This window comes from Micromonospora sp. NPDC049151 (genome assembly GCF_040648395.1).
GTDB lineage: Bacteria > Actinomycetota > Actinomycetes > Mycobacteriales > Micromonosporaceae > Micromonospora.
Map to the genome: position 1 here is coordinate 70468 of NZ_JBEZDP010000006.1, position 57398 is coordinate 127865.

Genomic DNA, 57398 nt, shown 5'->3' on the forward strand with positions numbered 1-57398 from the left:
TGCGGGGCTCCGCTCCGCTGCACTCCTCGCGCTCACCGGGCCCACCGTTCGTTCGCGACTGCGGGGCTCCGCTCCGCTGCACTCCTCGCGCTCACCGGGCCCACCGTTCGTTCGCGACTGCGGGGCTCCGCTCCGCTGCACTCCTCGCGCTCACCGGTCCACCTCGATCTCCAGGCCCGAGGTCAACGGGGTGACCTCGTCGTACGTCCGATTCTGCTCGCGTTCCTGCTCGGCCTGCTCGTACGCGGTGACCAGGTCGGCGTACCCGGGCACGGCGGCCAGCAGCTCGGTGTGGGTGCCGCGCGCCACCACCCGGCCCTGCTCCACGTAGATCACCTCGTCGGCGAGGGCGATGGTGGCCCGGCGGTACGCCACCACCAGGATGGACGCCGGGGCGCCGCCGTCGGCCGGTGCGCGCAGACCGGCCAGGATGGCCGCCTCGACCCGTGGGTCGACGGCGCTCGTGGCGTCGTCGAGCACCAGCAGCCGGGGTCGCCCGGCGAGCGCCCGGGCCAGCGTCAGCCGTTGGCGCTGCCCGCCGGACAGCGACGTGCCCCGCTCGCCGACCATGGTGTCCAGCCCGTCCGGCAGCGCCGCCACGAAGCCGTCCGCCTCGGCCAGCCGCAGCGCCGCCCACACCTCGTCGTCGCCGATGCCGGCCCGGTCCAGCGCGATGTTGGCCCGGACCGTGTCGTCGAAGACGAACGGCACCTGCGCCACGAGCGCCACCGTCTCGGCCAGCGACGCGGCGGTCAGCTCCCGCACGTCCACGCCGTCCAGCATGACCCGCCCGGCGCCCGGGTCGACCAGGCGCACGGCCAGCGAGGTGATCGTGGACTTGCCCGCGCCGGTGGGGCCGACCAGGGCGACCGTCTTCCCGGCCGGCACGGTGAACGTCACCTCGCCGAGCACCTGGGCGCCGGGCAGGTGCGCCTCGGCCGGCTCGTACGCGAAGTGCACGTCGTCGAAGGCGAGGGTGGCCGGCTCCCGGGTGGACCGGTCGAGCGTCCTCGTGCCGTACGGCATCTCGCCGGTCGCGTCCAGCACCCGGCGGACCCGGTCCCATCCCGCGACGCTGCGCGGCAGCTCGGCCAGCACCCAGCCGATGGCACGGACCGGGAAGGCCAGCACGGTGAACAGGAACGCGACGCTGACCAGCTCGGTCACCGTGAGCGCGCCCTGCCGCAGCCGCAGCGCGCCGACCACCAGGACGGCGAGCGTGCCGAGGCTGGGCAGCGTCTCCAGCATCGGGTCGAACACGCCCCGCAGCCGGCCGACCGAGATCAGCGCGTCGCGCAGCTCGCCGGCGCGGGAGGCGAAGCGGGCCGTCTCCTGTGCCTCGCGGCCCATCGTCTTGACCACCAGAGCGCCGTCGAAGCTCTCGTGCGCGATGCCGCTGACCTCGGCCCGCAGCCGCTGCGCCCGGGCCTGGCGGGGTGCCATCCGGCGGGAGTAGACCACGTTGAGCGCGAACAGCGCGGGGAACACCGCGAGGCCGACCAGAGCCAGCGCCCAGTCGGTGAAGAACAGCGAGACCACCGCGCCGACGAGCATCACCAGCGTGCCGACCGCGAACGGCAGCGGCGCGATCGGGTACCAGGCCGCCTCCACGTCGGAGTTGGCGTTCGAGAGCAGCGTGCCGGTGGAGTTGCGGTGGTGCCAGGAAAGCGGCAGTTCCAGGTAGCGGCGGGTGACCCGGCGGCGGTAGGCGGCCTGGAGCCGGTACTGCATGTAGCCGGCGCCGAGGCGGCGGCCGAAGATGCCGACGACCCGCAGCACGCTGATGCCGAACAGCGCGGCGGCGGCGAGCGCCAGCCCTCCGCCGGCCACCTCGCCGCGCTCCACGGCCGGCACGACCACCTCGCCGACCACCGCGCCGACGACGTACGCGCTGGCGATCACCAGGAGGCCGAACAGCACGCTGCCGCTGACCGCGACCGCGAAGATCCGCGGCTGTTCCCGGATGGCCCGGCCGAGCACCCGTAGCCCTCTGCCGAGCACGTCCCGACTTGTCCCGCTCGCCACGCTGTCCCCCGCCGTAAGCCGCAGTTTTCTCCCCCATCCTTACCGTTCCCCGGCGCTCACGCCGACCCGGCCGGGATATGTCCGCCGTCACGTTCGCACGGAGCTGGGCGGACACCGGCCGGATCGATCGCGCGGCGGGGTCCGGCCGGGCGTGGCGCGCCGATCGGCCGGGACGGGCCTACGATCAGGGGATGCCGCGGTACGCCCGAACGGAGCGCGAGGCGCTCGCCGACCTGATGCTCGAACTGGGACCGGACGCGCCGACCGTCAACGAGGGGTGGACCACCCGTGACCTGGCGGCACACCTGCTGGTGCGGGAGCGCCGGCCGGACGCGGCCGGCGGGATCCTGTTGCCGCCGCTGCGTGGCTACGGCGAGTCGGTGCGCCGGCGGATCGCCGCCGGGCCGTACGCCGACCTGATCGCCCGGGTACGCCGCCCCCCGGTGTGGAGCCCGGTGAGCAATCCCCTCACCGACGAGCTCGCCAACGGGATGGAGTTCTTCATCCACCACGAGGACGTGCGACGGGCCCGGCCCGGCTGGCACCCGCGCGAGCTGCCGGCCGGGCAGCAGGCGGTGCTGTGGAAGCGGGCGTCCCTGCTGGCCCGGATGGCGCTGCGGCGGTTCCCGGCCGAGGTCCTGGTGCAGGCGCCGGGGCACGGCGAACTGCGGGCCGGCGGTGGCGGCGAACGGCTGCGGGTGGTGGGCGCGCCGGGTGAGCTGGTGCTGTTCCTCACCGGGCGGCAGCGGGTGGCCCGGGTGCAGGTGGACGGCCCGGCCGAGAGCGCCGAGCGTCTGCGTACCGCCGAACTGGGCCTGTGACCGACGAGCGGTGACCGCTCGCCCGCCGGCTGTCGGAGGTGGACGCCGGGAGATCGACGACTGTCACCGCGACGCCGCGCCCCGGGCCACCGGCGACCGGTTCCGCGCCGCCCGGCCGGCACGCCTGAGCCGGTTCCAGCAGGCGGGACCGGCGGCTACGCGGCCGATCAGGGCTAGCCGCTGGCCGGGTGCAGGCAATACCCTTCGGTAACCGCAGACCGACGTGACCCCCGTCACGTCCCTCCACCCCTGAAGGCGGCTACAGCGATGGCTCTCGATGTACCGTACCGTTCCGTACCGGACATGTTCCTCAAGCGCGTGGCGGACTCCCCCGACCGGCACGCCTTCGCCCACCCCGCACCCGACGACTCGGGCCCGGTCTGGCTGACGTGGGAGCAGGTCGGGCAGCGCGCCAAGGCGATAGCCGCCGGGCTGCACGGGCTCGGTGTCGGCCTGGAGAACCCGGTGGCGATTCTGGCCAACACGCGCCTGGACTGGGTGCTCGCCGACTTCGGCATCATGTGCGCCGGTGGTGCCACCACCACCGTCTACCCCACCACCGAGCCCGAGGACGCGGTCTACATCATCGCCGACTCCGGCTCGAAGGTGCTGTTCGCGGAGAACGAGGCGCAGGCGGCGAAGATCGCCGGGGCGGATCTTCCCGCGTTGACCCACGTGGTGCTCTTCGACGGCACCCCCGACCCGGCGGCGGCCGTCCCGCAGCTCACCCTGGCCGAGCTGGAGGAGCGCGGCGCCGCGGCGCTGAGCGCCGAGCCGGACCTGATCGACACGCTCGTCGCCGGCATCGGCCCGGACCACCTGGCCACGCTCATCTACACGTCGGGCACCACCGGCCGCCCGAAGGGCGTGGAGCTGCTGCACGGCGGCTGGTGCTGGGAGGGCGTGGCGCAGGCAGACCTGGGCCTGCTGCGCGTCGACGACCTGCAATACCTGTGGCTGCCGCTGTCGCACTCGTTCGGCAAGACGCTGCTCTGCGGCGCCACCCACGTCGGCCTGCCCACCTACGTCGACGGCCGGGTGGACAAGCTCGTCGACCTGCTCGGCGTGGTGCAGCCGACGCTCATGTGCGGTGCGCCCCGGGTCTTCGAGAAGGTCTACAACAAGGCGGTCACCACCGCGCAGGGCGCCGGTGGCGCCAAGGCCAAGATCTTCGCCTGGGGCGTCGGGGTGGGCAAGGAGAAGGTCGCGCTGGAGCAGGCCGGCAAGCCGGTCCCGGCCGGGCTGCGGATGAAGTACGCGCTCGCCGAGAAGCTCGTGTTCAGCAAGCTCCAGGCACGGCTCGGCGGCCGGATGCGGGTGCTGGTCTCCGGCGCGGCGCCGCTGAGCAAGGAGATCGCCACCTTCTTCGCCGCCGCCAACCTGCCCATCTCCGAGGGCTACGGGCTGACCGAGACCAGCGCCGGCGCGTTCGTGAACCCGCCCGACGGGCTGAAGATCGGCAGCGTGGGCCGGGCCATGGGCGACCTGGAGTGCCGGATCGACACCGACGGTGAGGTCCTGCTGCGCGGCAAGCCGGTCATGCGCGGCTACCACAACCTGCCGGAGGAGACCGCCGCCGCGTTCACCGATGACGGCTTCTTCCGCACCGGCGACATCGGCACGCTCGACGCCGACGGCTACCTGCGCATCACCGACCGGAAGAAGGACCTGGTCAAGACGTCCGGCGGCAAGTACGTCGCGCCGTCGCACATCGAGGGCATGTTCAAGGCGGTGTGCCCGTACACCTCGCAGGCGGTGGTGATCGGGCAGGCCCGCAACTACTGCACCATGCTCGTCACGCTCGACCCGGACGCGATCAAGGGCTGGGCCGCCGGCACCCCGCTCGATGGCAGCGACTACACCACGATCGTCACCTCGCCGCAGGCGCGGGAGATGGTCGAGGGCTACGTCGCCGAGCTGAACGGCAGGCTCAACCGCTGGGAGACGATCAAGAAGGTGACGATCCTTCCCCGCGACCTCACCATCGAGGACGGCGAGGTCACGCCGTCGCTGAAGATCAAGCGCCGCAGTGTGGAGACGAACTTCGCCTCCGAGATCGACAAGATGTACGAGGGGACGCTCGCCGAGCTGTAGTCCGCACCGCGCCGGCCGTGCCCCACCGTCCCGGGGCACGGCCGCGTGCGTTCTCAGAGGTGCCCCTCCCGCCACCGGCTCTGCTCGGCCTCGGCGGCGATCTGCTCCTCCAGCGCGAGCCGGCGTACCCGGCGCCGGCGGTCGTCCTCCCCCCGGGTCTCCCAGGCGACGCCGGCGCAGGTGAGCACCGCCAGCGCGGCGAGCGCGTTCAGCTCGTGGAGCCGGGCGACGGCCGGGACGGCCGCGGCGAGCACCAGCACCGTCACCAGCAGCGGCGTCCGTGCCCGGCGCTCCGCCAGCCACCAGCACCCGGCGAGGCTGAGCAGGTAGATCCCGACGCCGCCGAACAGGACCCCGGCCCAGAGGACCCCCAGCTCCGGACCCCACGCGGGCGTCGTCGGTGAGGCGGCCTCGGCCAGCAGATCCTTGAGGCCGAGGGCGAAGAAGATGATCCCGGCGACCATCGGCAGGTGCAGGAACGTGTAGACGGTGCGGGCCAGCCGCAGCCGTGCGGCGGGGTCCCGGGCCTGGTGCAGGGCCTGTTCCAGCGCGAACCTCAGCGTGTCGAAGTACGCCCACCACAGCGCCGCCACGATCACCACGCCGAGCAACGCGGCGACCGCCACCGGGCCGGTGAGCGGCAGCCCGCGCTTCGGGCCGAGCCCGAGCGCGATGAGCGACTCGCCGAGCGCGACGAGCACGATCAGCGCGTGCCGCTCCGCCCAGTGCCCGGCCGAGATCACCACCCACCACTGGCGGGCGAGGATCGCCCCGGCGATGTACTCGACGAGCAGCGCCAGGGTCCAGAGCGCCAGTTGCAGCCCCACCGCGAACCGCCCGTGCGCCAGCCGGCCGGGCAGGGTGCCGGCGACGACCAGCAGCACCGTGGCCACTGTCGGGGCCAGGAAGCGTATCCGCAGTCCCCGGCGCCGGGCCGGGTCGGCGCGGTCGGCCCAGGCGAAGACGGTGAGCTGGGCGGTCCGGATCACGAAGTAGCACGCGGCGAAGACGAGCGGCCCGGGCAGCCAGCCCTCGCGGTTGGTGGCGAACGCGCTGGGTGTGCTGAGCACGAGCAGGAACGTCGCCGCCACGGTGACGACGCCGACCAGCGGCAGCATCCCCTGGTCGGCGCGGAACGCGTTGCCCATCCGGGCGAAGCCGGTCCAGGACCACCAGAGCAGCGCCAGCACCAGCAGGAACCGGTAGAGGTTGACCGGCGTGAACACCGACGCGGTGAGCGTGGTGACGCTCAGGAACGCGAAGACGAAGACCAGGTCGTAGAAGAGCTCCACCCAGGTGGTCCGGGAACCCGGCGCGCTGCGCCGCACCGCCAGCGACCACCGGACCGCGTCCCCGTCTCCCACCCGGGCAGTGTGCGGGCACCGGCCCGCCCTCAGCCGGGGTTCGAGCGGATCACCACCGGATCGGGCGGGCGGTCAGGCGATGACGCTGGGTTCCCGCCACTGCGGGCGGCTGGTCCGGTCCAGGTCGTAGCGGACCGCGGCGAGCCGCCCGACCGCCTCCACCAGCTCGGCGGCGGGAAGCGTGAAGGGCAGCCGCAGGAAGCGCTCCAGCGTCCCGTCCAGGCCGAACCGGGGTCCGGGCGCCAGTCGTACGCCGACCTCCTCGGCCGCGCGGGCCAGCGCGCTGGAGATGGGACCGTCCAGCTCGGCCCAGAGCGTGACGCCGCCGCCGGGCACCCGCACCCGCCAGTCGGGCAGCCGGTCGGCGAGCGCCGCGACCAGGGCGTCCCGCTGTGTGACGAGCTGGGCCCGGCGGGCGGCCACGATGGCCGGCGCCTCGGTGAGCAGGTGCACTGCGACGAGCTGGTCGAGCACCGGGCTGGCCATGTCCACCCCGACCCGGGCCGCGGCCAGCCGCTGCACCTGGGGCGCGGAGGCGCGTACCCACCCGATCCGCAGCCCACCCCAGTAGGGCTTGCTCATGCCGCCGATGCTGATCACCCGGGAGTGCCTGTCGAAGACCGCCACCGGGGGCGGCAGCGTGGTGTCGTCGAGCGGCAGGTCGACGAAGGACTCGTCGACCACCAGGTCGGTGCCGGCCGCGTGGGCCGTCCCGACCAGCCGCTCGCGCAGGTCGGCCGCCATCAGGTGGCCGGTCGGGTTCTGGAACTCGGGAATCACGTACGCGAGCTTCGGCCGGGTCTGCCGCAGGCTGCCGAGCAGCAGTTCGGCGTCCCAGCCCTCGTCGGACAGGCCGTGCGTGGCGATCCTGGCCCGCCGGGCGGAGAGCGCGGCGAGCGCGTTGGGGTAGGTGGGCGACTCGACGAGCACCGCGCCGCCGGGCGACAGGGCCAGCCGCAGCACCAGGTCCAGCGCGTGCTGGGTGCCGTTGGTGACCATGATCTGCTCCGGGCTGGTGGGCAGGCCACGTTCGGTGTACCCGCGCGCCACCGCCTCGCGCAGCTCGATGATGCCGGTCGGGTGGTAGCCGGCGCCGCTGAGGTAGCGGGGCAGGTCCTCGGCCGCGGCCCGGGCGGCGGGGACGAGCTGCGGGGGCGCGGACAGCGCGGCCACCCCGAGGTCGATCATGTCGCGGTCGTCGAGCGGCGTCCACAGCCCGGTGCTGGCCACCCGGTGCCCGCCGGGCAGCATGGTCCAGCTGCCCGCGCCCCGGCGGCTGGCCAGGTGGCCGCTCTCCCGCAGTTCCCGGTACGCGGCGGTGACAGTGGTCCGGCTGATCCGCAGCGCCTCGGCCAGTTCCCGCTCGGCCGGCAGGCGTACCCCGAGGGGGAGGCGCCCGTCGGCGAGCAACCCGCGGACGGCGCCGGCGAGCGCGGCGTAGTCGGGGCTGCGCCGACGGCCTGGCAGTGCGTGCCACTGACCGAGGAGTCGCGCCAATTGGACGCCGCGCACCTGGCTGGTCATGGCCACACCCCCGAAATTGGCACCCTCGACAACCACGATTGGCACCTAGGGTGGCATGCATGGCACAGCTTGGCAATCTCCGGCACCGGCCGGTACGACGGCTCGCCCAGCTCTACGCCGGACTGGTCCTCTACGGCCTGAGCATGGCGCTGATGATCCGCTCCGAGCTGGGACTGGACCCGTGGGACGTGTTCCACCAGGGACTCGCCCGGCAGACCGGCCTGTCCTTCGGGACCGTCACCATCGCGGTCGGCGCCCTCGTGCTCGTCCTCTGGATCCCGCTGCGGCAGCGACCCGGCCTCGGCACGGTCAGCAACGTCGTGGTGATCGGCCTGGTCGTCGACGCCGCCCTGGCCGTGCTGCCGGCCGGCGACGGCCTGCCGGCCCGCGTCGCGCTGCTCGTCGCCGGGATCGTCGCCAACGGCGCCGCCACCGGGCTCTACCTGGGCGCCGGGCTCGGCCCCGGCCCACGCGACGGGCTGATGACCGGCTTCGTCGCCCGCCACCCCCGCTTCTCGGTCCGGCTGGTCCGCACCGTCATCGAGGTCACCGTGCTGGCGCTCGGCTGGCTGCTCGGCGGCACCGTCGGTCTCGGCACCGTGGCGTACGCGCTGACCATCGGCCCGCTGGCCCAGTTCTTCATCCCGGTCTTCGCGCTGCCGCCACGCCCGGCGGCCGGTGCTTACGCTACGTGATCATCACCGGGCCGACCGCCACGGTCCGGGACGCCGCGCAACGCGTTGAGCTGCGGCGACACACAAGCGGGAAACCAGGTGTTTCCTCCGCCGTCGCGGCCGGGCATCATTCCTGCATGGGGGAGAACGGATGGCGTTGGAGCGACGCCTGGATCTTCGTCGCGCTTGTCATCGCCAGTGGCGCCGGCCGGCACCGGCGGGCCGCCGCGACACGCAGGCCGGAGGGTGTCCGCCTGGCCGACGTCCTCTCCACCGCCGACCACCTCAACCAGGCCATCCCCGAACGGCACGAGGTGGAGGGCGCGGTCCGGCGGCTGGTCGGCGCGGGTCTGGTCAGCGTCGCCGACGGCTGGTTCCGGGTCACCGCCGACGGTGAGCGGCTCTGGCGCACCCGCCCCAGCGCCGGGCTCGGCACCACAGTGGACACGGTGCAGGGCGTGCTGACCCGGCGGCACCCGCCCGCCGAGAGCGAGTGGCACCTCGACGAGAACGACCACGCCGCCGCCGTGCAGGAGTACGTGGTCCGGTCGATCCCGATGCCGCGCCGCTCCCCCGAGGGGCACCCCGGCCGGCAGTGACCCGCCTCAGCGCACCGGGTGCCCGGCGCCGCGCAGCGCGTCCTTGACCTCGCCGACGGTGAGTTCGCCGAAGTGGAAGACGCTCGCCGCGAGCACCGCGTCCGCACCCGCGCCGACGGCCGGCGGGAAGTGGGCCACCTCGCCCGCGCCGCCGCTGGCGATCACCGGCACGTCGACCACCTCGCGGACCGCCTGGATCAGCGGCAGGTCGAACCCGGCCTTGGTGCCGTCGGCGTCCATCGAGTTGAGCAGGATCTCGCCCGCGCCCAGCTCGGCGCCGCGCGCCGCCCACTCGACCGCGTCCAGGCCGGTGCCCCGCCGTCCGCCGTGCGTGGTCACCTCGAAGCCGCTCGGCGTCGTGCCGTGCGGTGCGCGGCGCACGTCCAGCGAGAGCACCAGCACCTGCCGGCCGAACCGGTCGGCGATCTCGGCGATCAACTCCGGCCGGGCGATGGCGGCGGTGTTCACGCCGACCTTGTCCGCCCCGGCGCGCAGCAGCGTGTCGACGTCGGCGACCCGGCGGACACCACCGCCCACGGTGAGCGGGATGAAGACCGACTCGGCGGTGCGCCGCACCACGTCGAGCATGGTCCCCCGGTCGCTGGACGAGGCGGTGACGTCGAGGAAGGTCAGCTCGTCCGCGCCGGCCCGGTCGTAGGCCGCCGCCAGCTCCACCGGGTCGCCGGCGTCGCGCAGGTCGAGGAAGTTGACCCCCTTGACCACGCGCCCGGCGTCCACGTCCAGACACGGGATGACCCGTACCGCCACCGTCATGCCCCGAGCCTAACGAACGCGCGGGCGGTGGTGACCCGCCGGTGAGGCCGGTCACCACCGCCCGCTGCGGTGTGTGCGTTCGCGCCGGTCAGAGACGGACCAGCATCTTGCCGAGGTTCTCGCCGCGCAGCAGGCCGAGGAACGCCTCGGGGGCCTGCTCGATGCCGTCGACGATCGTCTCGTCGTACGACAGCCGGCCCTCGCGCAGCCAGCCCGCCACCTCCCGCACGAACTGCTCTCGCAGGTGACCGTGGTCACTGACGAGGAAGCCGCGGAGCGTCAGCCGCTTGCCGATCACCAGCGCCAGGTTGCGCGGCGCGGCGGGCGGCTCGGTGGCGTTGTACTGCGCGATCATGCCGCAGATGGCGGCCCGGCCGTGCGGGTTCATCGCCCCGATCGCCGCCTCCAGGTGCTCGCCGCCGACGTTGTCGAAGTACACGTCGACGCCGTCCGGGGCGGCGGCCTTGAGCTGCTTGGACACCGGCCCGTCGTGGTAGTCGAAGGCGGCGTCGAAGCCGAGCGCGGTGAGCCGCTCGACCTTCGCCGCCGAACCGGCGCTGCCGATCACCCGGCCGGCGCCGCGCAGCTTCGCGATCTGGCCGACCATGCTGCCCACCGCACCGGCCGCGCCGGAGACGAACACGGTCTCCCCCGGCTTCATCGCGGCCACGTCGAGCAGCCCGGCGTACGCGGTCAGCCCGGTCATGCCGAGCACGCTCAGGTGCGCGGTGACCGGCGCCAGGTCGGGATCGACAGCGCGTACGCCCTTGGCGTCCACGAGCGCGTACTCGCGCCAGCCGAGCCCGTGCAGCACCGTGTCACCGGGCTTGACGCCCCCGGCCTCACCGGACACGACCTCACCGATCGCGCCGCCGTCCAGTGGGGCGTCGAGCGCGAACGGCGGCACGTACGACTTGACGTCGTTCATCCGCCCGCGCATGTACGGGTCGACGGACATGAACCGGTTGCGGACCACCACCTGTCCCGGGCCCGGCGTCGGCACCTCGGTGGTGACCAGCCGGAAGTTCTCCGCGGTCGGCCAGCCGTCCGGCCGGGACGCCAGGTGGATCTCCCTGTTGACGCTCGCCTCGCTCACCAGACCTCCTCGGTTCGCACCGCGGGGCTCCGCTGCGCCGCGCTCCTCGTGCTCACCGGGCCTCGCGGACCGTGCGCGTCACCTCGACGTTGCCACGGGTCGCGTTGGAGTAGGGGCAGACCTGGTGGGCCGCGTCGACCAGCTGCTCGGCGGCCGCGCGCTCGACCGCGGGCAGGTCCACCACGAGCGTCACGGCGAGGCCGTAACCGCCGCTGCCGTTTGGGCCGATGCCCACCTCGGCCTCGACGACCGAGCCGGAGACGTCCGCCTTGGCCTGGCGGGCCACCACGCGCAGCGCGGAGTGGAAGCAGGCCGCGTAGCCGGCCGCGAAGAGCTGCTCCGGGTTGGCCGCGCCGCCGGCGCCGCCCATCTCCTTCGGTACGGCGAGGTCCAGCTCGACCGTGCCGTCGGAGGTCCGGACGTGACCGTCGCGGCCGTCGCCGGTGGCGCGGGCGGAGGCGGTGTAGAGCACCTGCATGTCACTGCTCCTTCTGTCGGTGGATCGTCTCGGTGACCCGGGTGAGGATGCCGTGGAGGAAGACCAGCTCGTCCTCGGTGAGCCCGGTGGCGGCGGCCACCCGCCGCGGCACGTCACCCATCCGCTCCCGCAGGGCCCGGCCCCGGTCGGTGAGGCCCACCTCGACCCGGCGCTCGTCCGCCGCCGATCGGGTACGCACCACCAGACCGGCCGCCTCCAGCCGCTTGAGCAGCGGGGAGAGGGTGCCGGAGTCGAGCCGGAGCTGACCGCCGAGCTCGGAGACCGTGGGGGCGCCGTCGTCGCGCTCCCAGAGCACCAGCAGCACCAGGTACTGCGGGTAGGTCAGGCCGTGCTCGTCGAGGATGGGCCGGTAGACGTCGGTCAGGGCGCGCGACGCCGCGTAGAGCGCGAAGCACACCTGCCGGCGCAGCACCAGATCATCGGTCACACCCAGAACGGTAGCGGGCAATCAAGTTGTGCACAACTTATCTGGGTGTGGGGCGGCGCGGCGCCGGTCACCCGGGCACCGGTCAGCGCTCCGGCAGGTACGCCTCCAGCTCGACCTCGACCAGGAGATCCGGGTCGATCAGCCCGGCCACCACCACCATCGTGGCCACCGGGCGCACCGGGCCGAACACCGCGTTGTGCGCCCGGCCCACCTCGTCGGCGTAGAGCCGGTCCGTGACGTACATCCGGGTCCGCACCACGTCCGCCGGCCCGGCGCCGACCTCGGCCAGCGCGTCCAGACCGATCCGGATCGCCTGCGCGGTCTGCGCCGCCGCGTCACCGGCGTGCGCCACCCGGCCGTCCACTGTGGAGGTGCAGCCGGCGGTGATCGCCAGCGCGCCGGCCCGCACCACCCGGGAGTAGCCGTACAGCGCCTCCCACGGGCCGCCCGAACCGAGCCGGGTCACCACCCCTGCGTCGGCGGGCGGCTCGGTCGTCACGCGCCGGCCCGCAGCGTCGCCAGCGCCTCGGCGACGGTGAACGCGCCCGCGTAGAGCGCCTTGCCGGCGATCACGCCCTCCACGCCCACCGGCTCCAGCGTGGCCAGCGCCCGCAGGTCGTCCAGCGTGGACACGCCGCCGGAGGCGATCACCGGCGCGTCGGTGCGGGCGCACACCTCGCGCAGCAGGTCCAGGTTCGGCCCGCGCATGGTGCCGTCCTTGGTGATGTCGGTGACCACGTACCGCGCCGCGCCCGCGGCGTCGAGCCGGGCCAGCACCTCGTACAGGTCACCGCCGTCGCGGGTCCAGCCGCGCGCCGACAGGGTACGGCCGCGCACGTCCAGCCCGATCGCCACCCGGTCGCCGTACTCGCCGCAGATCCGGTCGCACCACTGCGGGTCCTCCAGCGCGGCGGTGCCGATGTTGACCCGGGCCGCCCCGGTGCCCAGCGCCGCCCGCAGCGACTCGTCGTCGCGGATGCCGCCGGACAGCTCCACCTTCACGTCCAGCTTGCCGACCACCTCGGCGAGCAGCGCGGCGTTGGAGCCCCGCCCGAACGCGGCGTCCAGGTCGACCAGGTGGATCCACTCCGCACCGTCGGACTGCCAGGCCAGAGCCGCGTCCAGCGGGTCGCCGTACGCGGTCTCGCTACCGGCGGCGCCCTGCACGAGCCGGACGGCCTGGCCGTCGGCGACGTCCACGGCGGGCAACAGGGTGAGGCTCAACGCTTCTCTCCTCGGGTCCTCAACGACGGTCCAGCGCGATCACCACGATCGCGGGCAGGACCAGCAACAACAACACGACCAGCACCAGCCGCAGCGCGAGGTCGTCCACCAGACTCCAGATGGCGACCACCGCGGTCGCGGTGAGCACCAGGATCGTCGCCCGCTCGCGGCGGGTGTGCCGGCGCAGCCGGCCGGTACGCCCGCGCCGCAGCGACGGCGTCAGGCGGCGTACCAGAGAACGACGCCGCTCCCGGCGTGCCACCCGGCGGGCGCGGACGGCGCGCGCCCGCTCCTGCTCGGCCTCGCGCTCCGCGCGGCGGCGGGCCCGCTCCTTGCTCACGCCGACGCCCGCGTGCCCGCCAGCGGGCCGGTCACAACGTGCCGAGCCAGTTGCGCAGCAGCGCGGCCCCGGCGTCGGCCGACTTCTCCGGGTGGAACTGCGCGGCCGAGAGCGGCCCCCGCTCCACCGCCGCGACGAAGTCCGCGCCGTGGTGCGCGGTCGTCACCGTCGCGCCCGCCTCGGCCAGCGCCGCCGGGTCGGTCACCCCGTAGGAGTGGACGAAGTAGAACCGGGTGTCCTCCGGCAGGCCGGCGAACAGCGCCGAGCCGGCCGGCGGCCGCACGGTGTTCCAGCCCATGTGCGGCAGCCGCCGCGCGGGCAGCCGGGTCACGCCCCCGGGCAGCAGCCCGAGCCCCTTGGTGACCACGCCGTGCTCCTCGCCGTGCCCGAAGAGGATCTGCATGCCGACGCAGATGCCCAGGACCGGCCGCCCGGCGGCGACCCGGTCGGCGATGACCGGCCCGGCGCCCAGCGCCTCGATCCCCGCCATGCACGCGGCGAACGCGCCGACGCCCGGCACCACCAGGCCGTCGGCCGACGCGGCGGCGTCCAGGTCGTCGGTGACTGTCACGTCGGCGCCGGCCCGCGCCACCGCGCGCTCGGCCGAACGCAGGTTGCCCGAGCCGTAGTCGAGCACCACCACCCGTGCCATCAGCTCTCCCCCGGCAGCAGCCAGAGCACCCCGGCGGCGGTGGCGAGCACGGCCAGCAGGCCGGTGATCACCACGGCGGCGCGGGGGGCGCCCTGCTTGAGCAGCGACCACGTCCCGCCGAGCAGCAGGCCGGCCAGGATCAGCAGAAGAGTGGGCAGCACCTTCATTAGAGAGCGCCCTTCGTGGACGGCACCACACCCGCGTTCCGCGGGTCCAGGGCGGTGGCCTCCCGCAGCGCGCGGGAGACGGCCTTGAACTGCGCCTCGACCACGTGGTGGGCGTCCGGGTGGCCGCCGGGCCGGGCCGCGCGCAGCACGTCCACGTGCAGCGTGATCCGGGCCGACTGGCCGAACGACTCCCAGATGTGCCGGGTCATGCTCGTCGGGTAGACCGGCCCGATGTACGGCGCCAGCGCCGGCTCGTCGTGCACCACGTACGGGCGGCCGGACAGGTCGACGGCGGCCCGGACCAGCACCTCGTCCATCGGGACGGTCGCCGATCCGTACCGCCGGATGCCGGCCTTGTCGCCCAGCGCCCGGTCGAACGCGGCGCCCAGCGCGAGCGCCGTGTCCTCCATCGTGTGGTGCGCGTCGATCTCCAGGTCGCCGACGGTGTGCACGGTCAGGTCGAAGCCCCCGTGCCGGGCGATCTGGTTGAGCATGTGGTCGTAGAAGCCGACGCCGGTGGAGATGTCGGCCTTGCCGGTGCCGTCGAGGTCGATCTCGACGAGCACCTTCGTCTCGTTTGTGACCCGCTCGATCCGGGCGATCCGGCTCATGAAACTCTCTCCATCGCGGTGAGGAATGCGTCGGTCTCGGTCGGGGTGCCGGCGGTGACGCGCAGCCAGCCGGGCAGGCCGACGTCGCGTACCAGGACGCCGGCATCGAGCAGGGTACGCCAGGCCACCGCCTGGTCCCCCGCGACGGCGAACAGCACGAAGTTGGCGTCGCTGTCGGCCACCCGGTGGCCCCGGGCGCGCAGCTCGGCGACGATCCGGTCCCGCTGCTCCTTGATCGCGGTCACGGTGCCGAGCAGGGCGTCCCGGTGCGCCAGCGCCGCGCGGGCCGCGGCCTGGGTGAGCGCGGACAGGTGGTAGGGCAGCCGGACCAGCTGCACCGCGTCCACCACCGCCGGGTCGGCGGCCAGGTAGCCGAGCCGGCCGCCGGCGAAGCCGAACGCCTTGCTCATGGTGCGGGTCACCACCAGCCGCGGGTGGCCGGGCAGCACGGCGAGCGCGCTGACCGTGCCGGGGCGGGCGAACTCGGCGTACGCCTCGTCCACGATCACCATGCCTGGTGCCTCGTCCAGCACGGCGGCGACCACCGCCGGGTCCAGCGCGGTGCCGGTCGGGTTGTTCGGCGAGCAGAGGAACACCACGTCGGGCCGGTGCTCGCGGACCTGGGCCACTGCCTCGTCGGCGGTGAGCCCGAAGTCCGCGCCGCGCGGGGCGGGCACCCACCGGGTGCCGGTGCCGAGTGCCAGCAGGGGGTGCATCGAGTACGCCGGGATGAAGCCGAGCGCGGTGCGCCCGGGACCGCCGAACGCCTGGAGCAGCTGCTGCTGGATCTCGTTGGAGCCGTTCGCCGCCCACACGTTCTCGGCGGTGAGCCCGTGGCCGAGGTAGGCGGCCAGGTCGGCGCGCAGCGCCACGGCGTCCCGGTCCGGGTAGCGGTTGAGGTCACGCAGCTCGGCGGCGACCGCCTTGCCGATCGCCTCGACCACCGGCTCGGGCACCGGGTAGGAGTTCTCGTTCGTGTTCAGCCGTACCGCCACGTCGAGCTGCGGCGCCCCGTACGGCGTACGCCCGCGCAGGTCGTCGCGGATCGGCAGCTCGTCGAGCGTGGTCACGACGCGCCGCCCTCGCCGAACCGGACGCTGACCGCCTGGCCGTGCGCGGGCAGGTCCTCCACCGTCGCCAGCGTCACCACGTGCGGCGCCACGTCGCGCAGCGCGTCCTGCGTGTATTCGACCAGGTGCACGCCGCGCAGGAACGACTGCACGGACAGCCCCGAGGAGTGCCGCGCGCAGCCGCCGGTGGGGAGCACGTGGTTGGAGCCCGCGCAGTAGTCGCCGAGCGACACCGGCGACCAGGCGCCCACGAACACCGCCCCGGCGTTGCGGACCCGCAGCGCCCACTCGCGGGCGTTCTCGGTCTGGATCTCCAGGTGCTCGGCCGCGTACGCGTCGACCACCCGCAGTCCGGCCTCCAGGTCGTCGACCAGGACGACGCCGCTCTGCTCGCCGCGCAGCGCGGTGCCGATCCGCTCGGCGTGCTTGGCCACCGGCGCCTGCCGGGCCAGTTCGGCGTCGACCGCGTCGGCCAGCGCGGTGGACGGGGTGACGAGCACGCTCGCCGCCAGCGGGTCGTGCTCGGCCTGGCTGATCAGGTCGGCGGCGACGTGCGCCGGGTCGGCGGTGTCGTCGGCCAGGATCGCGATCTCGGTCGGGCCGGCCTCGGCGTCGATGCCGACCACGCCGCGCAGCAGCCGCTTCGCGGCGGTGACCCAGATGTTGCCCGGACCGGTGATCATGTCGACCGGCTCGCAGCGCTCGTCGCCGGCCGGGTCGACGCCCGCGCCGTAGGCGAGCATGGCGACCGCCTGGGCGCCGCCCACCGCGTACACCTCGTCCACGCCGAGCAGCGCGCAGGCCGCGAGGACCCGGCGGTCCGGCAGGCCGTCGTTGTCCTTCTGCGGCGGGCTCACCACCACCAGCGAGCGCACCCCGGCCGCCTGGGCCGGGACCACGTTCATCACCACCGTCGACGGGTACATGGCCAGGCCGCCAGGGACGTAGAGGCCGACCCGGTCGACCGGCACCCACCGCTCGGTCACCGTGCCGCCGGGCACCACAGTCGTGGTGTGGTCGGTGCGGCGCTGGTCGGCGTGCACCTTGCGGGCCCTGGTGATCGACTCCAGCAGCGCGGCGCAGACCTGCGGGTCCAGCTCGCCCTCGGCGGCGCGGATCGTCTCGACCGGCACCCGCAGCCGCTCCGGGGAGACGCCGTCGAACCGTTCGCTGGCCTCCCGGATCGCCGGGTACCCATGGTCCCGGACCGCCTCCACGAGCGGGCGGATCCGCTCGACCGCCACGGAGACGTCGAGCTGGGCACGGGGCAGCAGGCGGCGCGGGTCACGGACCCCGCCGCGCAGGTCGATCCGATTCAACACGCCTGCGAGTCTAGGCCGCCGACCGGGCCACCGGCCGGGCCCGCCCGCACGCCGGGACGGTGAGCCGGGACACGCGCGGGCGGGCGCGTTGGCGATACGCTCGATCACGTGAGCGCACGGCTGCCGGTGTTCCCGCTCGGGACCGTCCTCTTCCCCGGGCTGGTCCTTCCGCTGCACATCTTCGAGGAGCGCTACAAGGCGCTGGTGCGCCACCTCGTCGGGCTGCCCGAGGGCGCGCCGCGCGAGTTCGGCGTGGTGGCGATCCGGGCCGGCTGGGAGGTGGCGCCGGCCGGGCCGCCGGGGCTTTCCGGGCCGGCCGGTGGCGAGGTCACGCTGCACGAGGTCGGCTGCACCGCCGAGCTGCGGCAGGTCACCGAGCTGGCCGACGGCGGCTTCGACATCGTCACTGTGGGGCGGCGACGGTTCCGGGTCGCCGAGGTCGACGCCTCCACCGAGCCGTACCTCACCGCCGAGGTGGAGTGGCTGCCGGAGCCGGACGGCCCGGACGAGACCGCCGACCTGCTCGCGGCCCGGGTGATCTCGGTGTTCCGGCAGTATCTCGGGCTGATCCGGCCCGAGCAGCAGGAGATCACCGAGCAGCTGCCGGAGGATGCCACGGTCCTGTCGCACCTGGTCGCGGCGACCGCCGCGCTGACCGTCGCCGACCGGCAGCGGCTGCTCGCCGTCGACGACACGGCCGGCCGGCTCCGCGCCGAGCTGCGCCTGCTCAACCGGGAGACGGCGTTGCTGCGGCGGGTGCGCGCGGTGCCGGTGCCGCTCAGCGAGCTGGCTGGTCCCCCGGCGCCGAACTGAACCCGGGCGGGGGCGGCGGCCAGGCGGCGTCGGGCTCCGGCTCCGGCCGCAGCGACGGCCACCGCGACCAGCCCGCCAGCAGCGTGTACGTGACTGCGGCGCCGAACGCGGCGAGCAGCAGGTTACCGTGCGGCAGCGGCAACGGGCCGTACCAGTCGACGCCACCGGCGCGCAGGTCGACCGGCTTGGTGAACGCGGTGCCCGGCGGCGCGGTCTCCACCAGCCGCTGGAACGTCGACAGCCCGATCCGGCGGCCGACCTGCCAGGCAACCACCGCCGCGCCGATGCCGCCGAGCGTCACCGCGAGCAGGCCCGCCGGGCCACGCCGGCGGCGCAGCAGCACCCACAGTGCGATGGCGGCGAGCACGCCGAAGCCGAGCGTCAGGAGGCTGAACCAGCCGTCCGCGGCGATCGGCTGCTCCGGCTGCGGCGTGGTGTAGACCGCGCCGGCCGGGGTCTGGCGTACCGGGGTGGCCGGCGCCAGCCACGCCCAGAGCAGGCCGAGCGGTACGCCGAGCGCGGTGAGCAGCCCGACCACGCCGAGCGCGGTGAGCAGCGGACGGCGCGACCGGGCGGCACCGGGCAGTTCCGCCGCCACGAACGGATGCCCGGCGAGCGGGTCGGCGCCGGGGGCGGTGACCGGTGTGCCGGCCGGCACCGGCAGGCCGCCGGGCCAGCCGGGCGGCTGAGCGGCCCCGGGCCACACGTCGCCGCCGGGACGCGGGGCGGTGCCGGGCAGCGGGGCCTCGCCCGGCCGCGGGGCCTCGCCGGGACGCGGGGCGTCGCCCGGCCGCGGGGCCTCGCCGTCGCCGCGCTCGCGCGCCCGCTCGGGCTCACTGGTGTCCGGACTCACGCGTTGATCCTCTCAGGCCCGGGCACGACGCGGGGCGGTGGTCGGCGCTCAGCGCGCGAACGGTTCCAGCATCACCGCTGCCGCCTTGAGCCAGGCGTCGCGGGTCTCGGCCTGGAGCTGGTGGTACTCGATCGAGGATCCGGTCTCCAGCGCCGGGTCGTACGGCACCACGGCGACCGCGCGGGTACGGGTGGCGAAGTGCCGCTCCAGGTCGTCCTGCAGCGAGGTGCGCCCCGGCGTCGGGCAGGAGATCAGCGTGACCGCGTTGTCGGCCAGCTCGCCCATGCCCACCTCGTGCAGCAGGTCGAGCATCCAGTCCGCGCTGAACGCCGCGTCCTCACGCGGCACGGTGGTCACCACGAGCTGGTCGGCGGCCTGCATGACGGTGCGCCAGTTGGGGCTCTCCACGTTGTTGCCGGTGTCCACGCAGACCACCTCGTGGGTGCGGCGCAGCAGCTCCAGCACCCGCTTGACGGTGAACTGGTCGAGCCGCTGGGCGAAGCGCGGGCTCTCCTCACCGGCCAGCACGTCGTACGAGCCGTCGGAGGCGTGCCGCAGGTAGTCGTCGAGGTGCGACAGCAGCGTGTTGCCCTCGAGGATCTCGATCTGCGCCAGGTCGTGGATCAGGTGGCGGATGGTGCGGGCGTGCCGGGCGCTGCCGGCCCGCAGACCGAGCGTGCCGCGCAGCTCGTTGTCGTCCCAGGCGAGCACGCCGCGCCCGCGTACGCTGCCCACCGTGGCGGCGGCGAGCACCGTCGCCGTGGTCTTGTGCACCCCGCCCTTGGGGTTGGCGAAGGCGAGCACCCTCGGGGTGCCCAGCTCGCGGCGCAGCACGCTGGTCGCCCGTTCCACCTCCGGGTCCGGCTCCGGGGCACGCCACTGCGCGTGGGACGCCTCGGCCCGGCCGGAGCGCCCCTCCAGCGGGCGGCGTGGCGCGGGCACCACCGGCTCCGGGGCCGGCGGCGCGTCGGGCCGGTAGCGGCCCCGGTCGAGCAGCGCGTAGCGGGACTCGGCCGGCGGCGGCGCGGGCCGGTAGCCACCGTCGAGAAGGGAGTACCGGGACTCGGCCGGCGCCTCGGCCCGGCCGAGCGGCTCCGGGCGGGCGGGCTCGGGCCGCCAGGACGGCTCCGAGCGCGGCTCGGCGGTGAAGGGCTGCTCGGGCGCGAGCGACGGGTCGGCACGCCGGGGCGGGTCGGGCGGGTAGGGCTGCCCGGCACGCCAGGACGGCTCCGGGTCGCTGCGGTAAGCCGGGTCGGCCCGGTAGGCCGGCTCGCCGTCGCGGCGGGGATCGGCGCGGAAGGCCGGGTCGACCCGGAACGTGGCCTCGGCCCGGTAACCGGGCTCGGCGCCGTACGACCCGTCGGGGGCGCGACCGACGGCTGTGGCGCGACCGGTCCAGCCGGTGCCCGCGCCACGACGCGGCAGCGGGTCGGGCGGCGGGGCCGGTTGCTCCTCGACGTGCCGGTCGGCGTCGGCGTGCTCCGCGCCGCGACCGCCGAGCCGGGCCCGGTCGAGCAGCGCCCGCCACCGCGGTGCCGGCTCGCCCTGCCGACCCCAGCCGGTCTCGCTGCCGTCCAAGGATTCGCCCTCCCCCAGCCCATCGATCTCCGCCTGACAGGCTACGAACGAAACCCTATTCGGACCACTCCCCGCGCCGCACATCGCCCGTCGGCCCGCCGCACGATGGGATCCGCCGGGTCGCCGCGTGCCTGGACGTCTCAGGAGGTGGGAGCGGGATTGGGTGCCCCGGAACCGGCGGGTGGCGCGGGGGCGGTCGGTGAAGGTCCGCTCACCGTCCGTGCGGCTTCCGACGAATCGCCCATTCCGCCTGCCTCCGCGTGCCAGGTGTCGGCCGGTGGCCGGGCCACGTCACGCTGCTCGGGCAGCGGCGGGGTGAACACGCTCCGGTCCAGGCGGCGCACCTCCGGCGCCGGGTCCACCACCCGGACGCCGGGCCGGCCGGCGAGCGCCCGCAGGGCGTCCGGCGCGGCACTCACCACCGCGGCGTAGACGCAGGCGCAGCCCGTCCGGTACGCCGCCGCCTCGCGGACGGCGACGTCGGCGCCGCCGTCGTACACCCGGCGCAGTTCCGGATCGGCGGTGGCGGCGGCGCGGGAGCGGTAGTCGGCGGCCTCCCGGTCCTTGCGCCCGGCGACGCCGGCCATCCCGGCCACCACGTCCCGCGGCAGGCGCAGCGCCGCGATCCGGACGATCTCGGTCTGCCGGCCGGGCAGCGGCACCCGCGCCACCACCGCCGAGACCCGCGTGCCGTCCAGCACGGCGGCCGCCCGCGCCGGGGTCAGATAGTCGCCGAACGAGACGAGCGCGTAGCCGTCGGGCGCGTCGAGGCGGGCCAGTTCGTCCCCGGCGGCGCGCAGGTACTCCGGGATGCTCGCGCCGCCGGTCACGCCCACCCTCGTGACCTCGCCGACCGTGCGGTCGCTCGCCGGACGGTCCCGCCGCTGCGCCACGGCGACCACCAGCACCACGAGCGCGCAGGCCAGCGCGAGCCAGGTCAGCGCGGCGGACCGGGACCGGCGCGGCGGCGCGGGATGGTCGCTCACGTCAGTCGCGCAGGATCTCCAGCGCCCGGGCCAGGTCGTCCGGGTACTCGCTGACGAACGTCACCGCGTCGCCGGTGCCCGGGTGCGCGAAGCTCAGCGAGCGGGCGTGCAGCCACTGCCGGGACAGCCCGAGCCGGGCCGACAGCGTCGGGTCCGCGCCGTAGGTCAGGTCGCCCACGCAGGGGTGCCGCAGCGTGGAGAAGTGCACCCGGATCTGGTGCGTACGCCCGGTCTCCAGCCGCACGTCGAGCAGGCTGGCCGCCGGGAACGCCTCGATCGTGTCGTAGTGGGTGATGCTCGGCTTGCCGCCGGAGACCACCGCCCAGCGGTAGTCGTGGTGCGGGTGCCTGTCGATCGGCGCGTCGATGGTGCCGCTCGACGGGTCCGGGTGGCCCTGCACCACGGCGTGGTAGCGCTTCTCCACCTCGCGGTACTTGAACGCCCGCTTCAGCGAGGTGTACGCGCGCTCGCTCTTGGCCACCACCATGATCCCGGTGGTGCCCACGTCGAGCCGGTGCACCACGCCCTGCCGCTCGGCGGCGCCGCTGGTGGAGATCCGGTGGCCGATGCCGGCCAGCCCGCCGATCACGGTGGGGCCGGTCCAGCCCGGGCTCGGGTGCGCCGCCACCCCGACCGGCTTGTCCACCACCACGATGTCGTCGTCGGCGTACACCACGGTCAGGCCGGGCACCGCCTGCGGCACCACAGTCGGCGGGGCGGGCGGCGCGGGCAGCGTGACCTCCAGCCACGAGCCCGCCTTGACCTTGTGCGAGTTGGGCCGGGCGACGCCGTCGACGAGCGCGTCGCCGGCGTCGATCAGACCGGCGGCGGCGGTGCGGGAGAGCCCGAACAGGCGGGACACGGCCTGGTCCAGGCGCATGCCGTCGAGGCCGTCGGGCACGGGCAGGGAGCGGGTGTCGCCGCCGGCGGCGAAGGCGGAGGTCATGCGCTCTCCCGCTGCTCGGCCGTGGTGGCGTCGTCGCGCTTGTCGTCGCGCTTGTCGTCGCGCTTCTGGTCACGCAGCCGGGAGCCGTCGCGCTGCCGGCCGGTCAGCTCCAGGAAGACCGCGAGCACCACGCCGCACACCAGCGAGCTGTCGGCCAGGTTGAACACCGGGTAGTACTCGCCGTACGGCCCGAACAGGCTGATCATGTCGACGACGTGGCCGACGAAGTGCCCCGGCGCGCGGAAGATCCGGTCGATCAGGTTGCCCAGCGCGCCGCCCAGCACCAGGCCCAGCGACACCGCCCACGGCAGCGAGCGCAGCCGCAGCGTCATCCAGGCGATCCACCCGATCACCACGAACGTGATGATCGGGAAGACCCAGGTGTGGTCGGAACCGATGCTCCAGGCCGCGCCGCTGTTGCGGGTGAGCGTGAAGTAGACGGCGCCGCCGAGCACCGACACCGGCTCCCGGCCGGGCAGCTCGCTGAGCGCGAGCTGCTTGGTGCCCAGGTCCGCCAGGAGCGAGAACAGGGAGACGCCGAGCAGCAGCGTGACCGCCCTGCGGCGGGGCGTGCCGGCGCCTGTCTCGGTGGTGCCGGACCCGGCGGGCGGTGCTGCGGTCATCTGCTCCCCATCGACGCTCGCGACGGTGGCGGTCACCGTCTGCCGTTCGGCCGCCGGGGAGCGGTGATCAGCGCCGCTCCTCCAGCTGCTTGCAGCTCACGCAGAGGGTGGCCGACGGGAACGCGGCGAGCCGCTCCACCGGGATCGGGTTGCCGCACCGCTCGCACCAGCCGTAGCCACCCTCGTCGAGCCGCTCCAGCGCGCGCTCGACCTGCGTGATCCGCTCCTTGATGCTGTTGGCGAGTGAGATCTCCTGCTCGCGCTCGAACGTCTTGGTCCCGGTGTCGGCCTGGTCGTCCCCGGCCGAGTCGGTCAGCCGGTCGCGCTGCAGCTCGGTGATCTCGCTCAGCGTCTGATCGTACTCGGCGTTGAGCTCGTCCCGCCGTGCCGCCAGGGCGGCCCGGATCTTCTCGGTCTCCGCCGCGCTGCGGGTGGCCTTCGCCACCGGCTTGCGACCGGCGGTCCTGGTGTCGGCTGGCTTCGCCATCGTCAGCTCCCTCAGCCGCATGGCGCGGCGGTCAGCGGTACGTGGGCGGGGACGCCCTCGTCGGCGTCTCCGCGTACGGAAGGGTGCACGGCGAACGGGACCGCCGTGCACTCCGGAGGTTGGCAAGAATACGGAACGTACAGGCGTCCGACAACGTGCCGCACCGTCGTCCCACGTATCCGCCCCGGACTGCCATCAATCGGGGCAAAAGGAACCGTAGCAGATCAGCGGGCCGGTTCCTCGCCGTACTCCCCGAACCACCTCGCCAGCCGGCCCCGGCGGCTCACCGCACGCAGCCGCCGCTCGGTCTCGTCCCGCACGCCCGCCGTGGCGACGATGAGCAGGCTGTCCCCGATCTTGAGCCGGGTGTCCGGGCCGGGCACGAAACCGGCACCGTCGCGCAGCACCAGGGTGACGGCGGCCCCGACCGGCAGGCGCAGCTCGTCCACGTGCACCCCGGCCATCCGCGACCCGGCGGGCACCTCGAGCTGGAGCAGGTCGGCTCGCATCCGTTCCAGCGGGGCGGTCTCCAGCAGGATCTCGCTCGCCTCGGCCGGCGCGGTCACGCCCAGCCGGCGGGCCGCCGGCGCCAGCGTGCCCGCCTGGAGCAACGTGAAGATCACCACCAGGACGAAGACCGCGTCGAACAGGCGGCCCGCCCCCGGCACGTGCAACGACAACGGGATGGTCGCCAGCACCACCGGCACCGCGCCGCGCAGCCCGGCCCAGGACAGGAAGAGCTGCTCGCGCAGGTTCACCCGGAACGGCAGCGCGGAGATCGCCACCGACAACGGCCGGGCGAGCAGCAGCAGCGCCAGCCCGGTGATCACGGCCGGCAGCACCGCCGCATCCAGCCGGCTCGGCGACACCAGCAGGCCGAGCAGCACGAACAGGCCGATCTGGGCCAGCCAGGCCAGCCCGTCGGCGAAGCCGAGGATGGCCTGCCGGTGCGGCAGCCTGGAGTTGCCGAGCAGCACGCCCGCGACGTAGACGGCGAGGAAACCCGAGGCGTGCAGCACCGACCCGGCCGCGTACGCCAGCACGGTGAAACCGACCACAGCGATCGGGTACAGGCCGGCCGACGGCAGCGCCGCCCGGCGCAGCGCGTACCGGCCGGCCAGCCCGGCGCCGACCCCGACCGCCGCGCCGGCGCTCAGCTCGTAGCCGAGCAGCAGCACCTCGTACCACCAGGGGTGGGCCACCTCGGCCCCGGCGCGGGACAGCAGCAGCACCAGCAGCACGACCGGGGCGTCGTTCACCCCGGACTCGGCCTCCAGCGCGGCCACCAGCCGGGGCGGCAGGCGCAGCCGGCGCAGCGTGGCGAACACGGCCGCCGCGTCGGTGGAGGAGAGCACCGCGCCGTAGAGCAGCGCCAGCCGCCAGTCCAGGCCGAGCAGCAGGTGTACCACCACGCCGACGACCACGATGCTGACCACGACACCGACAGTGGACAGCGCCGCGGCCAGGCCGAGCACCGGCCGTAACGTGCTCCACCGCGCGGTCAGACCACCCTCCGCGATGATCACGATGAGCGCGCAGAAGCCGAGCACCCGGGTCAGCTCGACGTCGTCGAACCGGATGCCCAGACCGGCCTCCCCGAGCAGCACGCCCAGTGCCAGGTAGACCAGGAGACTCGGTACGCCGAGCCGGGTGGAGAACCGCACCGCGCCCACCGCGACCAGCAGCACGGCGGCGCCCACGAGCAACGCGACGTCGAGCCCCGGGGTCATCGCCGGCCGGCCCGACCGGACCTCACGCCGTGCTGCCGTCGCGCAGCCGGCGCAGCACCTCCGGCAGCCCGTCGTGCGGGCGCTCCACCAGGAAGAGCTTGTCCCGGCTCGCCGCGCCGGAGCGCAGCGACACGGTCGCCGGCCGGACGCCGAGCGCGTCGGCGAGTGCCCGGCGGGCCGCCTCGGTGGCGCGGCCGTCCACCGCCGGCGCGTGTACCGCGACGACGAGCGCGGGCCCGTACGGGCCGTCGAACCGGCCGCCCACCCGGGCGCGGGCCGCCCCGGGCTTCACCCGCACCGCGACGGTGAGCGTGTCGTCAGCGGTCGTCATGGTCAGCGCGGAGCCTCGGCGAGCAGGGTGGTGGCGGCGGCGCAGTGCGCGCACGGGGTGAAGCCCAGACCGACCGCCTCGGCCACCGGCAGTGGCTCGTCGTCCCGGCCCACCAGGTGCGGGCAGTCGGGCAGATGGAAGCGGGGGTGCCCGTCCACCACCAGGACGTCGGCGGGCAGCCGGACCAGCCGGGCGACCTCCCCGGAGGAGAGGAACTCGGCCGGCGGGTCGCCGTCGAACGCCTCGCCGGGTGCCGGCGAGGTGGGGCGCGGGGCCTCCGGGACGCGTGGGCCGGGCGGCGAGTAGGGCGCGGGTTCCTCGTCCGGCCCGGCGTCGAACGGCGGCGAGTACGCGGCCGGCGGCGGTGGGTCGTCCGGCTCGGTCACCGGCGACCCGGGCGGTTGCCGCCACCCGGGTCCGCCGGCGCCGACCGTGGACGTTTGGTGCGGTACCGGGCTCACCGGTTCGTCAGGGGACGGAACGGTGTGCGGGGTCCGCAGCCGCGGCCCGGTCTCCCGGCCGGCCGTGGCCCGCGCCGCGGCGGCCTGGCGGGCGAACGCGACGAAGGCGACGGCGGACAGCAGGCTGGCCGCGATCGAGACGATGAGAAGGAGGCTGGATCCGCCGGCGAGGCCGGCGATCAGCAGCACGACCGCGACGAGGATGAGCAGGATGCTGGCGGCTACCACGGCTCACCCCCGGCCGCGTCGTGTCGGTCTGGGCGGTCGGTGGCCGTCACTGGGACGGCCACCGACGCGGGATCAGCGGCCGGACTCGAGGGAGCCCGCGCGGCCACCGCCGTAGGAGCCGGCCAGGCCGGCCGCGGCGAGACCGTTGCTGCCGGTGGCGCGGTTGCCCTCGCGGTTCATCTCCACCTCGAGGCCCTGGCCGCGACCGTCGAGGTCACGCAGCTGGCTCTCCAGGTAGGCCTTGAGGCGGGTGCGGTACTCGCGCTCGAACTGCTTGAGCTCCTCGATGTGCTTCTGCAGCGCGGTGCGCTTGGCGTCCAGGCCGCCCATGGCCTCCTGGTGCCGCTGGCGGGCGTCCCGCTCCAGGGCGTCGGCCTTGGCGCGCGCCTCCCGGGTGACCTCCTCGGCCTTGGAACGGGCCTCGGAGAGCAGCTGGTCGGCCTCGCGACGGGCGTCGGAGACGTGGTCGTCGGCGGTGCGCTGGGCCATCATGAGCACCCGCAGCGCCTGCTGCTCGCCGTCGCCGGTCACGCCGGCCGGGCCACCCTGCGCGCGTACCTGCTCCAGCTCGGCCTGCATCGCACGGGCCGCCTGCTCGGCGGCCGCCTTGTCCCGCTGCACCCGGTCGAGCTGGGCCTTGACGTCGTTGAGTTCCGCCGCGAGGCGGGCGTCACCGCCGGGGCCGGCGGGAGCGCCACCCCGACCGCCGCGCTCCACCTGGGCGCGCAGCTCGTTGTTCTCCTCGATCAGACGGGCCAGCTCGCGCTCGACCTCGTCCAGGAAGGCGTCGACCTCCTCCTCGTCATACCCCCGCTTGCCGATCGGCGGCTTTTTGAAGGCGACGTTGTGAACGTCGGCCGGGGTCAGCGGCATCGAAACTCCTCGGGTCAGTTGCGGCCGCGAAAGCGCTCTGGTCAGGCAAACGCGAAGATCAGGCGCCTAAACACGAACTCCATCAGCACGAACAGGATAACCAGGAGCACAAGGGAGGCCAGGTCGATGCTCACGGTACCAATTCGCAGTGGCGGGATCACACGCCTCAACGCTCGCAGGGGCGGATCAGTGACGCTCCACACGACTTCCAGTCCCGCCGACGCTCCCCGGCCCGGCTGCCAGCGGCGACCGTAGGCCAGCACCGCGCCCAGCACGAAGCGCGCCAAAAGGACAATTAGGAAGATGTACAGCACCAGGTAGAGCACCTGGAACAGGATCGACAACACGGCAGGCGACGTCCCTCGGTCATGGTCAGCTCAGGCTGAAGAAGCCGCCCTCAGCGATCTTGGCCTTGTCCTCAGCGGTGACCTGGACGTTGGCCGGTGAGAGCAGGAACACCCGGTTGGTCACGCGCTCGATCGTACCGCGCAGACCGAACGCGAGCCCGGCGGCGAAGTCGACGAGCCGGCGGGCGTCCGCCTCGTCCATCTCGGTGAGGTTGATGATCACCGGTACGCCGTCGCGGAAGTGCTCGCCGATGGTCCGCGCCTCGCGGTACGTGGTCGGGTGCAGCGTGGTGATCTGGTAGCGCTGCTCGTCCTCCGGCGCCACGCGCTCCCGCTCGCGCGGCTGGGCCTGCGGCGCGAGGGCGAGATTGTCCCGGGTGTGGTAGGTCAGGGCACCCGACGTGTCCCCGGCGGAGGACCGGGTGATCGACCGTACGCTGGAGCGATCGACCCGCTCCGGGCGCTCGGTCTCGCCCCGGTCGGTGTCGGCCGAGCGACTGGAGGCGCGCTCGGACAGCCGGCCGCGCTCGCCGAGCCGGCTACGCGTGGTCGGCGGCTCCTCGGCCTCGTCGTCGTCCTCGTCGGCGAACTCCTCGGCGTACCGGCTCGACCGGTAGCGCGACGAGTCCCGGTAGCCACCCTTGTCGTAGCCACCGTCCTCGTACGCCCGCTCGTCGTCCTCCTCGACGAGACCGAGCCAGACCCCCGCCTTGCGCAGTGCACCCATCCCCGCGCCCTTCCGTCCGCCGTGCGGCACGCGCCCCCGTGCCGTGTCGCTTGATCACGAGTGGACGATCATGCCCACCGGACCGGATCGGCAATCCCCTGACGTGCGGTTCGCGGTCCGCCCGTCACGGCCCCCGGCTACGGGAACGCCGTCCTGAACAACACTGATGTAATTTGCTTCCGTCGTGGTGAGGCTACCGCAGCGCAGGGCGCATTCCGAGCAACGCGCTGCCGACACGGACATGTGTCGCGCCGTACCCGATCGCGCTCTCCAGGTCTCCGCTCATGCCCGCCGACAGCGCCGTGGCGCCGGGATGGTCGGCCCGCAGGGCCGCCGCCACCTCGGCCAGCCGGGCGAACGCCCGGTCCGGCTCCCAGCCCAGCGGCGCCACCGCCATCAGGCCGGCCAGCCGCAGACCGTCGGCGCCGGCCACCGCCGCGGCCACCGGGTCGAGCCCGCGCTGCGGGTCGGCCGCGCCCGGCAGCGCCCCGCCCCGGGCCGCGTCGCCGTCGATGCTCACCTGCACGAGCACGTCCAGCGGCCGGTCCCGGAGGGCGCCGGCCGCGGCGTCCAGCGCGGCGGCCAGCCGGACGCTGTCCACCGACTGGACCACGTCGGCGTACCGGACCACCGAACGGGCCTTGTTGCGCTGCAGCTGGCCGATGAAGTGCCAGCGCGGCGACGCCCCGGCCGCGGCCACCGCCTCGGCCTTCGGCGCCGCCTCCTGGTCGCGGTTCTCCCCGACGTCGGTCACGCCCAGACCGGCCAGCGCGACCACGTCCGCCGCCGGGTACGTCTTCGTCACCGCGACCAGTGTGACCTCGTCGCGCTGCCGCCCGGCCGCCGCACAGGCGTCGGCGATGCGGGCCCGGACCCGGGCCAGTCCGGCCGCGAGTTCGGCGCGCCGCTCGGGCCGCACCGCCGTCTGTGACTCCGTCATCGGCGCGGCTCAGGACCCGTTCTTGAGGAAGTCGGGCACGTCGACGTCGTCGAAGAGCACCCGGCGCGACGGCTGCTGCGGCGCCGGCATGGTGGCCGGCGGGCTCGCCGGCGCGTTCGGCTGGGCCGGCGGGTTCTGGTTGCTCTTGCGCGGCGGCTCCACCGCCTTGTACGCCGGCGTGCCCCCGTCGAAGCCGGCCGCGATCACCGTGACCCGCACCTCGTCGCCGAGCGCGTCGTCGATGACCGCGCCGAAGATGATGTTCGCGTCCGGGTGGGCCGCGTCGGTGACCAGCTGCGCCGCGTCGTTGATCTCGAACAGGCCGAGGTCCGACCCGCCCGCGATGGACAGCAGCACGCCGCGCGCGCCGTCCATGCTCTGCTCCAGCAGCGGGCTGGAGATGGCCGCCTCGGCCGCCTCCACGGCGCGGTTCTCGCCGCGGGCGCTGCCGATGCCCATCAGCGCGCTGCCGGCGCCGCTCATCACGCTCTTGACGTCGGCGAAGTCCAGGTTGATCAGGCCCGGCGTGGTGATCAGGTCGGTGATGCCCTGGACACCGGAGAGGAGCACCTGGTCCGCGGTGCGGAACGCGTCCATCATGGAGATGTTGCGGTCGCCGAGCGCGAGCAGCCGGTCGTTCGGGATCACGATGAGCGTGTCGCACTGGTTGCGCAGCTCCTCGATGCCCGCCTCGGCCTGGACCTGCCGGCGCTTGCCCTCGAACGAGAACGGCCGGGTGACCACGCCGATGGTGAGCGCGCCGAGCTTGCGGGCGATGTTCGCCACCACCGGCGCGCCGCCGGTGCCGGTGCCACCGCCCTCGCCGCAGGTCACGAACACCATGTCCGCGCCCTTGAGGACCTCCTCGATCTCGTCGCGGTGGTCCTCCGCGGCGTTCTTGCCGACGTCCGGGTTGGCGCCCGCGCCCAGTCCCCGGGTCAGCTCCCGGCCCACGTCGAGCTTGACGTCGGCGTCACTCATCAGCAACGCCTGCGCGTCGGTGTTGATCGCGATGAACTCGACGCCCTTGAGCCCAACCTCGATCATCCGGTTGACGGCGTTGACGCCGCCGCCCCCGATGCCGACGACCTTGATGACCGCCAGGTAGTTGTGCGGAGGTGTCATCTCCGGTCCTTTCCCTTCGAGATTGGCATGGGCCGACCCCACACGGCTTGGCCGGATCAGCGGTCGAACATGTCCTTCGTCGCCTCCGACGGGCTGAACCCTCACCCTCTACTAGAGGCTTAGAGTTATGTCAACCACTGATCTCTTCGGGGCAACGTATGCGCCGCCGCGCCAGGAGCCAAGGACCTGTTCCGGCGTGTCGCCGACCGAGCGACAGGGGACACAGCCCAGCTCGTTGAGCCACGGGTCACTCGAACGTGACCACGTCCGGCGCGCTGACGTCGATCCGGTCCGCCTTGCGGCTCAGCAACGCGGTAGCCACTGTGGACTTGTCCGCGCCCCGGGAGGCGTCGCCCCAGAAGACCTGACGCTCGCCGCGCAGCAGCAGCGTGATCCGCGCCAGCCCGGCCACGTCCACCGCGACCAGCTCCGCGCGCAGCTTCCCGCCCAGCGCGGCGAGCACCGCCAGGCCGGCCCGCGTGCCCGGGTCGTCGGGGCCCGGCCGGGCGACCCGGATCTGCGGCAACCCGTCCGGCGCCCGGTCCAGGCGCTGGAAGACCACGCCCGAGCCGTCGACGACGACGAAGCCCTCCCCCTGCGGCACCGCCGCCACCGGCGTGCGTTCCCGCACCCGGATCACCAGCGTGCCCGGCCAGTCCCGCTCCACGGTGGCGCTCTCCACCGGCGGCAGCGTGCCCACCCGGCGCGCGGTCGCGGCCAGGTCCACCCGGGCCAGCGGTTCGTCGTCCGGCACCGCCGCCGCGTCGCGGATCTGCACCGGGGTGACCAGCCGCGCGCCGACCACCCGTACCTCGCGCACGCCGAACAGCCCGGTGCCCAGCACCGTCCACGCGACCAGGCCCGCGACGGCAAGCACCGCGGCGGCCACCGCCCAGGGCAGCGCGGCCCGCATCCGCCGCTGCCGGGCCCGGGCCATGAACCGGCGGGTCGACGGCGGCACGGCGTCCGCGTTGGCCCGCACCAGCTGCCAGCGCCGGGCCGGGCTGCGCCGCCCGCCGCCGCCGTCCGGTCCGGGGGTACGGCCACGGGCCGGACCGGGACTCATCCGGCCGGGGTCGCCGCGCCGTCCGGGTCGACGCCGGCGCCGAGGCCCGCGCCCCCGCCGGAGCGGGCGAGCAGCGCGTCGAGCAACTGGTCACCCATCAGCGAGATCGGCGGCGCGCCCATGGTCACCACCACGTCGCCGGTGCGCGCCCGCCGGGCCACCTCGCCCGGCACGTCGTCCCACGACTCGACGAACACCTTCCGCTCGGCCGGCAACGGCACCACCTCGATCAGCGCGGCCGAGCCCTCACCGGGGCGGCGCGTCTCACCGGGACCGAAGACCTCAAGCAGCACCGCCTCGTCGGCGATGCCGAGCGCGGCGGCGATCTCCGCCTGGTTGTCGCGGGTGCGGTAGAGCCGGTACGGCTGGAACACCACGATCAGCCGGCCGTCGCCGGCCACCTCGCGCAGCGTCTGCAACGCCAGCGTCATCGAGGTCGGGTGGTAGGCGTACTCGTCGTAGACGAGCACGCCGTCGGCCACGCCCTTGCGCTCGAAGCGGCGCCGCACGCCGGGGAACGCGCCGAGCGCGGCCTCCGCCGCGGCCACCGGCAGTTCCAGCAGGTACGCGGTGAGCACCGCGCCGGCGCTGTTGAGCGCCATGTGCCGGCCCGGTACCGGCAGCCGGATCTCGCCCAGCGGCCGGCCCTCGATCTCGGCCTGGTAGCGCACCCCGTGCGCGGACGAGACGACCTCGCTCATCCGCAGGTCCGCGTCGGCGGACTCGCCGTACGTCCAGACCCGGCGGCCCTCGGCCCGCAGCGTCTCGGCCAGCCGGCGCCCGCCCGCGTCGTCGGCGCAGGTGATCACGAAGCCGGCCGGGTCGGTGAGCCGGGCGAACTCCGCGAACGCCGCCTCCAGGGTGGCCAGGTCGCCGTAGGTGTTGAGGTGATCCGCCTCGATGTTCGTGATGATCGACACGAACGGGCGGTAGATGAGGAAGGAACGGTCGCTCTCGTCCGCCTCGACCACGAAGTGCTCGCCGGTGCCGTGGTGCGCGCCGGAACCCACCTCGGAGATCTCGCCGCCGATCACGAACGACGGGTCGGTGCCGGCCTGCTGGAGCACCATGGTGACCATCGACGTGGTGGACGTCTTGCCGTGGGTGCCGGCCACCGCCACAGTGCGGCGGCCGGTCATCGCGGCGGCGAGCGCCTCGGAGCGGTGCAGCACCCGCAGGCCCCGGCGACGCGCCTCGACCATCTCCAGGTGGTCCTGCGGGATGGCGGAGGAGTAGACCACCGTGTCCACCCCGTCGAGGTTGGACGCCTCGTGGCTGGAGTGGATGGTGCCGCCCAGCGCCCGCAGGCCGGCCAGCGACGGCCACTCCCGCAGCTCGCTGCCGGAGACCGGCAGACCCCGGGTGAGGAAGAGCCGGGCCAGCCCGGCCATCCCGACGCCGCCCACCCCGATCAGGTGGATCCGGCCCAGGTCCTCCGCCGTCATGGTGCCGGCGGGCGTGAACTGCGCGGTGTTCATGAGACGTACCTTCCCGTCGCGGTGTCCCACATCAGCGGGCGACCGCCTCGTAGACGAAGTTCAGCAGCGCCACGTCGCCGTCCCGGCGGCCGTACCCGGCCGCGGCGGCGCCCATCGCGTGCAGCCGCTGCGGATCCCGGATCAGCGGGATCACCGTCCGCTCCAGCCACGCCGGGGTCATCTCGGCGTCGTCGACCAGCAGCCCGCCGCCGGCCTCCACCACCGGCAGCGCGTTGCGCTTCTGCTCCTGGTTGCTGTGCGGGTAGGGCACGTAGACGGCGGGGAGGCCGATCGCGGCCACCTCGGCGCAGGTCATCGCGCCGCCCCGGGCCAGCATCAGGTCGGCGGCGGCGTAGCCCAGCTCCATCTCGGACAGGTACGGCAGCGTGACGTACGGCACCGGCAGGTCGGTGGGCACCGAGACCGGCTCGTTGCGGGCGCCGATGACGTGCAGCACCTGCACGCCGTTGCGGGCCAGTTCCTTGGCCGCGCCGGAGACAGCCAGGTTGATCGAGCGGGCGCCCTGCGAGCCACCGGCGACGAACAGCACCGGCAGGTCGGGACGGAGTCCGAAGTGGGCGCGGGCGGCGTCGCGCAGCGCCGCCCGGTCCAGCCCGGCGATGCCCCGGCGCAGCGGCACACCCACCACGCGGGCGTCGCGCAGCGCCTCGGCCTGGGCCGGCTGGTGCGGGAAGCCCACCGCGACGTTCTTGGTGAACTTCATCCCGAGCCGGTTCGCCACGCCCGGCGGCACGTTCACCTCGTGGATGACGATGGGCAGTTCCCGCCGCCACGCGGCCAGGTAACCGGGCACCGAGACGTACCCGCCGAAGCCGACCACGGCGTCGGCCTGGACCTCGTCGATCACCTTGCCTGCCGCGCGCGCCGCCTTCCACATCCGGTCCGGGGTGCGCACCAGACTCATGTTGACCGACCGGGGAAGCTGGTAGGCCGGGATCTGCCGCAGGTCGTAACCGGCCGGCGGGATCAGCTCGTTCTCCAGCCCCTTCGGTGTGCCCAGGCAGGTGATCCGGACGCTCGGGTCGTGTCGGCGCAGGCAGTCGGCGAAGGCGAGCAGCGGGTAGATGTGCCCGCCCGTACCCCCTCCGCAGAGCACCACCGAACGCAGCGGACCCATCAGCGTCTCCTCTCGCTCGCCGCGCCGGCGCGCGCCCGGTCGGACCGGGCGCCGCGGGGCGCGGCCTGGTCGTCCTGCCGCCGCTGCCGGGACCGGGGCACGGACCCTCGGTCGGCCGGAGGCGGCGCCGGTCGGCGGCGCCGGCCGGGAAGCGGCGGCAACGGGGCCCACACTAGCCGGACCCATCGGGCGGGCGGACGGGCGTGCAGCGCTCGCGCCGCGTCCGGCTCGGCGCGGGCGAACGAGGCGAGCATGCCGATCGCGGCGAGCGTCACCACCAGGGCGCTGCCGCCGTCGGAGATGAACGGCAGCGGTACGCCGGTCAGCGGCAGCAGGCCGGTGACGCCACCGATGTTGATGACGGCCTGGCCGACCAGCCAGGCGGTCACACCGGCGGCGGCGAGCCGGCGGAACGGGTCCTCGACCCGGCGGGCGATCCGCATCCCGGTGTACGCGAGCACGGCGAACAGCGTCAGGACCACTGTGCAGCCGACCACGCCCAGCTCCTCCGCGACGATGGCGAAGATGAAGTCGTTGTGCGCCTCGGGCAGGTAGTTCCACTTCAGCGAGCTCTGGCCCAGGCCGACGCCGAACCAGCCGCCGTTGCCGATCGCGTAGCGGGCCTGCACGAGCTGGTAGCAGTAGTCCAACTGCTGCTCGAAGCAGGTCTTCGGATCCGGCGGGTCGAGCCACATGGTGAGACGGCCGAGCCGGTAGTTGTCGGCGTCCCGGGAGCCGGAGCCGGCGCCGAGCGAGGCGGCGGCCACCAGCAGGCCGATGCCGGCCAGACCGATCGCGGAGAGCGCGGCGAAGACCCGGCCCCGCACGCCGGCCGCCCAGAGCAGCCCGACCACGAGCGCCAGCAGGCAGAGCATGCTGCCCAGGTCGTTGAAGCCGACCAGGACGAACAGCAGGCCCACCACCGGGAACAGCGGCGTCGCCAGTTCCTTCCACCAGCCCAGCGCGGCACCCTTGCGGGCCAGCACGTGCGCCGCCCACAGCACCAGCGCGAACTTCGCCACCTCGACCGGTTGCAGCGAGATCGGGCCCAGGGAGAGCGAGAGGAGTTCGGCCTTCAACGGCCCGATCGACGTCACCCCGAACAGCGAGTTCAACGCGACGAGCAGGTTGAGGGTGAGCAGCAGCGCCACCGCCACGCCGACCGCCGGGCGGCTCACCGCCCGGAACGTGCGCGCGGGCAGCCGCTGACAGGCCCAGAACGCGCCGATGCCGATCACCGCGAACACGGCCTGCTTGGTCAGCGACGCGGACGCGTCGCCGCCCTCGGCGAAGTCCTTCACGCTGGTGGCGGAGAAGACCATGGTGAGGCCGATCAGCAGCAGCAGGCCGGCGCTGGACAGCAGCAGGTAGTACGAGGCCAGCGGCCGGGCCAGCAGACCACGCAGCGCGGCCAGGCCACCGGCCGGATCCCAGCGCGCCACGGGCGGGTCGGCCGGTGGCGTGGCCGCCGGGGCACGGCGGGCCGGCGGGTCGCTGGTCACCTGGATGTCTCGTCCCTCCCCCACAGGCCCATCATGGCCGCTCCACCCGCCCGCCCGTGGCGCAACGGCCCGGTCGGCGTGTCGGATCCGCACACCCCCGGCGTCAGCTGACCGCGGCGAGGAACTCGCTGTAGAACAGCCCCAGTGCGATGGCCACGCCGATGCCCGCGATGATCCAGAACCGGACCACGATGTTGACCTCGCTCCAGCCGGCCAGCTCGAAGTGGTGCTGCAACGGCGACATCCGGAACACGCGCTTGCCGGTGGTACGGAAGGAGATGATCTGGATGACCACGGACATCGTGACGATGACGAACAGGCCGCCCAGGATCGGCAGCAGCAGGATGGTCCGGGTGGACATCGCCATGCCGGCGATCAGGCCGCCCAGCCCGAGCGCGCCGGTGTCGCCCATGAAGATCCGCGCCGGGGACGTGTTCCACCACAGGAAGCCCACGCAGGCACCGGCCGCCGCGCCCGCGATCAGCGCGATCTCCAGCGGATCGCGCACTGTGTAGCAGTACGCCTCGGTGTAGTTCGGGTCGGCGCACCAGTGCCGGTACTGCCAGAACGCGATGAGCGCGTACGCCGCGAGCACCATCACCGAGGCGCCGGTGGCCAGGCCGTCCAGGCCGTCGGTGAGGTTCACGCCGTTCGTGGCCGCCATCACCACCATGATGATCACGATCACCGCGCCGATCTTGCCGATCTCCAGCGCCGGGATGTCCCGGATGAAGCTCAGCGTGGTGCTGCCCACCGTCTCGGTGTTCGTCGCGTTGCCGCCGGCGTCGGTCATGCTGGACGGGAAGTAGACCGCCACCGCGCCGAAGACCGCGCCGACCAGGATCTGCCCGGCCAGCTTGCCCCGCTTGTTGAGGCCACCGCTGTGCCGCTTGCGCACCTTGAGGAAGTCGTCGATGAAGCCGACCGCGCCGGAGAACACCATCAGCCCCAGCAGCACCAGCGCCGTGATGGTCGGCTCGACCTGGGCGATCTGCGCGTCCGGCAGCGTGGTCAGAGCCAGGTGCCCGGCCACGTACGCGATGACGGTGGCCAGGATGAAGACCACGCCGCCCATCGTCGGCGTGCCCTTCTTGCCCTCGTTGCTGGCGAGCCCGAGGTTCGACCGGATCGGCTGGCCGGCCTTGAGCCGGGCGAACACCTTGATCGCGATCGGGGTGCCGAACAGCGAGATCAGGAACGCGACGCCGACGGCGACGATGACCGCCCTCATGCCGCGCCGCCCTCCGTGGCCGTCTCCCGGGCGTCCGCGCGCAGCGCGTCGGCCACCTCCCAGGTCCGGTACCGGGAGCCCTTAACCAGCACCACGTCTCCCGGACGCAGCTCGCTCCGCAGCACCTCGACGGCCGCCGCCTGATCGGTGAGCAGCACCGACTCTCCTCCCCAGTTACCTACCGCTGTCGCGCCCTCGTGGATCGGCGCCGCCGGCTCGCCCACCACGAGCAGCCGGTCCACGCCCAGGTCGGCCGCGAGCCGGCCGACCTGCTGATGCCCCTGAAGTTCGAAGTCGCCCAGCTCGGCCATGTAGCCGAGCACCGCGACCGTACGCCCCTCGCCGCGCATGCTGGCCAACGCCCGCAGCGCCACGCCGGTGGAGGCGGGGTTGGCGTTGTACGAGTCGTCGATCACCGTCACGCCGTCGGGGCGCTCGAAGACGTCCATCCGCCGGGTGGAGACCAGGCCCAGCTCGTTCAGCGCCGCCGCCAGCTCGGGCAGCGGCAGGCCCAGCTCCCGGCCGACCGCCGCGGCGGCGAGCGAGTTGGAGACCTGGTGCCGGCCGGTCAGCCCGAGCCGCACCGGCGCGCTGCCCTCCGGGGTGACGAGGATGTACGACGGCCGTCCCCGGCCGTCCAGCGTCACGTCCACGGCGCGCACGTCGGCGCGCTCCGACTCGCCGTAGCGGACCACCCGGGCCCGGGTCCGCGCCGCCATCGCGTCGACCCGCGGGTCGTCGGCGTTGAGCACGGCCAGCCCGTCGGACGGGAGCGCCTCGACCAGTTCCCCCTTGGCGAGCGCGATGGCCTCCACCGAGCCGAACTCGCCGAGGTGCGCCACGCCGACGTTGAGCACCACCGAGATCCGCGGCGGCACCACGTCGCACAGGTAGCGGACGTGCCCGACCCCGCGGGCGCCCTTCTCCATCACCAGGTAGCGGGTCTCCGCAGTGGCCTGCAACGCGGTGTACGGGTGTCCCAGCTCGTTGTTGAACGAGCCGGGCGGCGCCACCGTCGGGCCGAGCCGGACCGCGATCTGGGCGATCAGGTCCTTGGTGGTGGTCTTGCCGGACGAGCCGGTCAGCCCGATCACGGTGAGCGCGGGCAGCCGGTCGACCACCGTACGGGCCAGCCGGCCCATCGCGTCGAGCGTGTCGCCGACGAGCACCATCGGCACGCCCGGCACCTCACGGGTGCCGAGCACCGCCACCGCGCCGGCGTCCACCGCGCCGGCCGCGTAGTCGTGGCCGTCCACCCGCTCGCCGGGGAAGGCGACGAACAGCCCGCCCGGGCCCACCTTGCGGGAGTCGAACTCGACGGTGCCGGTGATCCGGGCGTCCGGGTCGGCGCCGGCCAGCCGGCCGTCGACAGCTGCGGCCACCTCGGCCAGCGTCAGCGGGATCACCGCTGACCCACCAGGTCACCGAAGCGGGCGCGCAGCGCCGCCGCCAGCTCCACCCGGTCGTCGAACGGCAGCACCTCGCCGCCGATCTCCTGGCCGCGTTCCTGGCCCTTGCCCAGCACCGCCACCACGTCACCCGGTTCGGCCACCCGGACCGCCTCCTCGATCGCCGCCCGCCGTCCGGGCACCTCGATGACGCGGGCCGGGGTCGCGGCGGCGTACGCGCCGGCCAGCACCTCGGCCCGGATCGCGGCCGGGTCCTCGGTCCGCGGGTTGTCGTCGGTCACCAGCACCACGTCGGCGCCGCGCGCGGCCACACCGCCCATCACCGGCCGCTTGCCCCGGTCCCGGTCGCCGCCGGCGCCGAGCACGCAGATCAGCCGGCCGGTGGTCAGGCCACGCAGCGCGGTCAGCACCGCCTCGATCGCGTTTGCCTTGTGCGCGTAGTCGACCACCCCGCGCACCGGGGCGTCGCCGCTGACCAGTTCCAGCCGCCCGGGTACGCCACCGCAGGCGGCCACGCCGCGCGCCGCGGTCCGCGGGTCCACCCCGGCGGCGACCAGCAGCGCGACGGCCAGCAGCGCGTTCGCGACGTTGTGCCGGCCGGGCAGCGCGACGCCGGTGGGCAGCGTCAGGCCGTCCGGCCCGTGCAGCGCGAAGCGCTGCGCGTACCCCTCGCCGTCGACGCCGTCGGCCCACCAGGTCGCGTCCGGGTCGCCGGCCGCCGAGTAGGTGACGGTGCCCGGCCTGTACAGCGGGCGCAGCGCCGGGTCGTCGTGGTTGAGCACCTCGACCCGGCAGCGGCCGTCGAACAGCTTGGCCTTGGCCGCGAAGTAGTCCGCCTCGTCGGCGTGGAAGTCCAGGTGGTCGGAGCCGAAGTTGGTGTAGCCGCCGACGTCGAACCGGACACCGCCGACCCGGCCCATGGCGAGGGCGTGGCTGGACACCTCCATGACCACGGTGTCCACCCCGTGCTCGCGGGCAACCGCGAGCATGGCGTGCAGGTCGGTGGCCTCCGGAGTGGTCCGGACGCTGTCGATCACCAGGTCGCCGAGGCGGGTCTCCACGGTGCCGATCAGCCCGGTGACGTGCCCGGCGGCGCGCAACCCGGACTCGACCAGGTAGCTGGTGGAGGTCTTGCCGGCGGTGCCGGTCACCCCGATCACGGTCAGGCCGGCGGTCGGGTCGCCGTAGATGGTCGAGGCCACCTCGCCGAGCGCGTCGCGCGGGTCGTCGACGACGAGCACGGGCAGGCCGCTCCCGGCGGCCAGCTCCGCGCCGGCCGGGTCGGTCAGCAGGGCCACCGCGCCCGCCCGCGCGGCGGCGGCGGCGAACTCCGCGCCGTGGCGCCGGGCGCCGGGCAGGGCGGCGTACAGGTCGCCGGGGCGTACCTCCTGGCTGGCGTGGGTCACGCCGGTGACGGCCGGCTCGGCGGCCTCCTCCGGCGCTGTCGCCGCCACGCGGGCGGCGAGGTCGCCGAGCCGTACGGGACGCACGGTTGTGGGACGTGGATTGCCGGGCACGGCGTCAGACCCTACCCGGTCGTCCGGTTCCGACCGCACAGCCGCCCCGGTGGTTCGTCGCCACTCACCGATGATGTCCCGCCGTTCCCGCTCAGCGCGGAAAGACCTCGAACTTCGGGGACTTGTTGGTGAGCGACGGCGGCACCCGGTAGTGGCGGAGAGTGAAGCCCATCATCTCCCGGAACGCGGGCGCGGCGACCGCGCCGCCACCGCCGCCGGGGCTCCACACGAAGACCGCCACCACGTACCGGGGGTTCTCCGCCGGGGCCATGCCGATGAACGAGCCGACCTCGCCGGGCTGGAGCTTGCCGCCGTCGTAGCGCAGCCCGGTGCCGGTCTTGCCGGCCACCCGGTAGCCGGGCACGGCGGCGGCCAGTCCGGTCCCCTGGCCGTCCGGGCCGTCGACGGTGGTGACCGCCTCCATCATCTGGCGCAGCGCCGCCGCGTTGGCCGGGCTGAGCACCGACCGGGTGGTGGGCGCCGCGGCGGGGCTGCGCTCGCCGTCCGCGCCGATGGTCTCCTTGACCAGGTGCGGCTGCACGTACGTGCCGTTGTTGGCGATCGTGGCGTACGCGGCGGCCATCTGCAGCGGCGTGGCGTCCACGCTGTGCCCGATCGGCACCGACCCGTACGCCGAGCCGCTCCACTGGTCCGGCGGGAGCAGCCGGCCGGGCGCCTCACCGGGCATGCCCTCACCCGTGGCCTGGCCCAGCCCGAACCGCTTCTGGTAGTCGAACAGCCGTTCCTTGCCCAGTTTCTCGGCGATCTCGATGGTGCCGACGTTCGACGAGAAGGCGAGCATGCCGGGGATGCTCATGGTGCGGCCGCCGACCGGGTGTGTGTCGCGGAAGGTGACACCGCCCCGCACGATCGTGTTCGCCACCGGGAACGAGGTCTCCGGCGTGATCACGCCCTCCTGGAGGGCCGCGCCGTACGTGATCGCCTTGTGGATCGATCCGGGGTCGACCACGAACGTGGTGGCCGCGTCGTCCCGGTCGGCCGGCGAGGTGACCTTGGTGGGGTTGGCCGCGTCGTACGTGGGCTGGCTGGCCTGCGCCAGCACCTCACCGCTCGGCACCTCGATGATCACCGCCGCGCCGACGCTGCCCTTCACCTTCGCCGTCTGCCGGGCAAGGATCCGCTGCGTCATGAACTGGAGGTCCCGGTCGACGGTGAGCTTCAGCGAGCTGCCCGGCTGCGGCTGGGTGGTGCGGCTGTAGCCGCCCGGGATGGGTGCGGCCAGGTCGCCCAGGCCCACCTCGTAGGTCCGTTTGCCGGCCTGCCCGCGCAGCACGTCGTCGTACTTGGCCTCCAGGCCCTCCAGGCCGTTCATGTCCTGGCTGACGAAGCCGATCAGGTTGGCGGCCAGGTCGCCGCCGGGCACCTCGCGGCGCTCGTCGCGGTGCACGTTGATGCCGGCCAGCTCCAACGCCATGATCTTCTTCGCGGTGCTGATCTCGACACCACGGGCCAGGTAGACGAACTGCGACGGGGTGTCGCTGCCGGGCAGGGTGCGCTCGCGCATCTTCTCGGCCAGGTCGGAGGCGGGCATCCCGAGCAGCGGGGAGAGCAGGCGCGCGGTGGCGAACCGGTCCTTGACCCGGGTCGGGTCGGCGAACACGTACCGGGCCTCGACGCTGTGCGCCAGCGGCTCTCCGCCGCGGTCGAGGATCGCCCCGCGCGCGGCGGGCAGCTCGACCACGGCGAGCCGGTTGGGCAGGCCGCCGTCGGCGTACGCCGGGGTGTCCACGGTCTGGAGGTAGACCAGCCGCACGCCGATGCTGGCGAACAGCGCCAGCGCCAGCACGGTGCCGAGCCGCAGGCGTCGGCGCGGGTCGCCCAGCCGCGGCGGCCGGCGCGGCTTGCGGACCGGGCGGCGGGGCTGGGCGGCCGGGCGGCGCGGCTGGGACCGGCGGCGCGGCGGCGGCGCGTCGTCCTCGTCGTCGAACGGTTCCCGCACCGGCCGGGACGAGACGGTCCGCACCACGCCGGCCCGGCCGCCCGCGGCGGTGGACCGGCGGCCGGACCGGGCGCCGTCGGTGGCGGGCTCGCGCGTGCCGGCCCGCCCGGCCCGGCCGCCGTCGAGCACCTGCAACGCGGGCCGGAACGGGTCGCCGGACCGGTTGCTCCGGGGGGTACGCCGTTGCTCGGCGCCGCCGCCCTCGCGCACGGTCCGCCCGCGCGGGGTGTACGCGCGGGCGTCGGAGATCCCGCCGAGGCCCGGCTCGCGCGGCTCCGACCCCCGCGACGATCCGCGCCGGGAGCCAGTGGCGTCCCGGCGCGGATCCTCCGATCTCGGCGGCATCGCTCAGCCTCCGTTGCCCTGCTGGCTGGTGACCGACGGGGCGCCCTGCGCGGGGTGCGGCACCCCGATGGTCTGCCCGTCCGGCAGCCGGATGTACGCCGGGTCCTCGGACTCGACCAGGCCGAGCTTGCGGGCGTTCGCGGTGAGGTTGCCGGGCGCCTTCTGCTCGGCGATCTGCTTCTTCAGCTCCTGCTCGTCGACGTTCAGCTTGTTCTGCTGCTGCTGGAGCTTCTCCAGCTTGAAGGCGTTCTCGTTGATCTTGGTGTTGACGGCCAGGATGCCCAGCACCCCACCGACCACGAGCACCAGGATCAACGCGACGAAGGGCGCCCGGGGAACCCGGATCGGCGCCGGCGGGGCGACCCGCAGGCGCGGCGCCGGCGTGCCGGCGACCCGGGTACGCTCGGCCGGCCGCAGGGCGGCGCTGCCCTGCGTCGGGAACTCGCGCGCCCCCCGGGCGCGAGCCTGCTCCCGGCGGTCGGCCGCCGTCGTGTCCGGCGTGGTGCGCTGCGCCGCGGTCCGGCCCCCCGACCGCGGTGCGCGCTGCCCGACGGCTCCCCGGCCGTCGCGCTTCTCGACGTTCATGTCCCCTCCCCCTCCTCGTCCGTCCCGTTCGCGTCCCCCGGGGCCGACCGCGGGTCCTCGTCGGACCCCGGTGACCCCGTCCCCGGTTGGTGCATCGCCTTCACCCGGCGGCGGTACCGTTCGCGGTCGGTACGCCCCTGCCGGGCCGCCTCCGGGTCGAGCCGTTCCGCTGCTCTCAGCCGTACCGAGGCGGCACGCGGGTTCGCGGCCACCTCCGCCTCCCCGGGCAGCTCGGCGCCCCGGCTCAACAGCCGGAACGTCGGGCCCGACCCGGGCAGTTCGACCGGGAGGTCGATCGGGCCCTTACTGCGGACCCGGTCGGCGAGCGCCTGCTTGGTGAGCCGGTCCTCCAGCGAGTGGTAGGACAGGACCACCATGCGGCCGCCCACTGTGAGCTTGTCGAGAGCAGCCGGCAGCGCCGTCTCCAGCGCTGCCAGTTCTCTGTTTACCTCGATCCGCAAAGCCTGAAACGTTCTCTTTGCCGGGTGTCCACCGGTTCGTCGGGCCGGTGCCGGAATGGCGTCGCGGACCAGCTCGGCCAGCCGGGCCGAGGACGTGATCCGGGTCCGCTCCCGCTCCCGGATGATCGCCGAGGCGATCTTTCCGGCGAACTTCTCCTCGCCGTACACCCGCAGCAGGCGGGCCAGGTCCGGGTGGGAGTAGGTGTTCACCACCTCCTCGGCGGTCACCCCCCGGGTCTGGTCCATCCGCATGTCCAGCGGCGCGTCCTGCGCGTAGGCGAACCCGCGGTCGGGCGCGTCGAGTTGCAGGGACGAGACGCCGAGGTCGAACAGCACCCCGTCGATCGCCGGGTAACCGAGCCGGTCGAGCACCTCGGGCAGCTCGTCGTAGACGGCGTGCTCCAGGTGGATCCGGTCGGCGAACCGGGCCAGGCGGACCCGCGCGTGGGCCAGCGCCTCGGTGTCCCGGTCCAGGCCGATCAGCACCGTGTCCGGGTGCGCCGTGAGCACCGCCTCGGCGTGCCCGGCCAGGCCGAGCGTGGCGTCGACGTGCACGGTGCGACCGGGCCGGCCCAGTGCGGGGGCCAGCAGCTCGAGACACCGCTCGAGCAGCACCGGCACGTGCGTGCCGCGTAGCTCCCCCATGTCGACCCCCACCCCGTTCGCCAGCCGTTCCGTCACGTGTCCGTCGTCGCCACGACGCCTCGCCATACCGCCAGATCCCCATCCGCTCCCGCCCGCCGGAGGCCGCGGCCCTCCGTGTCGGATCGTGCGCCTGGCACCGGGGAAGGGGTGCCAGGAACTCGAAAGCGGCTGGAGATCTCGCAGTACGTCGGGCGCCGTCACGCCCTACAGACCGCCGGGCAGCACCCCCTCCTCGATGTCGGCGAAGTCGTCTTCGCTCTCCGCGAGGTAGGCCTCCCAGGCCGCCCTGTCCCAGATCTCCACCCGGGTGCTCGCTCCGATCACGACCAGATCCCGGTCCAGTGCCGCGTACGACCGCAGGTGGCCGGGAATCGTGACCCGCCCCTGCTTGTCCGGCACCTCGTCGTGCGCGCTGGCGAAGAAGACCCGGCTGTAGGCCCGGGCCGCCTTGCTCGTCATCGGCTGCGCGCGCAACTGGTCGGCGATCCGCTGGAACTCGGGCATCGGGAAGACGTAGAGGCAGCGCTCCTGCCCTTTGGTGATCACGACACCCCCCGCCAGTTCGTCCCGGAACTTCGCCGGAAGGATCAACCGGCCTTTGTCGTCCAGGCGCGGAGTGTGGGTGCCGAGGAACATCGGCCCAACCCCCTCGCCCTGAGCGGCGTTCGCGGCGCCGCTGACCCCCCGGGCCGGTGTGGCCCTCCCGGCCTCACCATCGCGCCCCACTCTACTCCACTTCCCTCCACCTGCAACCAGAATCGCCCGCGTGGCGTGGCGTTTCGGCGCGCAAAACCGCACGTCAACGCGGGTGGGGCCGAGTGGAGGGGGTGGAGGGCGCCCCACACCGTCCGCTACCCGACATCGACCGCCGCCGTCCGGCCCGGCGCGCTCCGGCCGTCCGCCGCGCCGTCCCCGGCCGAACGGTTCGCCGTCGGCGGCGATCTGGTGGAGGTGGCGGTCCGGTAACCTCGCTCGCGTGACGGACGCGAAGATGCCCTTGCGGGCGAAGGTGGCCAGCTCCGTGTCGCGCACCGCCGCGGCGCTGTCGCGGGCCGCGGGTCGCGGCGACGGCTCGGTGATCGGCGGCTGGATCGGCCTCAAGATCGACCCGGACCTGCTCGCCCACCTCTCGGCCGGGCGCGCGATCGCCCTGGTGTCCGGCACCAACGGCAAGACCACCACGACCCGGCTCACCACCGCCGCGGTCGGCGTGCTCGGCCGGGTCGCCACCAACTCCTTCGGCGCGAACATGCCCACCGGCCACACCTCGGCGCTCGCAAAGGCCGGCAGCACGCCGTACGCGGTGCTGGAGGTGGACGAGCACTACCTCGCCCAGGTGCTGGAGGCGACCGAGCCGCACGTGGTGGCGCTGCTCAATCTCTCCCGCGACCAGCTCGACCGCGCCAAGGAGGTCGCCATGATGGCGCAGCTCTGGCGCGCCGCCCTGGTCCGGCACCCGCGGATACGGGTGGTCGCCAACGCCGACGACCCGATGGTGGTGTGGGCCGCCTGCCCGCCGGCCGACCCGGCCCAGGGCCACGTGCCGCCGCACGTCACCTGGTTCAGCGCCGGGCAGCGCTGGCACGACGACTCCTGGGTCTGCCCCGAGTGCGGCTCCACCATCCAGCGCTCCGGTGAGCAGTGGTGGTGCACCGGCTGCCCGCTGCGCCGTCCCGAGCCGAACTGGACGGTCGAGGACGACGGCGTGCTCGACCCCACAGGCGCCTGGCACAAGATCCAGCTCCAGCTCCCCGGCAAGGTCAACCTGGGCAACGCGGCCACCGCCCTCGCCGTCGCCGCCGAGTTCGGCGTACGCCCGGTGGACGCGGTCTCCCGGCTCGGCAGCGTCACCTCGGTGGCCGGCCGCTACGCCCAGGTGGACCGCGACGGGCGCAACATCCGGCTGCTGCTGGCGAAGAACCCGGCGAGCTGGCTGGAGGCGTTCGACATGGCCGACGTCGCGCCGACACTGCTGTCCATAAACGCCCGCGACCCCGACGGGCTGGACACCTCCTGGCTGTTCGACGTGGACTTCTCCCCGCTGATCGGCCGGCAGGTGCTGATCACCGGTGACCGGGCGTACGACCTGGCGGTGCGGCTGGAGGTCAACGGCGTGCCGTTCCAGCACGTACGCGCCTTCGACGAGGCGGTCCGCGCGGTGCCGCCGGGCCGGCTGGAGGTCATCGCCAACTACACCGCCTTCCAGGACATCCGAGCGGAGCTGGACCGTGTCAACTGAGAGCCTGCGCATCGTCTGGATCTATCCCGACCTGCTGTCCACGTACGGCGACCGGGGCAACATGCTGATCCTGGCCCGCCGGGCCCAGCTGCGCGGCATGCCGGTCGAGGTGCTGGAGGTCCGCTCCGACCAGCGGCTGCCCGCCACCGCCGACATCTACCTCATCGGCGGCGGCGAGGACGGCCCGCAGGCGCTCGGCGCCCAGCGCCTGATCGCCGACGGCGGCCTGCACCGGGCGGTGGCCCAGGGTTCGGTGGTGTTCGGCGTCTGCGCCGGCTACCAGCTGCTCGGCACCTCCTTCTTCGCCAAGGGCACCCGCTGCGCCGGGCTGGAACTGCTCGACCTCTCCTCCGACCGGGGCCCCACCCGCGCGGTCGGCGAGCTGGCCGGCGAGGTCGACCCGCGGCTGGGCATCCCGCACCTGTCCGGCTTCGAGAACCACGGCGGCCGTACCCACCTCGGCCCGGGCGTGTCCCCGCTGGCCCGGGTCACCGCCGGGGTCGGCAACGACGGCGCCACCGAGGGCGCGTGGCGGGGCAAACTGCTGGGCACCTACTCGCACGGCCCGGCGCTGGCCCGCAACCCGGACCTGGCCGACCTGCTGCTGCGCTGGGCGACCGGCATCCACCAGCTGCCCCCGCTCGACGACACCTGGGCCGACCGGCTCCGCTCCGAGCGCCGCGCCGCGGTGGCCGCCGCACCGAGGCCGTGACCGACGCCGCCCGGCCGGGGCGGCGACCGGTGGCCCGCCGGCTCGCCGGGTTGCTGCGGCAACCCTCGGCGCGCCGGTTCGGGCTGCTCCTGCTGCTGCTCGCCGGGTTCGGCGTGACGCTGCTGCTGGTGCCCCGGCCGGACCCGGCCGACCTGCCCCGGCTCGCCGACTCGCTCGGCGGCTACGGCCCGCCCGCGGCGGTGATCGGCGGCGCGCTGCTGCTGGTGGCGCTGGTGCCGCGCACGTTCGTCACGCTGGCGGCGGGCGCGATCTTCGGCCCGGTGCAGGGTGCCGCGTACGCGCTCGGCGCGGCGCTGCTCGCGGCGGCCATCGGCTTCACCGTCGGCCGGGTGCTCGGCCGCGACTTCGTCGCCGAGCGGGTGCGCGGCCGGCTGGCCCGCCTGGACGGCTGGTTCGCCCGGCAGAGCGTCTTCGGCGTGGTCACCGTACGGCTGCTGCCGATCGCCGGGTTCGGTCTGGTCAGCTACGGCTACGGCACCACCGCCGCCCGGGTGCTGCCGTTCCTGACCGGCAGCGTGATCGCCTCCGCCCCCACCGCCGTCGGGTACGCGGCGATCGGCGCGGCGGTGACCACGCCCGGCTCGATCAACTGGTACGCGGCCGCGCCGGCGAGCCTCGGCCTGATCGCCAGCGTGCTGATCATCCACCGCTGGTGGCGGGCCGAGCGGCGGCGCCGGTCCGAGCCGGCATGACCGGCGGTGGGCGTGCCCCCGATGTGGACACGCCCACCGGCCGGGTCAGGCGACGACCGAGACCATCCGGCCCTTCACCACGATCACCTTGCGCGGCTCCTTGCCGGCCAGCGTGCCGGCCACCGCCTCCAGCGCCGCCGCGCGCACGGTCTCCTCGGTCGCGTCGGCCGGCACCTCGACCCGGCCGCGGACCTTGCCGTTCACCTGAACCGGGTACGTGACCGACTCGGCCACCAGCAGGGCCGGGTCGGCGACCGGGAAGTCCGCGTACGCCAGTGAGTGCTCGTGGCCCAGCTTGTGCCACAGTTCCTCGGCCATGTGCGGGGCGAACGGCGCGACCATCAGCACCAGCGGCTCGGCCACCTCGCGCGGGGTACGCGCCAGCCGGGTCAGGCCGTTGGTCAGCTCGATCAGCTTGGCGATGGCGGTGTTGAACCGGATCCCGTCCATGTCGGCGCGGACCCCGTCGATCGCCTTGTGCAGCAGCCGCCGGGTCGCCTCGTCGGCCGGCTCGTCGGTGACCCGCAGCTGGCCGGTCTGCTCGTCGACGACGGTGCGCCAGACCCGCTGCAGGAAGCGGTACGAGCCGACCACCGCCCGGGTCTCCCACGGGCGGGACACCTCCAGCGGGCCCATCGACATCTCGTACACCCGGAACGTGTCCGCGCCGTACGCCGCGCACATGTCGTCGGGCGTGACGACGTTCTTCAGCGACTTGCCCATCTTGCCGTACTCGCGCCGCACCTCGGTCTCGCCGTGGAACCAGCGGCCGTCGACCTCGACGACCTCCTCGGCGGGCACGTACGCGCCGCGCGGGTCGACGAACGCGTACGCCTGGATCATGCCCTGGTTGAACAGGCGGCGGAACGGCTCGAACGACGAGACGTGGCCCAGGTCGTACAGCACCTTGTGCCAGAAGCGGGCGTACAGCAGGTGCAGCACGGCGTGCTCGGCGCCGCCGACGTACAGGTCGGTGCCACCGCAGTCGCCCGCGCCGCGCGGCCCCATCCAGTACGCCTCGTTCTCCGGGTCGGCGAAGCGCTGCGAGTCGGTCGGGTCCAGGTAGCGCAGCTCGTACCAGCAGGAGCCGGCCCACTGCGGCATCACGTTCGTCTCGCGGGTGTAGCGCTTGGGCCCGTCACCCAGGTCCAGCTCCACCTCCACCCAGTCACGCCGCCGCGACAGCGGGGTCTCCGGATCGCTGTCGGCGTCGTCGGCGTCGAACGTCTTCGGCGAGAAGTCCTCCACCTCGGGCAGCTCGACCGGCAGCATCGACTCGGGCAGCGCGATCGGCGCCCCGGTCTCGTCGTACACGATCGGGAACGGCTCGCCCCAGTAGCGCTGCCGGGAGAACAGCCAGTCGCGCAGCCGCCAGGTGACCGCGCCGGCGCCGTGCCCGCTGGCCTCCAGCCACTCGATGATGCGCGCCTTCGCGTCGGTGACGCCCAGGCCGTCCAGGTCGATGCCGCGATCCGGCGCGGCGCTGTTGATCGCCGGGCCGTCCCCGGTGTACGCCTTGCCGTCGAAGCCCTCCGGCGGCTGCACGGTCCGCACGATCGGCAGCTCGAAGACCTCGGCGAAGGCCCAGTCCCGCTCGTCCTGGGCGGGTACCGCCATGATCGCGCCGGTGCCGTACCCGGCCAGCACGTAGTCGGCGATGAAGATCGGGATCTGCCCGCCGGTCACCGGGTTGGTGGCGTAGGCGCCGACGAAGACGCCGGTCTTCTCCTTGCTGTCCGCCTGCCGCTCCACGTCCGTCTTGGCCGAGGCGGCCTTCCGGTACGCCTCGACGGCCTCACGCGGGCCGGCGTGCCCGCCGGTCCAGGCGTCCTTCGTGCCCTCCGGCCAGGCGGCCGGCGTCAGCACGTCGACCAGCTCGTGCTCGGGCGCCAGCACCATGTAGGTGGCGCCGAAGACGGTGTCCGGCCGGGTGGTGAACACCCGCACCGGGGCCGCGTCCGTCGGGAAGTCGATGTGCGCGCCGGTCGACCGGCCGATCCAGTTGCGCTGCTGCAGCTTGATCGGCTCGGGCCAGTCCAGTGTGTCCAGGTCCTCCAGCAGCCGGTCCCCGTACGCGGTGATCCGCATCATCCACTGCTTCAGGTTGCGCTTGAAGACCGGGAAGTTGCCGCGCTCGGAGCGGCCGTCGGCGGTGACCTCCTCGTTGGCCACCACGGTGCCCAGGCCCGGGCACCAGTTCACCGGCGCCTCCGAGACGTACGCCAGCCGGTGGTCGTCGACGACGCGCCGCCGCTCCCCCACGGACAGCTCGGCCCACGGGCGCCCGTCGGGGGTGGCACGGGTGCCGCCCTCGAACTCGGCGATCAGCTCGGCGATCGGCCGGGCCTTCTTCGCATCCGCGTCGTACCAGGAGTTGAAGATCTGCAGGAAGATCCACTGGGTCCAGCGGTAGAAGTCGGTGTCGATGGTCGCCACCGAACGCCGCTCGTCGTGGCCCAGCCCCAGCCGGCGCAGCTGCGCCTTGAACCGCTCGATGTTGGCCTCGGTGGTGGTCCGGGGGTGGGTGCCGGTCTGCACCGCGTACTGCTCGGCGGGCAGGCCGAACGCGTCGAAGCCCATCGCGTGCAGCACGTTGCGCCCGGCCATCCGCTGGTAGCGGGCGTAGCAGTCGGTGCCGATGTAACCCAGCGGGTGCCCGACGTGCAGGCCGGCGCCCGACGGGTACGGGAACATGTCCAGCACGTACAGCTTCTCGGCGCCCGCGCGCGGGTGACCCGGGTCGGCCAGCGGGCCGGCGGGGTTCGGGGCGTGGAAGGTGCCGTCGCGCTCCCAGGTGTCCTGCCAGCGGTGCTCGATCTCGTCGGCCAGGGCGGCGGTGTACCGGAACGGGGGAATGTCGGTCGCCGGTGCGGCTGCCTCACTCATGGCGTCTCCTCGGCGCGGATCGATACGAAATATGTGGGCGGTCTGCTGCGGGCACAAAAAAGCCCCTCGCGCAGGAGGGGCGGCCGTGCTGTCGCGCTTTTCAGCGCATCAACACGGCTCGGTAAGAAGCAGGAAGAACCCGGCCATGCACGCAGTGTACCTCGCGCCTCTCCGCACCCGCGCGCCAGTTCCGGCCCCGCGCCGGTCCCCCGGTCTGGCGAATATTCCGGGCGTAACCGACCGACCACCTGCGGGAGTCGGCGATAACGACAAACATGGTTAGCCTGAGAGGCCAGTGAGATTACTGCGGCAGACGTGGCTCGGCGTCGCGAACCCAACGGCGGGTCCAGGTGCTCTATAAAAAGCTGCCGTCCAGGCGACGAGGAGGAGGCCCGTGACACAACAGACCTGGGACGAGGTGGGCGGTCTGCTGCCGCACGACGAGTTCCGCGCCGCCAGCGAGGCCATCGTGGCCAACATCGAGCAGGTCATCGAGGGCAAGACCGCCACCGTCCGGCTCGCCCTGGCGGTGCTGCTGGCCGAGGGTCACCTGCTCATCGAGGACGTGCCCGGCGTCGGCAAGACCAAGCTCGCCAAGGCGATGGCCCGCTCCATCGACTGCTCGGTCCGGCGGATCCAGTTCACCCCCGACCTGCTTCCCAGCGACGTCACCGGCGTCAGCGTCTACAACCAGGAGACGCACGACTTCGAGTTCCGCCCCGGCGCGGTCTTCGCCAACCTGGTCGTCGGCGACGAGATCAACCGGGCCTCGCCGAAGACCCAGTCGGCGCTGCTGGAGTGCATGGAGGAACGGCAGGTCACAGTCGACGGGGTCACCTACCAGTTGCAGACGCCGTTCATGGTGATCGCGACGCAGAACCCGATCGAGATGGAGGGGACCTACCCGCTGCCCGAGGCGCAGCGGGACCGGTTCACCGCCCGGATCGCCATGGGCTACCCGGACCCGCGGGCCGAGCTGGCGATGCTCGACGGGCACGGCGCCACCGACCCGCTGCCGGGGCTGCGGCCGGTCTCCGACGCGGCCACCGTCCGCCGGCTGATCGGCCACGTCCGGCAGGTGCACGTCGCCGACGCCGTCAAGCAGTACGCGATCGACCTGGTCACCGCCACCCGGGAGGCACCCGACCTGCGCCTCGGCGCGTCCCCGCGCGCCACGCTCCAGTTGCTGCGCACCGCCCGCGCGGTGGCCGCCCTGGAGGGCCGCGACTACGTCCTTCCGGACGACCTCCAGGTCCTCGCGGTGCCGGTACTGGCGCACCGGATCATCCCCACCGCCGACGCGCAACTGGCCCGGCGCACCACCGACGCGATCGTCTCCGAGCTGGTGCACCGCCTGCCGCTCCCGCACGACCGGCAGCGCTCGCCGTACGACACCCGGCCCGGCGGCGGCAACAACAGCCGCGGGCCGTACGAGCCGCGGAGGCCGTGACGTGCGCGACGGCCTGCGTGGGCTGACCACCCGCGGCCGCTCCTTCCTGGCGGCCGCGGTGGCCGCCGCGATCTCCGCCGGCATCCTCGGCGAGAAGGACCTGCTCCGGGTGGCGGTCCTGCTCGCCGTGCTGCCGCTGCTGGCCGCCGCGTACGTCGGGCGCAGCCGGTACAAGCTGGCCTGCAACAGGTCGCTGGAGCCGCACCGGGTGCCGGTCGGGGCCAGCTCCCGGGTGGTGCTGCGGTTGCAGAACCTGTCCCGGCTGCCCACCGGCACGCTGCTGCTGGAGGACCGCCTGCCGTACGCGCTGGGCAGCCGCCCCCGGGTGGTGCTGGAACGGCTCGGCGCGCACCAGGCCAGCTCGGTGGCGTACACGGTCCGGGCGGACGTGCGGGGCCGCTACGAGGTCGGGCCGCTGGTGATCCGGCTGACCGACCCGTTCGGACTGTGCGAGCTGACCCGGTCGTTCCCCAGCACCGACCACCTCACGGTGATCCCGCAGGTCACCCCGCTGCCGTCGGTGCGGCTCCCCGGTGAGTACGCGGGCAGCGGCGACAGCCGGGCCCGCTCGGTGGCGGTGCACGGCGAGGACGACGCCGCCACCCGGGAGTACCGGATGGGCGACGACCTGCGCCGGGTGCACTGGAAGTCCACCGCCCGCACCGGTGAGCTGATGGTGCGCCGTGAGGAGCAGCCGTGGGAGAGCCGCGCCACGGTGGTGCTCGACACCCGCGCCGGCGGGCACCGGGGCGAGGGCCCGACGGCAAGCTTCGAGTGGGCGGTCTCGGCGGCGGCCAGCGTCGCCGTGCACCTGCGCGAGGCCGGCTACAAGCTGCGGCTGGTCACCGGCAACGGCGCCGACGTCGGGGCCACCGAGGCCGGCGGTGAGGGACTGCTCCTCGACCACCTCGCCGACGTGCACCTGGACCGGCGCGGCGAGATCACCACGCTGGTGCAGCAGGTCCGGCAGCGGGCCGACGGCGGTCTGATCATCGCGCTGCTCGGCACGCTCGGCGCCGCCGAGGCGGAACTGCTGGCCGGCTTGCGCGGCAACGGCGCAACCTGTGTGGCGTTCCTGCTGGACAGCAACACCTGGCTCAACCTGCCACCGAACGCCCGGGCCGAAGCGGAGCGGGCACACGGCGCCGCCGCGCTCGCGCTGCTGCAGAGCGGCTGGCGGGTCATCGGGGTGGAGCACGGCACGCGCCTGCCGATGGTGTGGCCGCAGGCCGGACGGGGCTCGCAGGGCTTCGCGCTGCGAGCGGCCATGGCCGAGACGGTGGCCGGCGGACGACGATGACCGGAAGGATGTCCCTGTGACCCCGCACCGCAACATCGGGTTCGTCGCCGCGGCGGCGACGCTGCTGGCGGCGGCACCGCTGTCGGCGATCTTCGAACGCTGGACCTGGCTGATCCAGGCCGCCGTCGTGGTCGCCGTGGTGGCCGGCTCGGCCGCGTTGAGCCGCCTGGGCCGGTTCCCGCTGTGGGGGCAGGTGCTCGCCATGCTGGCCGGGCTGACCCTGGGCCTGACGTGGGTCTTCCCCGGCGGCACCGAACTGCTCGCGTTCGTGCCGACCCCTGCGACGTTCGCCCACTTCGGCGACCTGCTCCAGGCGTCGTTGCAGGACATGCGCTCGTACGGCGTGAAGGTGCCGGACGTCGACTCGCTGCTGTTCCTCGCGGTGCTCGGCATCGGCGCGGTGGCGGTGGTGGTGGACGTGCTCGCGGTCGGGTTGCGCCGGCCCGCGCTGGCCGGCCTGCCGATGCTCGCCATCTACTCGGTGCCGGTCGCGGTGTACGTGGACAGCGTCCCGGCCACCCCGTTCGTGGTGGGCGCCGCCGGTTACCTCTGGCTGCTGGTCACCGACAACGTGGACCGGGTACGCCGGTTCGGCCGCCGGTTCACCGGCGAGGGGCGGGACGTGGACGTCTGGGAGGCGTCCCCGCTGGCCGCGGCGGGACGACGGCTCGCGGTGGTCGGCGTGATCGTGGCGGTGGCGCTGCCGCTCGCGGTGCCCGGGATGACCGGCGGCCTGATGAACAACGTCGGCAACGGGCCCGGCGACGGCAGCGGGCGGCCGGGCCAGGGCGGCAGTTCGGGCCGGGTCGACCTGTTCGCGGCGCTCAGCGGCCAGCTCAACCAGAGTGAGGAAGTCGAGCTGGTCAAGGTCAGCACCGACGAGACGACGCCGTTCTACCTGCGCCTGGGCGTGGTCGACGACCTTCGGCCGAGCGGCTTCCAGGCACGCGTGCCGACCGGGCGGCCGATCACCCGGCCGCTGCCCGACCCGAGGGAACGCGCCGTGCGCGGCGTGGAGCAGCAGCGCTACCGCGCCACGGTCGAGGTGACGAAGAACCTCAACATGCCGTTGCTGCCGGTCTACGCCGAGCCGGTCAAGACCGACGACCTCAACGGCAACTGGCTGTACGACCCGAACCAGCAGGTCGTCTTCTCCAACCGGGACAACGCCCGCGGCAAGAGCTACTCGTTCGACTACGTCCGGTCCACGTTCAGCCCCACGGCGCTGCGCACCGCCCCGTCACTGCCCTCGGACAGCCCGGTGATGCGGCAGCAGACCGAGCGGCCGTCGGTCCCGGCCGTCGAGGAACTGGTCGCGCAGCTGGTGAAGAGCAAGTCGACCGACTACGACAAGGTCCGGGCGATCTACGACTACTTCTCCGTGGAGAACGGCTTCACCTACTCGCTGTCCACCCGCAACGGCAGCAGCGGTGAGGACATCACCGACTTCCTCGCCACCAAGGTCGGCTACTGCCAGCAGTACGCCGCGGCGATGGCCTGGCTGGTCCGGGCCGCCGGCATCCCCGCCCGGGTGGCGGTCGGGTTCACGAACGGCAGCAGGGCCGAGGGCGGCACGTACGTGCTGACCAACCAGAACCTGCACGCCTGGACCGAGGTCTACTTCGGCGGGATCGGCTGGGTGCCGTTCGACGCCACCCCGGCGGCGGCGGTGGCCGGCTCGGTCCGCTCGGCCTGGGCGCCGGACATCGACGCCCCCGAGGAGGTCACCCCCTCGGCCGGCAGCACCGCCGTTCCCGACGCGGCCGGCCCGTCGGCCGGGCCGAACGAGACGGACCGGCTGGACAAGGACGCCGACCAGGGCCTGGCCCTGAACCAGGGCGGCCCGGCCGAGGAGAGCCCGGTCTGGCCGTGGTGGCTGGCCGGCGCTCTGCTGGCGCTGCTGGCGCTGCTGGCCGTACCGGCCCTGCGCCGCTCCGCCCTGCGCCGCCGCCGGCGTGCCCGGACGGTCACGCCCGCGGCCACCGCGCTTCCGGTGCCGGGCCAGCGCGGCGAGACGCGGGAGGTGGTCGTCGGCGTGGACGCCGAGGCGGCCCGCGCCGACGCGCACGCCGCCTGGGACGAGCTGCTCGACACGCTCGTCGACTTCCAGGTCCGGGTGGACCGCACGGAGACCCCGCGGGCGACCGCCGAGCGGCTGGCCCGGGAGGCGCTCGCCGAGCGCGGGGACGCCGCGACCGGGGTACGCCTGCTCGGCCGCGCCGAGGAGCGCGCCCGGTACGCCCGTGACCCGCTGACCGACGCGGAGCTACAGCCGGCGCTGCGTACGGTCCGGGGCGCGCTGGCGGCCGGCGCGGACCGCCGCACCCGGCTGATGGCGGCGCTGCTGCCCCCGTCGGTGCTGCAGCGCTGGCGTACCGGCCTGGCCGAACGGTCGGCAAGGGTGGTGACCACGAGCGGCCAGGTCCGCCAGCGCCTCACGCGCTGGAGCCCGCGCCGCCTCCTGGCCGGCCGCCCCGCCCGCTGACCCCCCTCCCGGCCCCTCCCGGCCCTCCGGCCCTCCGGCCGTTCCCCCGGTGATCAAGGAGTTAGTGTCCGGATCCGGCTCTGCTGAGGACACAAACTCCTTGATCACCGGGGTGGGCCGCCTGCTCCGGTGCGGCGCACGCCCGTGCACGCCGCCTGGGCGGGTGAGGGCGGTCGACTGGACGCTTCCGCCCTGGCACCCGCGAGATCTTGGTACGAAATGGCCCCCATAGGGGCGCTTTCGTACCAAGATCTTTTCTGGGTCTTGCGATTCGGGAGGCTCGTCTTGCTGGGCAGGAAGGGGTGTCGGTGATCATGGCCGAGTGGGTGCACGCGGGAACGGAGGAGACGTCGGCAGGCGGGCGCTGCGCGACGGAAGCTCGGACGGACGGAGAACCGGCGCGCGCTGCGCGGGACGGAGGCGTGACGCCGCGCCGGACGGAAGGGGGACGGAAGCGTGACGCGGCGGAGCGGAGCGGACGGGCCACGTCCACCGGCGGAGCCGCCCCGCCGGCCGGGTCGGAGCGGGCACGACGAAGCGCGGGCCCTCGCCCGCGCATGCCACGGCGACCCGCAGCGGGTCGCTCCGGCGGCGCTTGCCAAAGGTGCCGCCGGTATCCCGCCCCCGGGTTCAGGGGCGGGACGTGATCAGCGGTGGCCCTCCGGGCGCTGCCGCCAGCGGTCCTCCATCCGGTCGAGGAAGGAGCCCCGGCGACCACCACTGCGGCCACGGGGACGACGCCGGCTCGTTGTGCCGCCGACCACGTGCAGGTCGGGCGACTGGGATCGGCGGTGCGACTGCACCGCGTAGCCCAACGAGGCCAGCATGACGACGAAACCCGCCACGGCCACCGCGGGAATCTTGATCACGGCACCGTAGATCAACAGGGCCAGACCAGCGACGACCACGCCGGCAGCGACGAGCACGCGACGCCGCGCGTGGAAACGCGGGTCGCTGGCGCGCACGGCCGAGGCGAACTTGGGGTCCTCGGCAAGCGACCGCTCGATCTGCTCGAACAGCCGCTGCTCGTGCTCCGAGAGCGGCACGGCACTCCTCCCCGGTCACGTTGGTCGGCCCGGTCGGGCCGACAGACCGTGGCAGCCATCCGGCTGCTTACCCGCAAGTCTACGAGGGCCCCCGCGCGTCGGAAAGCGGGACGACCTACGGCCGGGCCGGTTTTTCGACTTGTCGGGTATCACGACGGCCGAGAAGACTGGCCGGACCTATGACGGACCGCCCGAATCGGGCGGCCGCCGCGTCGGCCGCCGCCTCCGCCTCACGCCAGCCGCGCTCCGGCGCGCCCAGGGTGAGCTGCCGTGGAGTCTCCCCGGCCGGGGCGAGACCTTCCATCCGGACACCGACCAGCCGGACCGGCTCGCCGGGGGCGAGCGCGGTCCACAACGCCCAGGCCGTGTCGAACATCTCCCGGGCGGTGTCGGTGGGCACGGCGAGGGTGCGGGAGCGGCTGATCGTCCGGAAGTCGGCGAAGCGAACCTTGAGCGACACGGTGCGCCCGACCTGCCCGGCCGCCCGCAGCCGAGCGCCGGCCTTGTCGGCGAGCGCGAGCAGGGAGCGCCGGATCTCGGCCGGGTCGCTCACGTCGGTGTCGAACGTGACCTCGGCGCCGATCGACTTCTCCACCTGCTCGGGCGTGACAGCGCGCGGGTCACGCCCCCACGCCAGCTCGTGCAGGTGGGTGGCGGACGCCTCGCCCACGGCCCGGCGCAGCAGGCCGGCCGGCGCCTCGGCCAGGTCGCGTACGGTGCGCAGGCCGAGGCGGCGCAGCGCGTCCGCGGAGCGCTCCCCCACGCCCCACAGGGCGGACACCGGCAGCGGGTGCAGGAAGTCCAGCACCCGGGCGGCCGGGACCACGAGCAGGCCGTCGGGTTTGGCCCGGGTGGAACCGAGCTTGGCCACGAACTTGCTCGGCCCCACCCCCACCGAG

53 protein-coding genes and 1 pseudogene (1 of these 54 running past the window's edge) are annotated in these 57398 nt (G+C 74.1%); 11 read left to right on the forward strand and 43 right to left on the reverse strand.

Going from position 1 to position 57398, the window contains the following annotated elements; translation table 11 throughout:
* Positions 1-150: 150 nt before the first annotated feature.
* Entirely contained in the window at positions 151-2001 is a 1851-nt protein-coding gene (locus tag AB0B20_RS09460; RefSeq protein ID WP_357469525.1) for an ABC transporter ATP-binding protein, read from the reverse strand.
* A 215-nt stretch (positions 2002-2216) separates the two neighbouring features.
* On the opposite strand from AB0B20_RS09460, the gene AB0B20_RS09465 reads away from it, so the two are divergent.
* Entirely contained in the window at positions 2217-2846 is a 630-nt protein-coding gene (locus AB0B20_RS09465) for a TIGR03085 family metal-binding protein (protein ID WP_357380846.1), read from the forward strand.
* Between the two features lie 267 nt (positions 2847-3113).
* Entirely contained in the window at positions 3114-4940 is a 1827-nt protein-coding gene (locus AB0B20_RS09470) for a long-chain fatty acid--CoA ligase (RefSeq protein WP_357380844.1), read from the forward strand.
* A 53-nt stretch (positions 4941-4993) separates the two neighbouring features.
* Here the strand turns inward: AB0B20_RS09470 and AB0B20_RS09475 are convergent, their stop codons facing one another.
* Both AB0B20_RS09475 and AB0B20_RS09480 read right to left on the reverse strand, forming a co-directional pair.
* Positions 4994-6304: a low temperature requirement protein A gene (locus AB0B20_RS09475; RefSeq protein ID WP_357380842.1), complete on the reverse strand. Its 1311-nt coding sequence runs from the start codon at positions 6302-6304 to the stop codon at positions 4994-4996.
* Positions 6305-6376: 72 nt separating this feature from the next.
* Positions 6377-7828, reverse strand: coding sequence for a PLP-dependent aminotransferase family protein (locus AB0B20_RS09480; protein WP_357380840.1), 1452 nt, complete (start codon positions 7826-7828; stop codon positions 6377-6379).
* 59 nt (positions 7829-7887) lie between these two features.
* Between AB0B20_RS09480 and AB0B20_RS09485 the strand changes: the two genes are divergently transcribed.
* The gene (locus AB0B20_RS09485) at positions 7888-8523 is read left to right on the forward strand and encodes a hypothetical protein (protein ID WP_357380838.1); all 636 of its coding nucleotides are present in this window, start codon (positions 7888-7890) and stop codon (positions 8521-8523) included.
* A 116-nt stretch (positions 8524-8639) separates the two neighbouring features.
* Positions 8640-9101, forward strand: a complete 462-nt coding sequence (locus AB0B20_RS09490) for a hypothetical protein (protein WP_357380836.1) — start codon at positions 8640-8642, stop codon at positions 9099-9101.
* Between the two features lie 6 nt (positions 9102-9107).
* Here the strand turns inward: AB0B20_RS09490 and hisF are convergent, their stop codons facing one another.
* The 12 genes from hisF to hisD all read right to left on the reverse strand — a co-directional run bounded on the left by hisF (position 9108) and on the right by hisD (position 17283).
* Entirely contained in the window at positions 9108-9875 is a 768-nt protein-coding gene (gene hisF / locus AB0B20_RS09495; RefSeq protein WP_357380834.1) for an imidazole glycerol phosphate synthase subunit HisF, read from the reverse strand.
* A gap of 88 nt (positions 9876-9963) precedes the next feature.
* Positions 9964-10971 (reverse strand): NADP-dependent oxidoreductase, encoded by a 1008-nt coding sequence (locus AB0B20_RS09500; protein WP_357469529.1) that lies wholly within the window; start codon positions 10969-10971, stop codon positions 9964-9966.
* Positions 10972-11023: 52 nt separating this feature from the next.
* Positions 11024-11449, reverse strand: a complete 426-nt coding sequence (locus AB0B20_RS09505; protein WP_091045350.1) for an organic hydroperoxide resistance protein — start codon at positions 11447-11449, stop codon at positions 11024-11026.
* A 1-nt stretch (position 11450) separates the two neighbouring features.
* The gene (locus AB0B20_RS09510) at positions 11451-11897 is read right to left on the reverse strand and encodes a MarR family transcriptional regulator (RefSeq protein ID WP_357469534.1); all 447 of its coding nucleotides are present in this window, start codon (positions 11895-11897) and stop codon (positions 11451-11453) included.
* A gap of 82 nt (positions 11898-11979) precedes the next feature.
* Entirely contained in the window at positions 11980-12396 is a 417-nt protein-coding gene (locus AB0B20_RS09515; protein ID WP_357469537.1) for a Rid family hydrolase, read from the reverse strand.
* Positions 12393-13121, reverse strand: a complete 729-nt coding sequence (gene priA, locus AB0B20_RS09520; RefSeq protein WP_018785235.1) for a bifunctional 1-(5-phosphoribosyl)-5-((5-phosphoribosylamino)methylideneamino)imidazole-4-carboxamide isomerase/phosphoribosylanthranilate isomerase PriA — start codon at positions 13119-13121, stop codon at positions 12393-12395. Before priA ends, AB0B20_RS09515 begins: the two co-directional genes overlap by 4 nt.
* Positions 13122-13140: 19 nt before the next feature.
* Positions 13141-13461: a hypothetical protein gene (locus tag AB0B20_RS09525; protein ID WP_357380826.1), complete on the reverse strand. Its 321-nt coding sequence runs from the start codon at positions 13459-13461 to the stop codon at positions 13141-13143.
* Positions 13462-13492: 31 nt separating this feature from the next.
* The gene (gene hisH, locus AB0B20_RS09530; protein WP_357380824.1) at positions 13493-14113 is read right to left on the reverse strand and encodes an imidazole glycerol phosphate synthase subunit HisH; all 621 of its coding nucleotides are present in this window, start codon (positions 14111-14113) and stop codon (positions 13493-13495) included.
* Positions 14113-14274 (reverse strand): hypothetical protein, encoded by a 162-nt coding sequence (locus tag AB0B20_RS09535; RefSeq protein WP_357381191.1) that lies wholly within the window; start codon positions 14272-14274, stop codon positions 14113-14115. Before AB0B20_RS09535 ends, hisH begins: the two co-directional genes overlap by 1 nt.
* A 5-nt stretch (positions 14275-14279) precedes the next feature.
* Positions 14280-14891 carry an imidazoleglycerol-phosphate dehydratase HisB gene (gene hisB, locus AB0B20_RS09540; RefSeq protein WP_018785239.1) on the reverse strand — a complete coding sequence of 204 codons (612 nt, stop codon included), beginning with the start codon at positions 14889-14891 and terminating at the stop codon, positions 14280-14282.
* Complete coding sequence (locus tag AB0B20_RS09545; protein ID WP_357469541.1) at positions 14888-15961, reverse strand: histidinol-phosphate transaminase; 1074 nt, start codon at positions 15959-15961, stop codon at positions 14888-14890. Before AB0B20_RS09545 ends, hisB begins: the two co-directional genes overlap by 4 nt.
* Entirely contained in the window at positions 15958-17283 is a 1326-nt protein-coding gene (gene hisD, locus AB0B20_RS09550) for a histidinol dehydrogenase (protein WP_357469544.1), read from the reverse strand. The genes AB0B20_RS09545 and hisD overlap by 4 nt, the downstream gene beginning before the upstream one ends.
* Positions 17284-17391: 108 nt before the next feature.
* Here hisD and AB0B20_RS09555 point away from each other — a divergent pair, with 108 nt between their 5' ends.
* Entirely contained in the window at positions 17392-18096 is a 705-nt protein-coding gene (locus AB0B20_RS09555) for an LON peptidase substrate-binding domain-containing protein (RefSeq protein WP_357380816.1), read from the forward strand.
* Here the strand turns inward: AB0B20_RS09555 and AB0B20_RS09560 are convergent.
* From AB0B20_RS09560 to mraZ, 25 genes are all read right to left on the reverse strand, one after another.
* Complete coding sequence (locus AB0B20_RS09560; RefSeq protein ID WP_357380814.1) at positions 18062-18949, reverse strand: DUF2567 domain-containing protein; 888 nt, start codon at positions 18947-18949, stop codon at positions 18062-18064. The two genes, AB0B20_RS09555 and AB0B20_RS09560, sit on opposite strands and share 35 nt — an antisense overlap.
* 48 nt (positions 18950-18997) lie before the next feature.
* Complete coding sequence (locus AB0B20_RS09565; protein ID WP_357380812.1) at positions 18998-20527, reverse strand: ATPase; 1530 nt, start codon at positions 20525-20527, stop codon at positions 18998-19000.
* 140 nt (positions 20528-20667) lie between these two features.
* Complete coding sequence (locus AB0B20_RS09570) at positions 20668-21513, reverse strand: hypothetical protein (RefSeq protein WP_357380810.1); 846 nt, start codon at positions 21511-21513, stop codon at positions 20668-20670.
* A 1-nt stretch (position 21514) separates the two neighbouring features.
* Entirely contained in the window at positions 21515-22459 is a 945-nt protein-coding gene (locus tag AB0B20_RS09575) for an RluA family pseudouridine synthase (protein WP_357380808.1), read from the reverse strand.
* Positions 22456-23082, reverse strand: coding sequence for a signal peptidase II (gene lspA / locus AB0B20_RS09580; protein ID WP_357380805.1), 627 nt, complete (start codon positions 23080-23082; stop codon positions 22456-22458). The genes AB0B20_RS09575 and lspA overlap by 4 nt, the downstream gene beginning before the upstream one ends.
* Before the next feature lie 67 nt (positions 23083-23149).
* On the reverse strand, positions 23150-23569 hold the full coding sequence (locus tag AB0B20_RS09585; protein ID WP_091268039.1) for a TraR/DksA C4-type zinc finger protein: 420 nt from the start codon (positions 23567-23569) through the stop codon (positions 23150-23152).
* 224 nt (positions 23570-23793) lie between these two features.
* The gene (locus tag AB0B20_RS09590; RefSeq protein ID WP_357380803.1) at positions 23794-25299 is read right to left on the reverse strand and encodes a potassium/proton antiporter; all 1506 of its coding nucleotides are present in this window, start codon (positions 25297-25299) and stop codon (positions 23794-23796) included.
* 22 nt (positions 25300-25321) lie between these two features.
* Positions 25322-25630: a DUF167 domain-containing protein gene (locus AB0B20_RS09595; RefSeq protein ID WP_357380801.1), complete on the reverse strand. Its 309-nt coding sequence runs from the start codon at positions 25628-25630 to the stop codon at positions 25322-25324.
* A gap of 2 nt (positions 25631-25632) precedes the next feature.
* Positions 25633-26319: a hypothetical protein gene (locus tag AB0B20_RS09600; RefSeq protein WP_357469548.1), complete on the reverse strand. Its 687-nt coding sequence runs from the start codon at positions 26317-26319 to the stop codon at positions 25633-25635.
* Positions 26320-26391: 72 nt separating this feature from the next.
* Positions 26392-27192, reverse strand: coding sequence for a DivIVA domain-containing protein (locus AB0B20_RS09605; protein WP_357380797.1), 801 nt, complete (start codon positions 27190-27192; stop codon positions 26392-26394).
* 41 nt (positions 27193-27233) lie between these two features.
* Entirely contained in the window at positions 27234-27539 is a 306-nt protein-coding gene (locus tag AB0B20_RS09610; RefSeq protein ID WP_357380794.1) for a YggT family protein, read from the reverse strand.
* Positions 27540-27564: 25 nt separating this feature from the next.
* Complete coding sequence (gene sepF, locus AB0B20_RS09615; protein WP_357469552.1) at positions 27565-28266, reverse strand: cell division protein SepF; 702 nt, start codon at positions 28264-28266, stop codon at positions 27565-27567.
* A 193-nt stretch (positions 28267-28459) separates the two neighbouring features.
* Positions 28460-29206, reverse strand: coding sequence for a YggS family pyridoxal phosphate-dependent enzyme (locus AB0B20_RS09620; protein WP_357469554.1), 747 nt, complete (start codon positions 29204-29206; stop codon positions 28460-28462).
* A gap of 9 nt (positions 29207-29215) precedes the next feature.
* Entirely contained in the window at positions 29216-30331 is a 1116-nt protein-coding gene (gene ftsZ / locus AB0B20_RS09625; protein ID WP_357380788.1) for a cell division protein FtsZ, read from the reverse strand.
* A gap of 247 nt (positions 30332-30578) precedes the next feature.
* Positions 30579-31397: an FtsQ-type POTRA domain-containing protein gene (locus tag AB0B20_RS09630; RefSeq protein ID WP_357380786.1), complete on the reverse strand. Its 819-nt coding sequence runs from the start codon at positions 31395-31397 to the stop codon at positions 30579-30581.
* Positions 31394-32875, reverse strand: coding sequence for a UDP-N-acetylmuramate--L-alanine ligase (gene murC, locus AB0B20_RS09635; RefSeq protein ID WP_357380784.1), 1482 nt, complete (start codon positions 32873-32875; stop codon positions 31394-31396). Before murC ends, AB0B20_RS09630 begins: the two co-directional genes overlap by 4 nt.
* A 31-nt stretch (positions 32876-32906) precedes the next feature.
* A complete protein-coding gene (murG, locus tag AB0B20_RS09640; protein ID WP_354870154.1) occupies positions 32907-34013 on the reverse strand; it encodes an undecaprenyldiphospho-muramoylpentapeptide beta-N-acetylglucosaminyltransferase in 1107 nt (368 codons plus the stop codon).
* Positions 34013-35455 (reverse strand): putative peptidoglycan glycosyltransferase FtsW, encoded by a 1443-nt coding sequence (locus AB0B20_RS09645; protein ID WP_357381166.1) that lies wholly within the window; start codon positions 35453-35455, stop codon positions 34013-34015. Before AB0B20_RS09645 ends, murG begins: the two co-directional genes overlap by 1 nt.
* Positions 35456-35618: 163 nt before the next feature.
* Positions 35619-36746 carry a phospho-N-acetylmuramoyl-pentapeptide-transferase gene (mraY, locus tag AB0B20_RS09650; protein WP_357380781.1) on the reverse strand — a complete coding sequence of 376 codons (1128 nt, stop codon included), beginning with the start codon at positions 36744-36746 and terminating at the stop codon, positions 35619-35621.
* On the reverse strand, positions 36743-38152 hold the full coding sequence (gene murF, locus AB0B20_RS09655) for a UDP-N-acetylmuramoyl-tripeptide--D-alanyl-D-alanine ligase (RefSeq protein ID WP_357380779.1): 1410 nt from the start codon (positions 38150-38152) through the stop codon (positions 36743-36745). The genes mraY and murF overlap by 4 nt, the downstream gene beginning before the upstream one ends.
* Positions 38149-39711, reverse strand: coding sequence for a UDP-N-acetylmuramoyl-L-alanyl-D-glutamate--2,6-diaminopimelate ligase (locus AB0B20_RS09660; protein WP_357380777.1), 1563 nt, complete (start codon positions 39709-39711; stop codon positions 38149-38151). The genes murF and AB0B20_RS09660 overlap by 4 nt, the downstream gene beginning before the upstream one ends.
* A 52-nt stretch (positions 39712-39763) precedes the next feature.
* Complete coding sequence (locus AB0B20_RS09665; protein WP_357469560.1) at positions 39764-41977, reverse strand: penicillin-binding protein 2; 2214 nt, start codon at positions 41975-41977, stop codon at positions 39764-39766.
* Positions 41978-41980: 3 nt separating this feature from the next.
* Positions 41981-42562, reverse strand: coding sequence for a hypothetical protein (locus tag AB0B20_RS09670; RefSeq protein WP_357380773.1), 582 nt, complete (start codon positions 42560-42562; stop codon positions 41981-41983).
* Positions 42559-43668 carry a 16S rRNA (cytosine(1402)-N(4))-methyltransferase RsmH gene (gene rsmH / locus AB0B20_RS09675; RefSeq protein ID WP_357381164.1) on the reverse strand — a complete coding sequence of 370 codons (1110 nt, stop codon included), beginning with the start codon at positions 43666-43668 and terminating at the stop codon, positions 42559-42561. The genes AB0B20_RS09670 and rsmH overlap by 4 nt, the downstream gene beginning before the upstream one ends.
* 204 nt (positions 43669-43872) lie before the next feature.
* Positions 43873-44304: a division/cell wall cluster transcriptional repressor MraZ gene (gene mraZ / locus AB0B20_RS09680; protein ID WP_073831045.1), complete on the reverse strand. Its 432-nt coding sequence runs from the start codon at positions 44302-44304 to the stop codon at positions 43873-43875.
* 355 nt (positions 44305-44659) lie between these two features.
* Between mraZ and AB0B20_RS09685 the strand changes: the two genes are divergently transcribed.
* Genes AB0B20_RS09685 through AB0B20_RS09695 form a run of 3 tightly spaced genes read left to right on the forward strand, consistent with a single transcriptional unit; the run spans position 44660 to position 47332 of the window.
* Positions 44660-45907, forward strand: a complete 1248-nt coding sequence (locus AB0B20_RS09685) for a MurT ligase domain-containing protein (protein ID WP_357381162.1) — start codon at positions 44660-44662, stop codon at positions 45905-45907.
* Positions 45897-46619 carry a glutamine amidotransferase gene (locus AB0B20_RS09690; RefSeq protein ID WP_357380771.1) on the forward strand — a complete coding sequence of 241 codons (723 nt, stop codon included), beginning with the start codon at positions 45897-45899 and terminating at the stop codon, positions 46617-46619. Before AB0B20_RS09685 ends, AB0B20_RS09690 begins: the two co-directional genes overlap by 11 nt.
* Positions 46616-47332, forward strand: a complete 717-nt coding sequence (locus AB0B20_RS09695; protein ID WP_357469563.1) for a VTT domain-containing protein — start codon at positions 46616-46618, stop codon at positions 47330-47332. The genes AB0B20_RS09690 and AB0B20_RS09695 overlap by 4 nt, the downstream gene beginning before the upstream one ends.
* A 45-nt stretch (positions 47333-47377) precedes the next feature.
* Here AB0B20_RS09695 and leuS read toward each other — a convergent pair whose 3' ends face one another.
* Entirely contained in the window at positions 47378-50218 is a 2841-nt protein-coding gene (leuS, locus tag AB0B20_RS09700) for a leucine--tRNA ligase (RefSeq protein ID WP_357469566.1), read from the reverse strand.
* Positions 50219-50612: 394 nt separating this feature from the next.
* Between leuS and AB0B20_RS09705 the strand changes: the two genes are divergently transcribed.
* The 3 genes and pseudogenes from AB0B20_RS09705 to AB0B20_RS09715 all read left to right on the forward strand — a co-directional run bounded on the left by AB0B20_RS09705 (position 50613) and on the right by AB0B20_RS09715 (position 55453).
* Positions 50613-51668, forward strand: coding sequence for a MoxR family ATPase (locus tag AB0B20_RS09705; RefSeq protein WP_357380761.1), 1056 nt, complete (start codon positions 50613-50615; stop codon positions 51666-51668).
* A gap of 1 nt (position 51669) precedes the next feature.
* Complete coding sequence (locus AB0B20_RS09710) at positions 51670-52968, forward strand: DUF58 domain-containing protein (RefSeq protein WP_357380759.1); 1299 nt, start codon at positions 51670-51672, stop codon at positions 52966-52968.
* Positions 52965-55453, forward strand: a pseudogene (locus AB0B20_RS09715) (DUF3488 and transglutaminase-like domain-containing protein). The gene AB0B20_RS09710 and the pseudogene AB0B20_RS09715 overlap by 4 nt, the downstream one beginning before the upstream one ends.
* 647 nt (positions 55454-56100) lie before the next feature.
* On the opposite strand, the gene AB0B20_RS09720 reads toward AB0B20_RS09715, so the two are convergent.
* Both AB0B20_RS09720 and AB0B20_RS09725 read right to left on the reverse strand, forming a co-directional pair.
* Complete coding sequence (locus tag AB0B20_RS09720) at positions 56101-56499, reverse strand: DUF3040 domain-containing protein (RefSeq protein WP_357380757.1); 399 nt, start codon at positions 56497-56499, stop codon at positions 56101-56103.
* Positions 56500-56614: 115 nt separating this feature from the next.
* Positions 56615-57398 carry the 3' portion of a DNA polymerase IV gene (locus AB0B20_RS09725; protein ID WP_357380755.1) on the reverse strand. Its footprint extends 476 nt past the window's final position, so the window shows 784 of its 1260 coding nt (coding positions 477-1260); its start codon lies beyond the right edge, outside the window; the stop codon is at positions 56615-56617.

What these genes read in the sequence shown, in the direction of transcription:
- mraZ (WP_073831045.1), bottom strand. Translation starts at nt 44,304, where the DNA reads ATGTTCCTCGGCACCCACACTCCGCGCCTGGACGACAAAGGCCGGTTG.
- murG (WP_354870154.1), bottom strand. Translation starts at nt 34,013, where the DNA reads ATGGGTCCGCTGCGTTCGGTGGTGCTCTGCGGAGGGGGTACGGGCGGG.
- AB0B20_RS09590 (WP_357380803.1), bottom strand. Translation starts at nt 25,299, where the DNA reads ATGACCCCGGGGCTCGACGTCGCGTTGCTCGTGGGCGCCGCCGTGCTG.
- AB0B20_RS09575 (WP_357380808.1), bottom strand. Translation starts at nt 22,459, where the DNA reads ATGACCTCCGCCTTCGCCGCCGGCGGCGACACCCGCTCCCTGCCCGTG.
- AB0B20_RS09585 (WP_091268039.1), bottom strand. Translation starts at nt 23,569, where the DNA reads ATGGCGAAGCCAGCCGACACCAGGACCGCCGGTCGCAAGCCGGTGGCG.
- leuS (WP_357469566.1), bottom strand. Translation starts at nt 50,218, where the DNA reads ATGAGTGAGGCAGCCGCACCGGCGACCGACATTCCCCCGTTCCGGTAC.
- AB0B20_RS09505 (WP_091045350.1), bottom strand. Translation starts at nt 11,449, where the DNA reads ATGCAGGTGCTCTACACCGCCTCCGCCCGCGCCACCGGCGACGGCCGC.
- hisB (WP_018785239.1), bottom strand. Translation starts at nt 14,891, where the DNA reads ATGAGCCGGATCGCCCGGATCGAGCGGGTCACAAACGAGACGAAGGTG.
- AB0B20_RS09470 (WP_357380844.1), top strand. Translation starts at nt 3,114, where the DNA reads ATGGCTCTCGATGTACCGTACCGTTCCGTACCGGACATGTTCCTCAAG.
- hisH (WP_357380824.1), bottom strand. Translation starts at nt 14,113, where the DNA reads ATGGCACGGGTGGTGGTGCTCGACTACGGCTCGGGCAACCTGCGTTCG.
- hisF (WP_357380834.1), bottom strand. Translation starts at nt 9,875, where the DNA reads ATGACGGTGGCGGTACGGGTCATCCCGTGTCTGGACGTGGACGCCGGG.
- AB0B20_RS09465 (WP_357380846.1), top strand. Translation starts at nt 2,217, where the DNA reads ATGCCGCGGTACGCCCGAACGGAGCGCGAGGCGCTCGCCGACCTGATG.
- lspA (WP_357380805.1), bottom strand. Translation starts at nt 23,082, where the DNA reads ATGACCGCAGCACCGCCCGCCGGGTCCGGCACCACCGAGACAGGCGCC.
- AB0B20_RS09480 (WP_357380840.1), bottom strand. Translation starts at nt 7,828, where the DNA reads ATGACCAGCCAGGTGCGCGGCGTCCAATTGGCGCGACTCCTCGGTCAG.
- AB0B20_RS09685 (WP_357381162.1), top strand. Translation starts at nt 44,660, where the DNA reads ATGCCCTTGCGGGCGAAGGTGGCCAGCTCCGTGTCGCGCACCGCCGCG.
- murC (WP_357380784.1), bottom strand. Translation starts at nt 32,875, where the DNA reads ATGAACACCGCGCAGTTCACGCCCGCCGGCACCATGACGGCGGAGGAC.
- ftsZ (WP_357380788.1), bottom strand. Translation starts at nt 30,331, where the DNA reads ATGACACCTCCGCACAACTACCTGGCGGTCATCAAGGTCGTCGGCATC.
- AB0B20_RS09605 (WP_357380797.1), bottom strand. Translation starts at nt 27,192, where the DNA reads ATGCCGCTGACCCCGGCCGACGTTCACAACGTCGCCTTCAAAAAGCCG.
- AB0B20_RS09595 (WP_357380801.1), bottom strand. Translation starts at nt 25,630, where the DNA reads ATGACGACCGCTGACGACACGCTCACCGTCGCGGTGCGGGTGAAGCCC.
- AB0B20_RS09670 (WP_357380773.1), bottom strand. Translation starts at nt 42,562, where the DNA reads ATGAACGTCGAGAAGCGCGACGGCCGGGGAGCCGTCGGGCAGCGCGCA.
- mraY (WP_357380781.1), bottom strand. Translation starts at nt 36,746, where the DNA reads ATGAGGGCGGTCATCGTCGCCGTCGGCGTCGCGTTCCTGATCTCGCTG.
- AB0B20_RS09630 (WP_357380786.1), bottom strand. Translation starts at nt 31,397, where the DNA reads ATGAGTCCCGGTCCGGCCCGTGGCCGTACCCCCGGACCGGACGGCGGC.
- sepF (WP_357469552.1), bottom strand. Translation starts at nt 28,266, where the DNA reads ATGGGTGCACTGCGCAAGGCGGGGGTCTGGCTCGGTCTCGTCGAGGAG.
- AB0B20_RS09485 (WP_357380838.1), top strand. Translation starts at nt 7,888, where the DNA reads ATGGCACAGCTTGGCAATCTCCGGCACCGGCCGGTACGACGGCTCGCC.
- AB0B20_RS09620 (WP_357469554.1), bottom strand. Translation starts at nt 29,206, where the DNA reads ATGACGGAGTCACAGACGGCGGTGCGGCCCGAGCGGCGCGCCGAACTC.
- AB0B20_RS09490 (WP_357380836.1), top strand. Translation starts at nt 8,640, where the DNA reads ATGGGGGAGAACGGATGGCGTTGGAGCGACGCCTGGATCTTCGTCGCG.
- AB0B20_RS09665 (WP_357469560.1), bottom strand. Translation starts at nt 41,977, where the DNA reads ATGCCGCCGAGATCGGAGGATCCGCGCCGGGACGCCACTGGCTCCCGG.
- rsmH (WP_357381164.1), bottom strand. Translation starts at nt 43,668, where the DNA reads ATGGGGGAGCTACGCGGCACGCACGTGCCGGTGCTGCTCGAGCGGTGT.